This window comes from Pseudomonas gingeri, from assembly GCF_013385635.1.
In the GTDB taxonomy this organism is placed as follows: Bacteria; Pseudomonadota; Gammaproteobacteria; order Pseudomonadales; family Pseudomonadaceae; genus Aquipseudomonas; species Aquipseudomonas gingeri_A.
Map to the genome: position 1 here is coordinate 112,877 of NZ_JACAPR010000006.1, position 56,124 is coordinate 169,000.

The window sequence follows — 56,124 nt, forward strand, 5'->3', positions numbered from 1 at the left end:
CGGTGGAGAAGCTCGGGGGCCTGCCGGCTGATGAGCGCAAGGCGGCCTTGCGTCGATTGATGCCTGGCTGACCGGCCTCTGTGGCGAGCGGGCTTGCTCGCGTTGGGGCGCGAAGCGTCCCTGAAACCTGTCGACTCAACGCACCAGGCAAACCGGGCTTGCAGGTTTTACGACTGCTTCGCAGCCGATCTCGGGCAAGCCCGCTCGCCACAGGGGACGACGCCCTACACAAACGCCCGATGCAACTCGGCCAGGGTCTGGAAGTGATACGCCGGCTGTTCGCCATCCAGCTCTTTGAAACTGCCGAAGCCATAACCCACCGCCGCCGCATCCAGGCCGTTGCGCCGGGCGCCGATCAGGTCGTGCTTGCGGTCGCCGATCATCAGCGTATTGCCCGGTTCCAGCTGTTCTTCGGCGACCAGGTGGGCGATCAGTTCCACCTTGTCGGTCCGGGTGCCGTCCAGCTCGCTGCCGTAGATCACCTTGAAGTGCCGGGCAAAATCGAAGTGCCGGGCAATCTCGCGGGCGAAGACCCACGGCTTGGATGTGGCGATATACAAGGTGCGACCTTGTCCGCCGAGGGTCTCCAGCAAGGGGGTGACCCCGTCGAACACACGGTTTTCATACAGCCCGGTGACCTTGAAACGCTCGCGGTAGAAATTCACCGCTTCCCAGGCCTTGGCCTCGTCGAAGCCGTAGAACTGCATGAAGGCCTGCAACAGCGGCGGGCCGATAAAGTGTTCGAGCTTGCTCAGGTCCGGTTCGTCGATACCCAGCTTGCCGAGGGCATACTGGATCGAGCGGGTGATGCCCTCGCGCGGGTCGGTCAGGGTGCCGTCGAGGTCGAACAAAATCGTCTGGTAATGCATGAAATACCCCAGTCTGTACAAATAACGATCAATCGACCCGGTGGTAACCTTCGGCGATATGCTGATCCTTGAGCTTCACGTAGTTCGAGGCGCTGTAGGTGAAAAACGCCTTCTCCTTGTCCGTCAGGGCCCGCACCTGCTTCACCGGGCTGCCAACATAGAGAAAGCCGCTGGCCAGGCGCTTGCCCGGCGGCACCAGGCTGCCGGCGCCGACGATCACCTCGTCCTCGATCACCGCCCCATCCATGACGATACTGCCCATGCCGATCAGGATCCGGCTGCCGACGCTGCAACCGTGCAGCATGACCTTGTGGGCGATGGTCACGTCGTCACCGATCAGCAGCGGGAAGCCCTCCGGATTGAAGGGCCCGGCGTGGGTGATGTGCAGCACGCAGCCATCCTGCACGCTGGTGCGGGCGCCGATGCGGATGCGGTGCATGTCGCCGCGGATCACCGTCAGTGGCCACACCGAGCTGTCGGCGCCGATCTCGACATCGCCGATCACCACCGCCGATGCATCGACAAAAGCCCCGGCGCCAAGGGCCGGCGTGTGATTCTGGTAGGTGCGAAGGGTCACGATAGGCTCTCTCTCTGTTGCTGATAGCTGCGGTGGGCATTGATTGTAATTAAGATGGCCCCATCTTTGTTCTTACATGTTTCTTCAGCCAAGGTGCCCACCGTGAGCGCGAACAACCCTCTTCTGCAGTCCTACGACCTGCCGCCGTTCTCGGCGATCCGTGCCGAGCACGTACAACCGGCCATCGAACAGATCCTCGCCGACAACCGTGCCGCCATCGAAGGCATCCTGCAAAGCCAGGGGAAAAATCCGAGCTGGGCCGGCCTGGTCCTGGCCATGGACGAGCTCAACGACCGCCTGGGCGCCGCCTGGAGCCCGGTCAGCCACCTCAATGCCGTGTGCAACAGCGCCGAACTGCGCGAAGCCTATGAGGCCTGCCTGCCGGCGCTGAGCGCCTACTCCACCGAGCTGGGCCAGAACCGCGCACTGTTCCAGGCCTTCGAAGCCCTGGCCAACAGCCCCGAGGCCGCCGGCTTCGACGTGGCGCAGAAGACCATTCTCGAACATTCCCTGCGCGATTTCCGGCTGTCGGGTATCGACCTGCCCGAAGCCGAGCAGAAGCGTTATGCCGAAGTGCAGAGCAAGCTGTCCGAGCTGGGCAGCCGCTTTTCCAACCAGTTGCTCGACGCGACCCAGGCCTGGACCAAACACATTACCGACGAGGCCGGCCTCGCCGGGCTGAGCGACTCGGCCAAGGCGCAGATGGCCGCCGCCGCCCAGGCCAAGGGCCTCGACGGCTGGTTGATCACCCTGGAATTCCCCAGCTACTACGCGGTGATGACCTACGCCGAGGACCGCGCCCTGCGCGAAGAGGTCTACTCCGCCTATTGCACCCGTGCCTCGGACCAGGGCCCGAACGCCGGCCAGAACGACAACGGCCCGGTGATGCAGGACATCCTCGACCTGCGCCAGGAGCTTGCGCAACTGCTGGGCTTCGCCAGCTTCTCCGAATTGAGCCTGGCGACCAAGATGGCCGACTCCAGCGACCAGGTGCTGACCTTCCTGCGTGACCTGGCCAAGCGCAGCAAGCCGTTCGCCGCCCAGGACCTGCAACAGCTCAAGGCCTACGCCGCCGAGCAGGGCTGCGCCGAGCTGCAAAGCTGGGACAGCGGGTTCTACGGCGAGAAACTGCGTGAACAGCGCTACAGCGTTTCCCAGGAAGCCCTGCGCGCCTACTTCCCGATCGACAAGGTGCTGGGCGGCCTGTTCGCCATTGTGCAAAAACTGTACGGCATCGAGATTGCCGAGCAGAAAGGTTTCGACACCTGGCACCCGGATGTCCGCCTGTTCGAGATCAAGGAGAACGGCCAGCACGTCGGGCGTTTCTTCTTCGACCTCTATGCCCGCGCCAACAAGCGTGGCGGTGCCTGGATGGACGGTGCCCGCGACCGTCGCCGCACCGTCGATGGCGTGCTGCAAAGCCCGGTGGCCAACCTGGTGTGCAACTTCGCCCCGGCCGACAGCGGCAAGCCCGCACTGCTGACCCACGATGAAGTGACCACCCTGTTCCACGAATTCGGCCACGGCCTGCACCACCTGCTGACCCGCGTCGAGCACGCCGGTGTCTCCGGCATCAACGGCGTGGCCTGGGATGCGGTGGAACTGCCGAGCCAGTTCATGGAGAACTGGTGCTGGGAGCCGGAAGGCCTGGCGCTGATCTCCGGTCACTACGAAAGCGGCGAGCCGCTGCCCCAGGACCTGCTGGAAAAAATGCTCGCGGCGAAAAACTTCCAGTCCGGCCTGATGATGGTCCGCCAACTGGAGTTCTCGCTGTTCGACTTCGAACTGCACGCCACCCACGGCGACGGCCGCAGCGTGGCGCAGGTGCTCGAAGGCGTGCGCAACGAGGTCTCGGTGATGCGTCCGCCGGCCTACAACCGCTTTCCCAACAGCTTTGCGCATATTTTCGCCGGTGGTTACGCGGCGGGCTACTACAGCTACAAGTGGGCTGAAGTGCTGTCGGCCGATGCCTTTTCCAAGTTCGAGGAAGACGGCGTGCTCAACGCCGAGACCGGCCGCGCGTTCCGCGAAGCCATCCTGGCCCGTGGCGGTTCCCAGGCGCCGATGGTGCTGTTCGTCGACTTCCGTGGCCGTGCGCCGTCGATTGACGCACTCTTGCGCCACAGCGGCCTGAGCGAGGACGCGGCAGCATGAGTGAGGCACCCGTGACCAGGACCAAGAAACGCTTTATCGCCGGGGCGGTCTGCCCGGCGTGCAGCGAGCAGGACAAGCTGATGATGTGGAGCGAAGACGACGTTCCGCACCGTGAGTGCGTGGCCTGCGGTTATGCCGATACATTGAATGAACAAGGCTTGTCGGTGCCCAAGGAACTGGGCACGCGGGTCAATGCACCGGTGGTGAAGGTCGCAGACAAGAAAGTCCAGACCGTGCAGTTTTTCCCCAATCCGAAGCTCAAGAAAGCCGAGGACAAGTAAACCCCCGCGTACGGGTCTCCCGAGGCGTCCCTCGCCCGGGAGACAGCGTCCCCTTTGTGTGCCCTATTTGCCGAACGGGATGATGAATTTCAGCCAGAGCCTTTCGCCCTGGGGCCGATATTCGCTTTCAAACTCATGCTGCCAGGTGGCGATGATCTGCGCCGGCCCGGCGTTGTACTTGATCGCCGGTCCCAGGGCGAAGGCCTGGCCCTTGAGTCCGTCCAGGCTATCGATGACGTCTTGCGTGGCCCGGTCGCTGACATGGTCGTCGGTGGTCTGCCGGTAGTAATACCCCGAGACACCCACCTGCCATTTGTCGATGTTGTAGCCGGCGGCGAAGTCGAAGTGCAATTCTTGCCCGGAACGGTAGTCGCTGCCAGTCGGGTTCAGCCCGGTAATCTGGGCGGAGGTGTTCTTCTGGTTGAAGTCGTACATGAACTTCATGTCCAGGGCGAAACCGTTGGGGTCGTAATAGGCAAACGCCACGACCGGCTCGAAGTTCCAGTAGTGTCGGCTGAAGTTGGCCTGGGCGTTGCGGTCGTAACTGCCGAGGGGCACGTTGATGTCCAAGCCGGTAGTGAGGTGCAGGCCATTGTCGAAATGCCAGCCCATGATCAGCGGATTCACGGTGATGTCCCCGACACCCCGGCGATGATCGTTGACCCCCGCCGCATCGACCTCCAGGTCCACCAGCGGGACGATGACGTGGCCACCCCAGTTCGCGCCCATGAATGTCTTGTCGCTGACGTAGACGGTTCGTGAAACCAGGGCATCGGCGCGGACCTTGAAGTCCGGCAGGAAGCCGGAATGGCCGCTGCCGTCATTGAAGCGATTGGCGCTGTATTGCGTCAGGTAGGTCAGCTCGTAGAGACCCGGTGGTGGCAGTGCCCCGGCCAGGTAGTTCTCGGCGCCGTTGGGATACACGCCGCCCCCGGTTTCCGTTGCCTGTGCGGCAGCGACCAGGCCGAGTGAGGCACAGAAGGTGGTGGCGATGCTGATATGTCTGATAGTCATGGTTGGATCTTCTTTTTATTAGTGGCCGGCCATGCGTCCGGCAGCCGTCGGCCGAGCGCATGTCGGGCAGTGGGGTTGCGGTGGTCTTGTCGGCGTTACAGCGGGTAGCGGCGTGGCTGCTGCTGGATCGTCATCCAGCGCAGGTCGGTGAACTCGGCGACGCCGGCTTCACCACCGAAGCGACCGTGACCCGAAGCGCCCAGGCCACCGAACGGCGCCTGCGGTTCGTCGTGAACCGTGGCGCCGTTGATGTGGCAGATCCCCGAACGGATCCGTCCGGCGACGTCCATCGCACGGGAAATATCGCGGGTGAACACGGCGGCCGACAGGCCATATTCGCTGTCATTGGCGATGCGGATCGCGTCTTCCTGGTCCTTGGCCCGGATCACCGATACCACCGGACCGAACGACTCTTGGGTATAGAGCTGCATGGCGGGGGTGACCCGGTCGATGACATTCGCCGGGATCAGCACGCCCTCCCCGTCGTCACCGGCCAGGCGTGTCGCTCCGGCTGCCAGGGCATCGGCGATCAGGGCCCGGACACGTTCCGCGGCCTGGGGATCGATGACCGAGCCCAGTGGCGTCGAGTGCTTGCGCGGGTCGTCCGCGCGCAATGCCATGGCCCGCTGTGCCAGGCGTTCGACGAAGGCTTCGGCGATGCCCGGGGTGACGATGACCCGCTCGGTGGACATGCAGATCTGCCCCTGATTCATGAAGGCGCCGAAGATCGCGGCATCCACGGCCGTTTCGAGATCGGCATCATCGAGCACCAGCAACGGCGCCTTGCCGCCCAATTCCAGCAGCGCCGGCTTGAGCTGGCGCCCGCAACGTTCGGCGATCAGCCGGCCGACCCGGGTCGACCCGGTGAAATTCACGCGCCGGACCGCCGGGGCATCGATCAGCGCATTGACGATGGCGCCGGCGTCCTCCGGGGCGTTGCTGAGGACATTCACCACCCCCTTGGGAAACCCCGCCCGCAGAAAGGCCTGGCCGATCAGCGAGTGCGTCTGCGGGCAGGCTTCCGAGGCCTTGAGGATGACGCTGTTGCCACAGGCCAGCGCCGTGGCGATCGCCCGCACCCCGAGGATCACTGGCGCGTTCCAGGGAGCGATCCCCAGCACGACGCCGGCGGCCTGGCGGATCGACATCGAGAAACAGCCGGGCATGTCCGACGGGATGGTTTCGCCCCGGACGGCCGTGGTCAGCGAGGCCGCCTCGCGCAGGATCGACGCGCCCAGGGCGATGTTGAACGTGGCCCAGCCCTGCGTGGCACCGGTTTCCCGGGCCATCGCCGCGGTCAGTTCCGCACTGAGGCCGAGCAGTTCGCTGGCCGCTTCCAGCAACAGCTTGCGCCGGTAATCCGGACCGCTCCGGGACCAGCCGACAAAGGCCTGGGCGGCGGCGTCGACCGCGCTGGCGGTGTCTTCGAGGGTGGCGGCGGCGGCGGTGGTGGCCACGGTGTCCGCGACAAAGTCGTGGCGCACGAACGTCGCACCGTTCGAGGCGGGCCGCAGCTTGCCGTTGATCAGTAACAGGGTGTTCGACATTTTGCGAATCTCTGGTTGGGAAGAAGCGATTGCGCGGTCAGTGTGTCGGTCGAGGACAGCCTCGCCGGTTTCAGGGCGCCAAGGTCCCGGCTTCCTTGCGCCGCGTACGTTCGGTCGCGGCCTGGACAAGACGTGGCGCGGTTTCGCGCAGGAACAGCGCCAGGCAGGTGCCGATGGCCAGGCCGACCATGGGAATCCAGAACACCTGGCCGATACCGAAGTGCTGCGCGACGAAGCCGGCGATCACCGGGGCCACGCCGCCACCGAAGAACTCGCCGGCTCCGGAGACGAAACCGATGGCCGAGGAGGTGAGTTGCGGGGATACGGCTTCGGTCGGGATGGGACCGGTAAGGATCGACGCCAGGCCGAGGCCGAAGAACGCGGTGATCGCCAGCCAGGTGAACAGCGTCACGCTATCCGCCGGGGCATGGAAAAAGCACCAGGTGCCGATGGCGGCGCCGATAAAGGCGATCACGGTCGCCAGCCGCCGGCCGATGATGTCCGACAGTCCCGAGATACCGAACTCACCGAGGAACCCGCCCCAACCCATCGCGGACAAGACGAAACCCATGGTGGCGGGGGTCAGGTGCAGTTGGTCCACCAGGTAGCTGGGGACCATCGCACCCATGACGAACACGCAGCTCATGGTGCAGAACAGGCAGGTGGCGGCCAGCAGCGCATTGCGCGACTTGAGCACCTGCAGCCAGGACGGCCTGTCGGCTGCCGGCGTTGCGGCGCGGGCCTGGCGGGTGAGGTGCGGCGGCTCGCGCAATACGCGATAGAGCAGATAGGCCACCAGTAGCCCCGGTAGCGCGACGAGCATGAACACTTCGCGCCAGGACGGCACCACCGCCAGCAGTTGCGTGGCGAGAATCGGTGCGATGCCGAAACCGAACAAGGCGAAGGTGCTCAGTTGCAGGCCCTGGTTCAGGCCACGTCGACGCGGATGCGAGGCTTCGGCGGTGGCGGCCACGCTGACCGGGCAGAAGGCGCCCTCCGCGGCCCCCATCACGCCACGGACCAGCAGCAGCGAGAGAAAGCCGGTGGCCATTCCGGAGAAGCCCGACAGTACGGAAAAGATCAGCAGTGCGGGAATCAGGATGGCGCGTCGGCCGACCCGGTCGGACACGTTGCCGATCAGGATGGAGAAGGCTCCCCAGGCCAGTGCCAGTGCGCCGACCAGCGTGCCGAGCTGGCTGTAGCTCAGGTGCAGGTCCTGCATCATGGCGGGAAACAGCGGGGCGAGAATCCAGCGGTCCAGGCCCACCAGGCCAAAGCCCAGGGCCAGCAGGAGGACGGCTTTCCATTCGTATCGCGAGTCGTGCGGTGTGGCGGATGTCTGATTATTGTTATTCATTTTTCTCTCCGGAAGCGGCTCGCTCGTTCTGTCGCGAGCACGCATCCGGGAGATTACGCAGTTGCCCAGGCGCTGCTTTGCCGCCAGGGAACGCCGGGTTTGTCGAGAGTGAACGGCGGCTCAATGAGCCGCGTTCGGCACGCCGTGCAGCGGTATCGACGACAGGACATCGGCCCGATAGCGGGTGGGTGACAGACCGAAGCGCGCCTTGAACGCCTTGCTGAAATGCGCGGCGTTGTTGAATCCCCAGTGGTAGGCGATGTCGGTGACCGAGCGGCTGGCCAGGCGACCGTCGCCGAGGGCGTCGCGGACACGCTCCAGGCGCGACTGCCAGATGAACTGGGCCACCGTGCTTTCGTCGTCGCTGAACGCCTTGTGCAGGTTGCGTTTGCTGCAGCGGAAGCGGTTGGCGATCAGCTCGACGCTCAACTGCGGGTTCATCAGGTTCTGTTGCACGAAGTCGTGGATCTGCAAGCGCAGGATCTCGCGGCTGGAGGGGGTTGCCGACTTGTGTCCGGATTCGAGCAGGGCCATGCGCAGCAGATGGGTGGCGATGGTGCCGAGTTCGGCGCGGGCACTGTGCTCGACTTCGTCGATCTCTGAAAACAGTCGTGCCAGATAGGTCGGCAGCATGCGTTCGACCCCCGCGCACTGGCCGAAGCCCCGGGCGGTCAGGGCGCCGACTTCACCGTTGCGCAGGCCCAGTTCCGCGCGTGGCACCAGCATCACCAGTTGGCGGACCCGCGAGAGGTTGGTCACGCTGTACGGGCGCCGCGTGTCATACAGTGCCCATTGGCCCGGCCCCAGGCAAGCCTCGCGACCGCCCTGGGAAAAGATCGCCCGCCCGCGTTGCTGCACCACCAGCTTGACCAGGTCGCGGTCGTCGCGGGAGATCATCGCCTGGCCGCGTTCGACACGGTGCGGCGTGGAGTCCAGCTGGCAGTATTGCAGCGTCCCGGCGTGGCCGAACATGGCCGAGGCCTCGAAAGGACCGTCACCGATCACCTGGGTGTCGAGGCGGCCGACCACATCCCAGATCAGGTTGCTCCACTGGTCGAGCTTTTCCCCGAGGGTTCCCACCGTGTTGAATTGAGAGGATGGCGTCATTCGGCATTGCCTCCGGCGTGCGGTTTTATTGTTGTTCTATCGGCGCAGCGGTCCTGGCCTTCCTGGTGGTCGCGTCGTCCATGCCGCTTGGTACGCTAGCAGGTGCCCGCCGGCTTCAGGCTCAGCTCCGCGGCCATGCCCTGAACAGGCCCAACTCCAGGCTGATGGAGGCACAGGCTGCGAGGCAGAGGGACCTGGCTTGATCTCGTTCTCAGGGCAGGGTGCCAATGGCAGCCTTTTCATCATCCCCGGCACCGACAGTGTGGAGAAGGGCCGCTTTGCGCGGAATGCCTCACTCTTGCAGAGTGAGCCGTGTATGCCCGGATCGCGCGTAAAAGGCATAGTATCGGTGCCTGATATCGATGCCAGCCTGAGGAAAAGAGGATGCTCGATCGAATAACCGGAATGCAGATATTTACCCGTGTCGCCTCCTCCGGAAGTCTGTCGGCGGCGGCCAGGTCCCTGGCGATTTCCCAGACGCTGGCCACCAAGCACATCGCTGCCCTCGAACAGCAACTCGACATCAAGCTGTTTTTGCGCAGCACCCGCGGCCTGAAGCTGACCGCCGCCGGCGAGCGTTATCTGGCGGGCGTGACACGGGTACTGCGGGATATCGAAACACTGGAAGAGGACGCGGCAGCCGATGACGCGGCCGTACGGGGCTTGCTGAGGCTGAATGCCCCGGCCTCTTTCGGGCATCGGATCCTGGCGCCGTTGCTGGCCGAGTTTTCCCGGCGTTATCCCGGGCTGAACATCGACCTGGCCCTCGATGACAAGCGCGTCGACCTCGTCGAGGAGGGCTCGGACCTGGTCATCCGGATCGGCAAGCTGAACAGCAACACCCTGCGCGCGCGTCGCCTGGCGCCGTGCGAGCTGGTGGTCTGTGCGGCGCCCAGCTACCTGGAGCGCCGCGGGGTTCCCGCAACGATCGAGGACCTCATCAACCACAACTGTATCGGCTATACGCTGTCGGAGCACCTGGGGCCGCGCAGGTGGACGTTCGGGGCACAGGGCGAACGCTCGGTACCGATCAGCGCGACGTTGTGCATCAACAACGGTGACGCCATTGTCGCCGCTGCGCTCGAGGGTTACGGCATCATCTACAAACCCTTGTTCATGGTGTACGAGCATTTGCGCAGCGGTCACCTGGTGTCCCTGCCACTGAATCACCCGCCCCTCGGGCTGCATGATGTGTTTGCCGTGTTCCAGGGCGCGCGCAAGCCTCCGGAGAAGGTGCGGGTGCTGATCGACTTCCTGCTGGAGAAGTTCCAGGCACCCCTGCCCTGGTCCGGTGACGGCTCCGCCGTGGTCAGTGGGCGTTGGCCGACTTGAACCAGTTCTGCACATTGCAGGTGGCAAACGGACTGGTGCTGCAGTCGCCGTTGGCCAGGGCCGTGCGCAGTTTCTCGACATCGGCCTTCATCATGTAGCGGATGCCGTCCTTGAAGTGCGAACTGTCGCCGAACCCGCCCTGGGTCATCTCGCTCAGGGCGTCTTCCTTGCTCCAGCCCTCGACGACCACGCGGTACATGGCGGCCATCAGGCCGGTGCGGTCGGAGCCGTGCTTGCAGTGCATCAGCACCGGGCCGTTGGCCTGGGCGTCCTTGATCGCCCGCAATGCGGCCAGCACGTCGGCATCGTCGACATGGTTGGTCCGGTACGGCAGTTGCACCTGTTTGATGCCCGGTGCGAAGAGCCAGCTGGCATCCGATTCCGGCAGGAAGGTGATCACCGTGCCGATCTTCAATTGCTCCAGCAACGGCAAGGCGTCCTTGTCCGGCAAGGCGCTGCGGTAGAGCGTCGGGCTCATTTCGTTCAGGTTGTATTTGCTGCCGACGGGCTGTGCCCATTGCGCCGGACGCTCGGCGGGCGAGCTGTCGGCTTGGGCCAGGGGCAGCAGGAACAGGCTGGTCAAGGCCAGGCCGAGGCTGGAGAGGACACGAAGAAGCGACATGGGAAAATGACCGAGAGAGGGACAATGTGCCGCAGCATGGCGTGCAGTCGGTCAAGGGCCTGTGAGGCGGGTGTCAAAGATTCGTGATCGGGGCGGGACGCCTGCCCGACGGTGCTAGGCAGATGCGTCAGACTCCATTACTGTATATAAATACAGTAATGGAGCATTCTCCGATGTCCACCCCTCTTCCGCCCCGTGGCCGTGGCACGGCGGCCAACCCGCACAACCGCTTCGCGCCGAACCGCTCGGTGGCCGAGGACGACGGCTGGTACCAGGAAGTCCCGCTGACCCAGGGTACCGAGGTGCGCATCGAGACGGCGAAGACCATCATCACCCGCAACACCTCCCCCGACCTGCCCTTCGATCGCTCCATCAATCCCTATCGCGGCTGCGAGCATGGCTGCATCTACTGCTATGCACGGCCCAGCCATGCCTATTGGGACATGTCGCCGGGGCTGGATTTCGAGACCCGGCTGATCGCCAAGAGCAACGCGCCACAGGTGCTGGAGCAGCAGTTGTCGAAGCCGGGTTATCGCTGCGCGCCGATCAACCTGGGTTCCAACACCGACCCTTACCAGCCGATCGAACGCGAGCACCAGCTGACCCGGCGCACCCTGGAAGTGCTGCTGCGCTACCGGCACCCGGTGACGATCGTGACCAAGGGCTCGCTGATCCTGCGGGACCTGGACCTGCTGGTGGAACTGTCCCGGCAGCGGCTGGTGGCGGTGATGATCAGCCTGACCACCCTGGATGACGAACTCAAGCGCATCCTCGAACCCCGGGCGGCGGCGCCCAAGGCGCGCCTGCGGGCCATCCGGGTGATGCGCGAGGCGGGCATCCCGGTGGGGGTGTTGTGCTCGCCGATGATTCCGATGATCAACGACAGCGAGATCGAGAGCCTGCTCACCGAGGCCCATGCCGCCGGTGCCCAGAGCGCGGCCTACATGATGCTGCGCCTGCCCCTGGAGGTGGCGCCGCTGTTCGAGGAGTGGCTGGCGGCCCATTATCCACAGCGTGCCGCCCACGTTCTGAGCCTGATTCGCCAGAGCCGTGGCGGTGAATTGTATGACAGCCGTTTCGGTGCACGCATGCGTGGTGAAGGCCCTTTCGCCGACCTGCTGGCCCAGCGTTTTGCCAAGGCGATCAAGCGCCTCGGGCTTGATCGCCGGGAAGGATTCAACCTCGATTGCAGCCTTTTCTGCCCGCCGGGCGCACAGATGTCATTGCTCTGACGTAAGCTCTGGAGTAGGACTTGTGTAGGATTACCAGTCATCTCCATGTACGGCGGAGATACCCCCTGCGGAAGATGTGGAACGCCCGTTCTAGAGCCTCTGATTCAGTTTGAGTTAAGTTTTTAAGGGTATGGTGATTGCGCCTGTTTCCTACAAATGACAGGCAGTGTTCAAGGAATCGGGCGTGCTGACCCGAAGAACGCTGGCTCTGAGCAAGCCAAATCAGGAAAATCCCCTTCAATCCGTCAGAAAAGAGGATGAATCATGAGTGACAAGGATAAACAGCCATTGGCTGCGTCGGCTTCAGTGCTCCCCGAGACCGAAAGCGCCGATGCAGCACTGCAGCATATCGTCGATGGCTTTCTGCATTTTCATCATGAAGTCTTTCCGCAGCAGCAAGAACTCTTCAAGAAGCTCGCCACGGCGCAGCAACCGCGGGCGATGTTCATTACGTGCGCCGACTCGCGCATCGTTCCCGAACTGATCACCCAAAGCTCCCCCGGCGACCTGTTCGTCACCCGCAATGTCGGTAACGTGGTGCCGCCTTACGGGCAGATGAACGGTGGTGTCTCGACTGCCATCGAATACGCCGTGCTGGCGTTGGGCGTGCAGCACATCATCGTCTGCGGGCATTCGGACTGCGGTGCGATGCGTGCGGTGCTGACCCCCGAAAGCCTGGAAAAGATGCCCACGGTCAAAGCCTGGTTGCGCCATGCCGAAGTGGCGAAAACCATGGTCCAGGAAAACTGCGACTGCGCCAATGAAGGCGAAAGCATGCAGGTGCTGACCGAGGAGAACGTGATCGCCCAGTTGCAGCATCTGCGCACCCATCCGTCGGTGGCTTCGCGCATGGCCAACGGGCACCTGTTCATCCACGGCTGGATCTACAACATCGAAACCAGCGAAATCAAAGCCTATGACGCGGATCGGGGCTGTTTCCTGCCTCTGGACGGCACTCGTCCAATCCCGAGCGCGACGCCCAAGGCCCGCTTCTGAAGCCTGAAGCTTTTCTCAATCGATAGGGTTCTGCCACGACTGCCATAGAGCGGTCTGGCTTTGCCATGCCTGAAGAAATCCTCAGGAGATTCATCATGCGTGCAGCACAACTGAAAGCTGTTTTACCGCGGGAGCTGCTGGCTTCCGTGGTGGTGTTCCTGGTGGCCCTGCCGTTGTGCATGGGCATCGCCATTGCTTCCGGCATGCCGCCGGCCAAGGGCTTGATCACCGGGATTGTCGGTGGCCTGGTGGTCGGCTGGCTGGCGGGTTCGCCGTTGCAGGTCAGCGGCCCGGCCGCCGGACTGGCGGTGCTGGTGTTCGAACTGGTGCGCCAGCACGGCATCGCCATGTTGGGGCCGATCCTGCTGCTGGCGGGTTTGTTGCAATTGATCGCCGGGCGTTTGCGCCTGGGTTGCTGGTTTCGGGTCACCGCGCCGGCGGTGGTGTACGGGATGCTCGCCGGGATCGGTGTGTTGATCGTGCTCTCGCAGATCCATGTGATGTTCGACGGCGCGCCCCTGCCCTCAGGCCTGGACAATCTGCTGGGCTTTCCCGCAGCACTGGGCAGGGCCTTGCCGATAGAGGGCGGCGGCCTTGGCTGGCAGGCCGGCCTGCTGGGCTTGCTGACGATCCTGGTGATGTGGCTGTGGGAGAAGTTCAAGCCCCATGGCCTGCGCTTCGTGCCGGGCGCTCTGCTCGGCGTGGGCCTGGCGACCCTGGCGAGCCTGCTGCTGGCGTTGCCGGTCAAGCGGGTGGAGGTGCCGGAGAATCTGGCGCAGGCCATCGACTGGTTGCGTCCGGCCGATCTGCTCAACCTGGCGGATCCGGCGCTGCTGATCGCGGCCTTTGCCGTGGCCTTTATCGCCAGTGCCGAAACCCTGCTCTCGGCGGCGGCGGTGGATCGCATGCACGACGGCCAGCGTTCCGACTTCGACCGCGAACTGTCGGCGCAAGGGATCGGCAACATGCTCTGCGGCGTGCTTGGGGCACTGCCCATGACCGGGGTGATCGTACGCAGTTCGGCCAACGTCCAGGCCGGCGCGCGGACGCGTTTGTCGACGATATTCCACGGCCTCTGGCTGCTGGCCTTCGTGCTGTTGCTGTCCAGTGTGCTGCAAAGCATCCCGGTGGCGAGCCTGGCGGGCGTGCTGGTCTACACCGGGCTGAAACTGGTGGACCTCAAGGTCTATCGAGGTCTGTCGCGCTACGGGCGGATGCCGATGCTGACCTACGCCGTCACGGCGCTGGCGATCATCTTCACCGACCTGTTGACCGGTGTGCTGGTCGGCTTCGGCCTGACTCTGGCGAAACTGGCCTGGAAGGCCTCGCGACTGAAAGTCAGCCTGGTCGATCTGCCGGGCGAAGGGGAAAAGGAACTGCGGCTGACGGGGGCGGCGACCTTTCTCAAGGTCCCGGCGCTGACCCGGGTACTGGCGATGGTACCGCCAGGCAGCACAGTGCATGTGCCGCTGAACAACCTGACGTATATCGATCATTCCTGCCTGGAGCTGCTTGAGGAGTGGGGGCGCGCCAACGCGACCAAGGGCTCGCGGCTGGTGATCGAATCCCGTGGCTTGAAACGGCGTCTGGAAGGTCGCCTGCGCACTACGACCGGTGTCGGGTCGACGGCTTAGTGCGCAGCGGCAAGATCAGGCGGCTGGCTGTTCCAGTTCCAGTTCTACGCCCAGTTGGCGGGACAGGCATGGCCAGCGTTTCCACGCGGCTTCGGTGTCCGGGTCGTTGAGGCGGTCGCGGTAGGCTTCCACCGATTCCAGGGCAAAGCTTTCTTCGTCGAGCATTTCATCGACCGCGTGGTGCACCGCCTCATCCAGTTGGTTGGCGAAGTCTTCGCCGATCAACTGGTGGGCGATCAGGTTGGCCACGGTGGTGTTCAACGGGATCAGCGACTGGCCGAAATGCACGATATAGAGATCGTTGACCTCTTCCACCAGGCGATGCGCCAGGTAGGCCTCGTCCAGCAGGCTGTCGAGACCGACATGGCCATCGAGGATCGTCGGCGGCTGCAGGAAAAACTGCTCGGCGATTTTCAGCACCGGCTTGATCTGCGACTCGATGCCCGCTTCACGGGCCACTTCATTGGCGGCATCCAGCAGGTCCGGGACCAGATCGATATAAGCGGTGACAAACCGGGTCATGACTCCTTGGGCATCGACTTCCGGTAATTGAATGGCGGGATGAAGGTGCGGCAACTGTACTTCCAGTTGGCGCGTCAATTGACCGGTAGCGGCCTCGTGTTGATGTGCACGTTGTATCTGCTCGCGCAATGCGGCGGTGTTCATGAAGGCTCCAGGATGGAAAACAAAGGGAAAAGGGAGAACATAAGGTAGCTGGGTTATAAAAGTTGCTAAGACGTATTTGTCATAATTATTTCATGGTTATATGTCTGCGTTATATCGGATTGCCATCATTTCTTTCCATCCCACGCCGTCCGTGGCCTCTGGCGTAATCACCGGTTCATTTTCCCTATCGCGTTGCGTGGTCCCAGTCGCTGTCTATACTCGGTTTTGTATGGAGTTAGCTGATGACGCCCGGCTGCATGTTCCGGCAAGACCGAATGGTCCGCTTGCGTAGTCCGACCATTTCCCTTTGCCCCAGGTGAAAGCCGGCGGGATAACAAGAACGATAAGGGGAACCCGCAATGATGCGACATCCACGGGTCTGGATGGGCCTCCTGTTGTGGTCGATATTCAGCCAGGCACAAGCCGCCTGGACCACGAATATGACCCAAGGGGCAACCGAGGTAAGCCACGCGGTCTTCGATCTGCACATGACCATCTTCTGGATCTGTGTGGTCATCGGCGTGATCGTCTTTGGCGCGATGTTCTGGTCGATGATTCTTCACCGCCGTTCCACCGGGCAGGTCGCCGCCAAGTTTCACGAAAGCACCACGGTGGAAATCCTCTGGACCATCGTGCCTTTCCTGATCCTGGTGGCCATGGCGATCCCGGCGACCGCCACGCTGATCAAGATGTACGACGCCAGTGAATCGGATGTGGACATCCAGGTCACCGGCTATCAGTGGAAGTGGCATTACAAGTACCTGGGCCAGGACGTCGAGTTCTTCAGCAACCTCGCCACCCCCGCCGAACAGATCCACAACCAGGCCGTCAAGGGCGAGCACTACCTGCTCGAAGTCGACCAGCCGCTGGTCTTGCCGGCGGGCGTCAAGGTGCGCTTCCTGGTGACCGCCGCCGATGTGATCCACTCCTGGTGGGTGCCGGCCTTCGCGGTCAAGCGCGATGCGATTCCCGGTTTCGTCAACGAGGCCTGGACCAAGGTCGACAAGCCGGGCATCTACCGCGGGCAGTGCGCCGAGTTGTGCGGCAAGGATCACGGCTTCATGCCGATCGTGGTCGAGGTGAAGTCCAAGGCCGACTACGACACCTGGCTGGGCGAACGCAAGGCCGAAGCCGCCAAGCTCAAGGAACTGACCAGCAAGGAGTGGACCCTCGACGAACTGGTGGCCCGTGGCGACAAGGTCTATCACACCACCTGCGTCGCCTGTCACCAGGCCGAAGGCCAGGGCCTGCCGCCGATGTTCCCGGCCCTCAAGGGCTCGCCGATCGCCACCGGATCGAAGGAAGACCACCTGCACCGGGTCTACTTCGGCAAGCCGGGCACCGCCATGGCAGCCTTCGGCAAACAGCTCTCCGAAGTCGATATCGCCGCGGTTGTCACCTACGAGCGTAATGCCTGGGGCAACAACAAGGGCGACATGGTCACGCCGAAAGACGTGCTGGCTCTGAAACAGGCGCAAAGCAAATGACCAGGTCAATGACGTGCTCCCTGAACTGGCCTGGGTCATGCCCCGGCCGCCCGGTTCAACCGTTTGCAGGAGACAGGACATGAGTGCTGTGATCGATGACCATGGTCATGCCGGCGACCACGCCCACGGCCCGGCCAAGGGCTTGATGCGCTGGGTGCTGACCACCAACCACAAGGATATCGGCACGCTGTACCTGTGGTTCAGCTTCGCCATGTTCCTGCTCGGCGGATCGTTCGCCATGGTGATCCGCGCCGAGCTGTTCCAGCCCGGATTGCAGATCGTGCAGCCGGCGTTCTTCAACCAGATGACCACCATGCACGGCCTGGTGATGGTTTTCGGCGCGGTGATGCCGGCCTTCGTCGGCCTGGCCAACTGGATGATTCCGCTGATGATCGGGGCGCCGGACATGGCCCTGCCACGGATGAACAACTTCAGTTTCTGGTTGTTGCCCGCGGCCTTCCTGTTGCTGGTGTCGACGCTGTTCACCGCCGGTGGCGGGCCGAACTTCGGCTGGACCTTCTATGCCCCGCTCTCGACCACCTACGCGCCGGAAAGCGTGACCTACTTCATCTTTGCCATCCACCTGATGGGCATCAGTTCGATCATGGGCGCGATCAACGTGGTCTCGACCATCCTCAACCTGCGTGCCCCGGGCATGACGCTGATGAAGATGCCGCTGTTCGTCTGGACGTGGCTGATCACCGCTTTCCTGCTGATCGCGGTGATGCCGGTGCTGGCCGGTTGCGTGACCATGATGCTGATGGATATCCACTTCGGCACCAGCTTCTTCAGTGCCGCCGGCGGCGGTGACCCGGTGCTGTTCCAGCACGTGTTCTGGTTCTTCGGCCACCCCGAAGTGTACATCATGATCCTGCCGGCCTTCGGTGCCGTCAGCTCGATCATCCCGACCTTTTCGCGCAAGCCGCTGTTCGGCTACACCTCGATGGTCTACGCCACGGCGAGCATCGCGTTCCTGTCGTTCATCGTCTGGGCGCACCACATGTTCGTGGTCGGCATTCCGCTGGTGGGCGAGCTGTTTTTCATGTACGCCACGCTGCTGATCGCGGTGCCGACCGGGGTCAAGGTGTTCAACTGGGTCAGCACCATGTGGCAAGGCTCGCTGACCTTCGAGACGCCGATGCTGTTCGCCGTGGCGTTCGTCATCCTGTTTTCCATCGGTGGTTTCTCCGGCCTGATGCTGGCGATCGCCCCGGCGGACTTCCAGTACCAGGACACCTACTTCGTAGTGGCGCACTTCCACTACGTGCTGGTGCCGGGGGCGATCTTCGGGATCTTTGCCTCGACCTACTACTGGCTGCCGAAATGGACCGGCCACATGTACGACGAAACCCTGGGCAAGCTGCATTTCTGGCTGTCGTTCGTCGGCATGAACCTGACTTTCTTCCCGATGCACTTCGTGGGGCTGGCGGGCATGCCGCGGCGGATTCCGGACTACAACCTGCAGTTCGCCGATTTCAACATGGTCTCGTCGATTGGCGGCTTCATGTTCGGCACCACCCAGTTGCTGTTCCTGTTCATCGTGATCAAGTGCATCCGTGGCGGTCCGGTGGCCCCGGCCAAGCCATGGGACGGGGCCGAAGGCCTGGAGTGGAGTATCCCGTCGCCGGCGCCGTATCACACCTTCACCACGCCACCGGAAGTGAAATGACACGGAGGGCTGTCCGATGAGCGACTCGATCGCACTCAAGCGCCTGGTCACGCGCCTGCTGCTGGTGGTGGTGGCGATGTTCGCCTTCGGCTTCGCCCTGGTGCCGATCTACGACGTGATGTGCAAGGCCTTCGGCATCAACGGCAAGACCGCCGGCCAGTACGAGGGCGAGCAGGTGGTGGATGCGTCACGCCGGGTCGGGGTGCAGTTCCTGTCGACCAACGCCGTGGACATGGTCTGGGAGTTCTATCCCAAGGCCGACCAGATCAGCGTCAATCCCGGTGCGGTCAACGAAATGATCTTCGTCGCCTATAACCCGACCGACCATGTGATGAAGGCCCAGGCGATCCCGAGCATTTCACCCGGCAATGCGGCGATGTACTTCCACAAGACCGAGTGCTTCTGCTTTACCCAGCAGACGCTGCAACCCGGGCAGCGGATCGAGATGCCGGTACGTTTCATCGTTGACCGTGACATGCCCAAGGACGTGAAGCACCTGACGCTGGCCTACACGCTGTTCGATATCACTGCCCGCAACCCACCCGTGGCCCACTCGGGCGGGTAGGCCATCCAGCGTGCCCGATAAGGAGAATAATAAAATGGCAACTCCAACCCACGAGCATTACTACGTTCCCGCCCAGAGCAAATGGCCGATCATTGCCACGCTGGGCATGCTGACCACCGTCTACGGCCTGGGCACCTGGTTCAACGACCTGAAGGCGGCGCGCCCGGAATCCCATGGCCCGCTGATCTTCTTTGTCGGCGGCCTGCTGCTGGCCTACATGTTGTTCGGCTGGTTCGGCACGGTTATCAAGGAAAGCCGCGCCGGTCTCTACAGCGCCCAGATGGATCGCTCGTTCCGCTGGGGCATGAGCTGGTTCATCTTTTCCGAGGTGATGTTCTTCATCGCCTTCTTCGGCGCGCTGTTCTATGTGCGGCACATGTCGGTGCCGTGGCTGGCCGGTGAAGACGGTGCCAAGGGCCTGGCGCATATGCTCTGGCCGGACTTCCAGAACGTCTGGCCGCTGCTGCACAACCCGGACCCGAAACTCTTCCCGCCGCCCAAGGGCACCATCAGCCCGTGGGGCCTGCCGCTGATCAACACGATCCTGCTGGTCAGTTCCAGCGTGACGGTGACCATCGCCCACCATGCCCTGAAGAAAGGCCATCGCGGGGCGCTGAAGATCTGGCTGGCGCTGACCGTGCTGCTGGGGCTGGGGTTCCTCGCGCTACAGGCCGAGGAATACATGCACGCCTACCACGAGCTGGGCCTGACCCTTGGCTCGGGCATCTACGGCGCGACGTTCTTCATGCTCACCGGGTTCCACGGGGCCCACGTGACCATCGGCACGCTGATCCTGTTCGTGATGCTGGTGCGGGTCATGCGCGGGCACTTCAACGCCGAGCATCAGTTCGGTTTCGAGGCGGCGAGCTGGTACTGGCACTTCGTCGATGTGGTCTGGATCGGCCTGTTCGTCTTCGTCTACGTGCTGTGAACCAGGCGCCGGCCTAGCCGGCGCCGCCAGGAACCAGCTGGCCGCTGTAGAAACCCCAGGTGATCAACGCGAGGGTGACCACGGCCAGACTGACGCGAACCGTCAGCGCGGTGAGCAGGCGATGCGACGGTCCGTGGTCCTTGACCAGGAAAAACAGGCCGCTGAACAGGCTGACAACCGTGGCTATCAGCATCAGGACAATCGCCGCTTTGAGCATGGTGAGACTCCGGGGGAGATGCGCGTGTACTTGAGTATAGCGAGTCCAATTCCTGCCCATCAGGTGCCGTCGTGAGGCGCTTTCGTCCCGGCGTGGCACCGACCCTGGTGGTGCTGGTGTTGCTGCCGCTGCTGGTGCTGCTGGGTTTCTGGCAGTTGGGCCGGGGCGAGCAGAAGCGCGTGCTGCTGGAGAGTTATGCCCAGCGCCGCACGGCCGAGCCGCTGAGTGGCGAGCAGTTGAAGGGCAGCGCCGATCCGGCTTTTCGCCGTGTGCAACTGCGCGGCCAGTTCGATGCCGAACACAGCTACCTGCTGGACAACCGCGTGCGCAATGGCCAGGTCGGCGTCGAGCTGATCCAACCCTTCCACGACCAGGCCAGCGGGCTCTGGTTGCTGGTCAACCGTGGCTGGCTGCCCTGGCCGGAACGGCGCACGCCGCCGGTCTTCGCGACGCCCGGGCAACCGTTGAATATCGACGCCTGGGTCTATGTCGCCCCGGGCGCCACCTTCCAGCTCCATGCCGACCCGCTGAACGCACCCTGGCCGCGCGTGGTGACGACGATCGAGCCCGGCAAGCTGTGGACGGAACTGGGTCGTGAAGGCTTCGCCTACGAGCTGCGCCAGGAGCCCGGGCCCGGTGCTTATGAAACCGGCTGGCCGGTGGTGGCCGAAGGCATGGGCCCGGAGAAACACCTCGCCTATGCCGTGCAGTGGTTCGCCATGGCCCTGGCGCTGTTCGGCCTTTACCTCTACCTCGGATGGCATAACGCAAGGGAGAAACACCATGGGAGCGGCCATGAATCGACTCAACACAGCTGAAGCCCGGCAGCCGGGGGGACGCGCCCGCGGGCGCTGGCAGTTGATCCTGATCGTGCTGATGGTCATCGGCCCGATGATCCTGGCCACCGGCATGTACAAGCTGCAGTTCTGGGTACCGGAGAGCCGCAGTTATCACGGCGAGCTGATCGGCAATGGCCAGGGCCGTGCCGACCTCGGCGTGCAGGCCGACGAGCAACGCTGGCAGATGCTGGTGACGGCGCCCCAGGAGTGCTCGGTGGATTGCCAGCAACTGGTCTACCTGGCGCGGCAGATCCAGATCGGCCTGGGCCGTGACGCTTCCCGCGCCAGCCACGCCCTGGCGACCGCGCAACCGCTGGACAGCGACTATGCCGCCAAGCTGCAACGCGAATACCCGCAACTGCAACGCTACCCGCTCGACCTTCCCGCCTACACCCGGGAAGCCCGTGGCAATGGCGCGCCGCAGCTGTGGATCATCGATCCCCACGGCAACCTGGTGCTGCGCTACGACGCCCGGGTCAAGGGCAAGGACTTGCTCAACGACCTGCGCCAGTTGCTGAAACTGTCGAATATCGGATAAGGGCATCGTCATGGCCAAACCTGGATTTCGCCTCGCCTTGTTCGCCACCCTGCTGGCACTGATCGTCGTGCTGCTCGGCGCCTATACCCGCCTGACCCATGCCGGCCTCGGCTGTCCGGACTGGCCGGGCTGCTACGGCTTTATCAGCGTGCCCAAGAGCGAGGCCCAGCTGGCCCATGCCGAGCTGCACTTCCCCGATACGCCGGTCGAGGCCCACAAGGGCTGGAACGAGATGATCCACCGCTATTTCGCCGGGACCCTCGGGCTGCTGATCGTCGTGCTGGCGGCCCGCTCCTGGATGGAGCGGCGGCGCGAGGGGCAGCCGCTGAAGTTGCCGCTGTTCCTCCTCGCGGTGGTGTTCGCCCAGGCCGCGTTCGGCATGTGGACGGTTACTCTCAAGCTCTGGCCGCAGGTGGTGACCGGGCATCTGCTGGGCGGCTTTGCCACCTTGAGCCTGTTGTTCCTGCTGACCCTGCGCCTGTCCGGCGTACTGCCGGCCCTGGCCGTGCCGCGCCGGTTGCAGCGCTGGGCGACGGCCGGGTTGCTGCTGGTGATCCTGCAGATCGCCCTGGGCGGTTGGGTCAGTTCCAACTATGCCGCCGTGGCCTGCATCGACCTGCCGACCTGCCACGGCCAATGGTGGCCGCAGGCGGACTTCGCCAACGGCTTCCACCTGACCCAGCATATCGGCCCGAATTACCTTGGCGGCCAGTTGGACAGCGATGCCCGCACGGCGATTCACCTGACTCATCGTGTCGGCGCCCTGCTGGTGACCCTGGTGCTGCTCGGGCTGGCCTGGCAATTGCGGGTGGTGGGCATGACCCGGCTGGCCGGGCTGCTGCTGATCGCCCTGGCGGCGCAGATCAGCCTGGGCCTGAGCAACGTCTACTTCCATTTGCCACTGCCGGTGGCCGTGGCCCACAACGCTGGCGGCGCCGCCCTGCTGCTGACCCTGGTGCTGATCAACTACCACGCGCGGACCGCCCTGGTCCGGGTCCGGCAACAGGCGCCCGTACGCTGGCGGCTCAGCCCGCGCAAACCCGCCCACGGTCCGATAACAATAAAAGGAGAAATGCCATGGCGACTGTAGTCAGTGAGCGTCACCGCCAGGCGATCTGGCGCGACTACCTGGAGCTGACCAAGCCCAAGGTGGTGGTGTTGATGCTGATCACCTCGCTGGTCGGCATGTTTCTCGCGACCCGTGCCGGCGTACCCTGGACAGTGCTGGTGTTCGGCAACCTGGGCATCGGCCTGTGCGCGGGCGGCGCGGCGGTGGTCAACCATGTGGTGGACCGGCGCATCGACGCGGTCATGGCGCGGACCCACAAGCGGCCGCTTGCCGAAGGACGGGTATCGCCGCTGGCGGCGCTGACCTTCGCCCTGCTGCTGGCGGTGCTCGGGCAGGCCGTGCTGCTGGCGTTCACCAATCCGCTGACGGCCTGGCTGACCCTGGCCTCGCTGCTCGGCTACGCGGTGATCTACACCGGTTTCCTCAAGCGCGCCACGCCGCAGAACATCGTGATCGGCGGCCTGGCCGGGGCGGCACCGCCGTTGCTGGGCTGGGTCGCGGCCACCGGGCATGTGAGCGCCGAGCCGCTGTTGCTGGTGCTGATCATCTTCGCCTGGACCCCGCCGCATTTCTGGGCCCTGGCGATCCATCGCAAGGAGGAATACGCCAAGGCCGATATCCCGATGCTGCCGGTGACCCACGGCGAGCAATACACCAAGGTGCATATCCTGCTGTACACCTTTGCCCTGTTGGCGGTCAGCCTGCTGCCGTTCGTGATCCACATGAGCGGCGTGCTCTACCTGCTCTGCGCCCTGGGCCTCGGCGCGCGCTTCCTGCAATGGGCGTGGGTGCTGTACCGTGGCATCCAGCCGCATGCGGCGATCAACACCTTCAAGTACTCTATCTACTACTTGTTCCTGCTGTTTATCGCGCTGCTCGTCGATCACTACCTATTGTTGAATCTATGACTCGAACCCAGAAAACCGTCTTTATTCTCGTCGCGCTGGTGGCCCTGGTCCTGGGGCTGACGGTCAACAAGGTCCTGAGTGGCAAGGGCCAGGGCGATCCCACGGCGATGATCGATGCGGGGATTATCCTGCTGCCGCAAAGCCGTTCGCTGCCGGATGTGAAGATGACCGACCAGGACGGCCAGCCGGTGCAGGTCAACCAGTTGAAGGACAAGTGGACGATGCTGTTCTTCGGCTACACCTTCTGCCCGGACATCTGCCCGACCACCCTCGCCCAGTTGCGCCAGATCAAGAGCGAACTGCCCAAGGACATCGTCGGCAAGCTGCAGATCGTCCTGGTCAGCGTCGACCCCAACCGGGACAATCCCAAGCAGCTCAAGCAGTACCTGGGTTACTTCGACCCCGAGTTCAAGGGGCTGACGGCGTCGTCCATCGAGGACCTGCAGAAGCTGGCGAACGCGGTGAGCATCCCGTTTATCCCGGCGGATACCAGCAAGCCGAACTACACCGTGGATCACAGCGGCAACCTGGCGATTGTCGGGCCCGATGGCAGCCAGCGCGGCTTTATCCGTGCGCCGTTGAACAACCAGAAACTGGTGGCGCAGTTGCCGGAGCTGCTCAAGCGCCAGTAGCTGTTCGATCGTTCCCACGCTCCGCATGCTCGATCGTTCCCACGCTCTGCGTGGGAATGCCTCTTTGGACGCTCTGCGTCCGCTTCAAAAGCTTCGCGGCGGTGCGGCGATCCGACAAGCCCCCTCCCACAGAGGCTTCAGGCGCCCGCAATATCCAGGACAACCCGAACATTGTAGGAGCGGGCTTGCCCGCGAAAGGGCCCTAAAGGCCTCGGCTGATCACTTGGCGAACATCTGCCCGATATCCTTGAACGCCTTGAATTCCAGCGCATTGCCGCACGGGTCGAACAGGAACATGGTCGCCTGCTCGCCCACCTGCCCCTTGAAACGCACATAGGGTTCGATCACGAACCGTGTGTCCCGGGCCTTCAGCCGTTCGGCCAGGGCTTCCCACGCGTCCCACTCCAGCACCACGCCGAAATGCGGCACCGGCACGTCGTGGCCGTCTACCGGGTTGCTCAGTGCCTGTTCCTGGGCAGCACTCCTGGCCTGGTGGTGGATCACCAACTGGTGGCCGAAGAAATCGAAGTCCACCCAATGGTCGCTGCTGCGTCCTTCCGGACAGCCGAATACATCGCCGTAGAAATGCCGGGCCGCAGCCAGGTCATGGACGGGGATTGCCAGATGAAAGGGAGAGAGCGCCATGGCGGATACCGGAGACAGGAAATGAGCTTTCAGTCTAGCGATGATTATTTTGCTGAAAAGCGCATATTCTTGCCGTCGAGAGACAATTATTCTGTTGAGTGAGTCTGATGCTGCGTGAACTCAAGACCTTTATCCGCGTGTCCCGGGAAGGCACCTTTGTCGCGGCCGGGCAGCAGCTCGGCTTGACCCAGTCGGCGGTCAGCGCACAGATGCGGGTGCTGGAGCAGCACCTGGGCGTACGCCTGTTCGACCGCAGTGGCCGCGCGGCGGTGCTGAATGCCGCCGGACGCCATGCCCTGCCGCTGGCCGAGCAGATCCTTGCGCTGTATGGCGCGATGGCCTTGCCCACCGCCGCGGCGGAATGGCAGGGCGAGCTGCGCATCGGTGCCATCGCCACGGTCCAGACCGGCCTGCTGCCCCAGGCCTTGCCGAGGTTCCGGCGGGCGGCGCCACGGGTCGACCTGAAGCTGGTGCCCGGGGTTTCCCTCAATCTGTTGAGCCAGGTCGACGCCGGGGAACTGGACCTGGCACTGCTGATCAAGCCGCCCTTCGAGTTGCCCAAGGAATTGCTGGCGATCCCGCTGGCCAGCGAAGCCTTTGTGCTGATCGCGCCGTTGCAACTGCCGGGCGACGACCCGCTGCAACTGCTCGCCGAGCAGCCGTTCGTACGTTATGACCGGGGTTCGTTCGGTGGTCGGCTGGTCAGTCAGTTTCTGCGGGAACAGCGGATCCAGGTGCGCGATGTGCTGGAACTGGACGAGATCGAGGCGATTGCGCGGATGGTGGAGTGCGGGCTGGGAGTGTCGCTGGTGCCCAGGGCCGGGCTATGGCAGCAGCGGGCGGATCAGTTGCGGGTGATCGAGCTGGGTGAGCTGACCTTCGAACGCCAGCTGATCGCGGTATTGCGCCGCGCCCAGCGCCAGCCGGCACTGGATTGCCTGCTGGAGTGCCTGAGTGACGCTGATCGTTCCCACGCTCCGCGTGGTAACGCCTCTCAGGACGCTCCGCGTCCGCTGTTGTGACGCAGAGCGTCACGGACTGCATTCTTTGCTGCGCGTGAGAACGATCATGGCGTCCTCACGGGCCTCATCGCCGGCAAGCCGGCTCCTACAGGGTGTTGTGTTCGGCCGGGTATCCGTGCGTTGTTTAGAACGCCGGAACGATCGCACCCTTGTACTTCTCGAGGATGAAGGCTTTTACTTCAGGACTGTGCAGCGCCGCGACCAGTTTCTTCATGGCGTCCGAATCCTTGTCGTCCTCGCGACCCACCAGGATATTCACGTACGGCGAGTCCGAACCCTCGATGAACAGAGCGTCCTTGGACGGATCGAGCTTGGCCTCCAGGGCGTAGTTGGTGTTGATCAGCGCCAGGTCGACCTGAGTCAGCACGCGCGGCAGGGTCGCGGCTTCCAGTTCGCGGATCTTCAGGTCCTTGCTGTTTTCGACGATGTCTTTCGGCGTCGACAGGATATTGGTGGGTTCCTTCAACTTGATCAGACCGGCTTTCTGCAGCAGCAATAGCGCACGACCGCCGTTGGTGGCGTCGTTCGGGATCACCACGTTGGCGCCGCCCGGCAGGTCCGCGAGTTTCTTGTACTTGCTGGAGTAGGCGCCCAGCGGCTCCACGTGCACAGGGGCAAGACTGATCAGGTGGGTGCCCTTGGCCTTGTTGAATTCATCGAGGTACGGCTGGTGCTGGAAGAAGTTGGCATCCAGGCGCTTCTCGGCCACTTGCACGTTCGGCTGCACGTAATCGGTGAAAACCTTGACCTTCAGGTCCACGCCTTCCTTGGCCAGCGTCGGCTTGATGAATTCAAGGATTTCCGCGTGGGGCACCGGGGTGGCGGCAACGGTCAGGGTCTCGGCGGCATGGGCGGAGAACGCCGCGACGGCGGCAAAGGCAGCAAGCAGTTTTTTCATCTTACGACTCCATGTGAGGTGCCCGGAGCGGGCACCTGCCGGCTCGAAGCCAGCTGATTCTCGGTTGCGAAAGCGTGTTGTTTTGCAGCAGTTATTTCCGGGAGAAGCGTGCCACCAGCTTGTCACCGATGGTCTGCAGTACCTGCACCAGGACCACCAGCATGACCACGGTCACCAGCATGACATCGTTCTGGAAACGCTGATAACCATAGCGGATCGCCAGGTCGCCGAGGCCGCCGGCACCGACCACGCCGGCCATGGCGGTATAGCCCACCAGGGTGATGGTGGTCACGGTGATCGCCGCCAGGATGCCCGGGCGGGCTTCCGGCAACAGGGCATTGAAGACGATCTGGCGGGTGGTCGCCCCCATGGCCTGGGTGGCTTCGATAATGCCGCGATCGACTTCCCGCAGCGCGGTTTCCACCAAACGAGCGAAGAACGGCGCGGCACCGATCACCAATGGCGGGATGGCGCCGGCCACGCCCAGCGAGGTGCCGGTGAGGAACACGGTGGTGGGGATCAGCACGATCAGCAGGATGATGAACGGCAGCGAACGCACCACGTTGACCACGAAGGCCAGCGCCCCATAGGTCGCCTTGTGCTCCAGCAACTGGCGCGGGCTGCACAGGAACAGCAGCACGCCCAGCGGCAGGCCGAGCAGCACGGTGAACAGCAGCGAGCCGCCGAGCATCATCATGGTGTCGCCGGTGGCCTCCCAGATATCCGCCCAGTCGATATTGGCGAAAAAGCCCAGAAAAAGATCCATCAGCGCAATACCTCCATATGGACGTCCGCCGCGATGAAGCTGGCGAACGCTGCGTCCATGTCGCCGCCGGTGATGGCGAGCGTCAGTTGCCCATAAGGGGTGTCCTTGATGCGGTCGATGCGGCCGGCGAGGATGCTGTAGTCCACGCCGGTTTCACGGGCGATGGTGCCCAGCAGCGGCGCGTAGGTGGCGTCGCCCTGGAAAGTCAGGCGCACGATACGGCCCGGCACGTGGGCGAAGTCGTCACGCTGCTCGCCTTCGTCGATCTGTTCGTCTTCCTGCACGAAGCGCCGGGTGGTCGGGTGCTTGGGGTGCAGGAACACCTGCGCCACCGGCCCCTGCTCGACGATCACGCCGGCGTCCATCACGCCGACCACGTCGCAGACCCGACGGATCACATCCATCTCATGGGTGATCAGCACGATGGTCAGTTTCAGTTCACGGTTGATCTCGGCCAGCAGTTGCAGGACCGATGCGGTGGTTTGTGGGTCGAGGGCACTGGTGGCCTCGTCGCACAGCAGGATCTTCGGCTTGGTCGCCAGGGCGCGGGCAATGCCGACGCGCTGCTTCTGGCCGCCGGACAGCTGGGCCGGGTATTTCTTCGCATGGTCGGACAGACCGACGCGCTGCAGCAGCTCGGCGACGCGCTGGTCGATTTCCCGACGGGACAGTTCACCGGCCAGGGTCAGCGGCAGCGCGACGTTGTCGGCGACGGTCTTGGAGGCCAGCAGGTTGAAGTGCTGGAAGATCATCCCGACCTGCTGGCGGAAGCGTCGCAGGCCGCCGGCGTCGAGGGCGGTGACTTCCTCGCCGTCCACCGTGATCGTCCCGCCGCTGGGCGCTTCCAGGCGGTTGATCAGGCGCAGCAGGGTACTTTTACCCGCGCCGGAATGACCGATCAGGCCGAATACCTGGCCATCCTCGACACGCAGGCTCGTCGAATGCAGGGCGGGAATATCCTTACCGGCGACCCGGTAGGTTTTATGGACGTTATGAAACTCGATCACGTAGCGAACCTTGTGGGGCGCAATGGAAATAGGTCAGCGGTTAGCCGGGCGCGCATTTTAGCCTGTCCGTATAGAGGCGATTAGCATTTATTTCGCATTCAACCTGTCATTTGGCAATAACGCGATCAATGGTCAGAAAAAAGGAACGGCGCAAATCATCGACAGTCACTCCTAAGGCAACTCGAATCTTGCCCCATTGTCCGGCATGACCGGGCGACTGCAAACGAGGAGTCTGTCTGATGAGTACCAAGAAAACCCCTGCAACCCAGCGCGCGGCCGCAAAGAGCCAGCTGGCGGGAACCGATACCCTGGATCGCGGCAACAGCAACGGCAAGCTCGACAGCCTGGAGCCCTTCCGCTCGGACGCCACCGGCCAGGCGTTGCGCACCAACCAGGGGGTGAAGGTCGCCGATAACCAGAACACCCTCAAGGCCGGCGCGCGCGGGCCCTCCCTGCTGGAAGACTTCATCATGCGTGAAAAGATCACGCATTTTGACCATGAGCGGATTCCGGAACGCATCGTTCATGCCCGGGGTACGGCCGCCCATGGTTACTTCCAGAGCTACGCGAACCATGGTGCGCTGACCAAGGCCGGCTTTCTCCAGGACCCCGCGGTCAAGACGCCGGTCTTCGTGCGTTTCTCCACGGTCCAGGGGCCGCGCGGTTCCGGCGATACGGTGCGCGACGTGCGCGGTTTTGCGGTGAAATTCTTCACCGATGAGGGCAACTTCGACCTGGTCGGCAACAATATGCCGGTGTTCTTCATCCAGGATGCGATCAAGTTTCCCGACTTCGTCCACGCGGTGAAACCCGAACCCCACAACGAAATGCCCACGGGCGGCTCGGCCCACGACACTTTCTGGGATTTCGTCTCGCTGGTGCCGGAGTCGGCGCACATGGTGATCTGGGTCATGTCCGACCGGGCGATTCCGAAGAGCCTGCGGGCCATGCAGGGTTTTGGCGTACACACTTTCCGCCTGATCAATGCCGAGGGCCGTTCGAATTTCGTCAAGTTTCACTGGCGCCCCACGGTCGGCACTTGTTCGCTGGTGTGGGACGAAGCGCAGAAGCTGGCGGGCAAGGACACCGATTTCCACCGCCGCGACCTCTGGGAGTCGATCGAGAGCGGCGACTACCCCGAGTGGGAGTTCGGTGTGCAGATCATTGCCGAGGAGGACGAGCACAGGTTCGACTTCGATATCCTCGACCCGACCAAGCTGGTCCCCGAGGAACTGGTGCCCATCACACCGCTGGGCAAGATGGTGCTCAACCGCAATCCGGACAGTTTCTTCGCCGAGACCGAGCAGGTCGCGTTCTGTCCCGGGCACATCGTGCCGGGGATCGACTTTTCCAACGACCCGCTGCTGCAAGGCCGGCTGTTTTCCTATACCGATACGCAGATCAGCCGCTTGGGCGGGCCGAACTTCCATGAGATCCCGATCAACCGGCCCGTGGCGCCTTTCCACAGCAGCCAGCGCGATGCCCAGCACCGCACGGTGATCGACAAGGGGCGGGCTGCCTATGAGCCCAATTCGATCGATGGCGGCTGGCCGAAGGAAACCCCGCCCGCTGCCCGCGAGGGCGGTTTCGAGAGTTATCCCGAGCGTATCGACGCGACCAGGATCCGCCAGCGCAGCGAGTCCTTCGGCGATCACTTCTCCCAGGCGCGGCTGTTCTTCAACAGCATGAGCCGCCATGAGAAGGAACACATCATTGCCGCCTACAGCTTCGAGCTGGGCAAGGTCGAGCGGGAAACCATCCGTGCTCGTCAGGTCAACGAGATCCTGGCCAATATCGACCTGGAACTGGCCGGGCGCGTCGCCGCCAACCTCGGTTTGCCGGCGCCGAAAACCGCCAGCGTGGCGCCGCGCAAGACGGATCTGGCGCGGTCGCCGGCGCTGAGCCAGGCGAACCTGCTGCCGGGGAACATCAAGACGCGCAAAGTGGCGATCCTGGCGGCCAACGGCGTCGATGGTGCGGCGATCGTAGCGCTGAAGAAGCTGCTCGCGGCAGAGGGCGCCCATGCCCGGCTGCTCGGGCCGACCTCGGCCCCGGTGACCACGGCCGATGGCAAGAGCCTGGCGGTGGACGGTTCGATGGAGGGCTTGCCGTCAGTGGCCTTCGATGGGGTCTACGTGCCGGGTGGCGAGGCCTCGGTCAAGGCGCTCGCCGGCAACGGCGTGGCCTTGCACTACGTGCTGGAGGCGTACAAGCACCTGAAGGCGATTGTCCTGCACGGTGAGGCGAAACAGTTGCTGGAGGTGCTGCATTTGCAGGCGGATGCGGGGTTGATCGTCGGTAGCGATGCCAAGGCGCTGAAGGTCTTTGTGGCGGCGCTGGCCCAGCATCGGGTCTGGGAGCGGGAGGAAAGGGCCAAGGCGGTGCCGGCTTGAGCGCGGCGGTGCGGGGCTCAGGGGCCTCTTCGTCGGAATGCCGCCCAGCTCCCACATGATCGTTCCCACGCTCCGCGTGGTAACGCCGCCATGGACGCTCCGCGTCCGCTCTTGTGACGCAGAGCGTCACCGGCTGCATTCCCACGCTGGAGCGTGGGAACGATCAAGCTTCGCGGGCAAGCCCGCTCCCACAGCGTCACGGGCGATCATCATCCTCTGTGGGAGCCGGCTTGCTGGCGATGGCGGTGCTACGGCTTGCGCGGAGTCAAGACCACCTGGGCCTGCACCTGCCGGTCGATCTGCTTGTCCATCTGCAGGGCAAAGGCCGGGTCGAGTTTCTTCACCCGTTTCTCCAGCAAGGTCGCCAGCCATGGATAATCCAGGGTGCGCGGGACCTGGAAGGTGACCGTGCACTGGTAATTCACCACGTCCGCCGCCAGCGCATCCATCTGTTTGCGCAGTTGTGCGATGTCCTGGATGTTCAGGGCGATGGTGCTGCTTTCGGCGCTGGGATCGATCAGTCGGGCAGCCGGCTTGGCTTCGGCGGCCTTGAGGGCGGCTTCGGCCTTGTCCAGCTCGACCTTGCGGGCCTGGGCAATGGCACCGTTGACGCCACCGGTCAGGGCCGGGGCCTTGGGCATCAGGGCCCGGGCACGACTCAGGGCGGTGGCCGCGGCGTTGACGTCACCCTTCTGCAGCACGATCTGGCTGCGTTGCAGATAGGCTTCGGCCAGTTGCCGCTGGTAGGGCACGAGCTGCGGGTCGTCCGCGGACTGTGCCTGCAAGGCGGCCAGTTGATCTTCGGCGGTGGCCAGTTCGTTGCTGTTGATGCTCTGCTCCAGCGCGGCAATCGCCGTGGCCCGGGCATCGGGCACTGCGGTATCGGCCGGCGGGGTGCTTTGGCAGGCACCCAACAGCAGGGAAAATGCGACAAGGAGCAGATAACGGGAGGCGGACAGCTTCATTCCTGCGACTCTCTAATTGCGCAAAAAACGAGCAAGTCTACACCCCTCTGCGTGGCAGGACAAAACTCAGCAGAAACAACCCGGCGGCGGTGACCACGATCGACGGGCCGGCGGGGGTGTCCTTGAACCAGGAAAGCGCCAGCCCGCCGCACACCGCGAGCATCCCCAGGACGCTGGCGCCGAGGGCCATCTGTTCCGGCGAACGGGCATGACGCTGGGCCGCCGCCGCCGGAATGATCAGCAGCGAGGTGATCAACAGCACGCCGACGATCTTCATCGCCACCGCGATCACCACGGCGATCAGCAGCATCAGCGCCATGCGCAGGGTCGCCACCGGCAGGCCTTCGACCGTTGCCAGTTCTTCGTGCACGGTGATCGCCAGCAGCGGCCGCCAGAGGCTGACCAGCAACACCAGCACCGCCGCGCTACCGCCGAGGATCCAGGCCAGGTCGGTGCTGCTGATCGCCAGCAGGTCGCCGAACAGGTAGGCCATCAGGTCGATGCGCACTTCGTGCATGAAGCTCAGGACCACCAGTCCGAGGGACAGCGTGCTCGGGGCGAGAATCCCCAGCAGCGTGTCGGACGCCAGCGGCTGGCGCTGTTGCAGGGTCACCAGCAGCACCGCCAGCAGCAGGCAGCCGACGGTCACGGCGAGGGTCGGGCTGACATCCAGCAGAAAGCCCAGGGCCACGCCGAGCAGGGCGGCGTGGGACAGGGTGTCGCCGAAGTAGGCCATGCGCCGCCAGACCACGAACGAGCCCAGCGGGCCCGCCACCAGCGCCAGGGCCAAGCCTGCGAGCAGGGCGTAGAGCAGAAAATCAGCCATGCTTGCAGCTATCTCCGTGAACGTGGGCGTGGGCCGCCGGGGCCTCTTCGCTGACCACCGCGCCATGCAGGTCATGGGCGTGGTCGTGATGGTGGTGATAGATCGCCAGGCTCTGCGCGTTCTTGCCGAACAACTCGACGAAGGCCGGGTCGCCGCTGACCTGCTCGGGGTGCCCGGAGCAGCAGACATGGCGGTTGAGGCAGACCACCTGGTCGGTGGTGCTCATCACCAGGTGCAGGTCGTGGGAAACCATCAGCACGCCGCAGCCGTGGCGGTCGCGCAACCGGGTGATCAGACTGTAGAGCTCGGCCTGGCCGGCGACGTCGACGCCCTGCACCGGCTCGTCGAGCACCAGCAGCTCGGGTTCGCGCAACAGCGCCCGGGCCAGCAGCACGCGCTGCATTTCTCCGCCGGAGATGCTTTGCACCGGGCTGTCGATCACCTGTTCGGCACCGACTTCGCCCAGGGCCGCCATCGCCCGGGCGCGATCGACACCCGGTACCAGGCGCAGGAAGCGCAGCACCGACAGCGGCAGGGTCGGGTCGACGTGCAGCTTCTGCGGCATGTAGCCGACCCGCAGCTTCGGCTTGCGCCAGACACTGCCACGCTCCGGCTTGAGCAGGCCGAGCACGGCGCGTACCAGGGTGGTCTTGCCCGCGCCGTTGGGGCCGATCAGGGTGACGATCTGCCGGGGCTCGACGCTCAGGTGAATGTTGTCGAGCACGTTCTGCCCGGCAAAGGTCACGCCCACCTGCTCAAGGCGAATCAGCGCAGTGCTCATCAGGCCCCCTGGCAACCCGAGCAGAGCCCGACCACTTCGACGGTCTGCGCCTCGACGACGAAGCCGACATCCTTGGCGCCCTGGACAATCGCGTCGCTGATGGCCTTCTGTTCGAGCTCGATGGCCGCGTGGCAGCTGCGACAGATCAGGAACTGACCCTGGTGGGCGTGTTCCGGGTTGTTGCAGCCGACAAAGGCGTTGAGCGAGGCGATGCGGTGGACCAGGCCGTTGTCCAGCAGGAAGTCCAGCGCCCGATAGACCGTCGGCGGCGCGGCGCGGCGGCCGTCCTGCTCGCTGAGCACGGCGAGGATGTCGTAGGCGCCCAGCGGCTTGTGGCTCTGCCACACCAGTTCCAGCACCCGCCGCCGCAGGGCGGTCAGGCGCAGGCCTTGCCGCGCGCACAGGGCATCGGCCTCGGACAGCGCGCTGTGCACGCAGTGAGAGTGATCGTGGGGACGACTGGCAAGGGGTGTTTTAGGCATGTGAGCGGCGACGATTGTTGTGAGAGACGTTATTATGTTACCTGTTCCTGCCGCCTTGAGTGCCCATCGTGTCCCGTCTTTTTACCTTTTTTGTCGCTTTAAGCGCCGGTTTGTTCGTGATCGGCCCTGTCCAGGCCCAGGTCAACGTCCTGACCAGCATCAAGCCCCTGCAACTGATCGCCGCCGCGGTGCAGGACGGTGTGGACACGCCCGAGGTGCTGCTGCCGCCGGGGGCTTCGCCGCACAACTATGCGCTGCGGCCTTCCGATGTGCGCAAGGTGCAGTCGGTGGATCTGCTCTACTGGATCGGTCCGGACATGGAAAGCTTCCTGCCACGGGTACTCAAGGGCCGCAGCCTGCCGACCGTGGCGGTGCAGGACCTGCCGGGCATGAAGTTGCGCCGCTTCGCCGAAGACAGCCATTCCCATGCCGAAGACGCCGATGAGCACGATCACGACCACCGTCCGGGCTCGCTGGATGCGCACCTGTGGCTGTCGACGGTCAATGCCCGGGTGATCGCCGCGCGCATGGCCGCCGACCTGAGCAAGGCCGATCCGGCCAACGCCCAGCGCTACCAGCACAATGTCGAGGCTTTCGACGGTCGCCTGGATGCACTGGATGCCCGCCTGAAAGCGCGCCTGGCCGGCGTTGCCAACAAGCCGTACTTCGTTTTCCACGAGGCTTTCGATTACTTCGAAGATGCCTACGGGCTCAAGCACACCGGCGTGTTCAGCGTGGCCGCCGAAGTGCAGCCGGGCGCCCAGCATGTCGCGGCAATGCGCACGCGCCTGCAGGAAGTCGGCAAGACCTGTGTGTTCAGCGAGCCGCCGTTGCGCCCACGCCTGGCCGAGACACTGGTGTCCGGCCTGCCGGTGAAACTGGCGGAACTGGATGCCCTGGGCGGCTACACCCCCGCGGCGGCTCATGGTTATGAACAGGTGCTGGAGAAGCTCGGCAATGACCTGGCGGGCTGCCTGGAATCCCTGTAGGGCTTGCCAGCGATGAGGCCCTTGAGTCCTGCATCGCCCGACCGGCCGCCATCGCCGGCAAGCCGGCTCCTACAGGAGGCTTGTGTCGTCCGCCAAACCGGTGTTCACCACAACTCCCTGTAGGAGCTGGCTTGCCAGCGATGGGGCCCTGGAGGCTTGCGTCGTCTGATCGGCCGCCATCGCCGGCAAGCCGGCTCCTACAGGAGGCTTGTGTCGTCCGCCAAACCGGTGTTCACCACAACTCCCTGTAGGAGCTGGCTTGCCAGCGATGAGGCCCTGGAGCCTTGCGTCGTCTGATCGGCCGCCATCGTTGGCAAGGGGGACGGTTTTACAGGGCAAACGGCAGCGGCGTGCTGATCTTCTGCCGCTGCGCCAGGCGCAGCTGGAACTCCATCGGATCATGAATCAGCACGTCCTGCCCGGCAAAGGACTCGGCGGCGATCAGGCGTGACAGCCAGAACCGCACGCAGGCCACCCGCAGCAGGGTCGGCCACAATTCGGCCTCGGCCGCGGTAAAGGGTCGCAGGCCGGCATAAGCTCCCAGCAGTGCCCGCGCCCGTTGGCCGTCGATCTGGCCGGCGTCATCCGAGCACCAGTCGTTCAAGGCAATAGCCACGTCATACAGCATCGGCCCGGAGCAGGCGTTGTAGAAGTCGATCAGGCCGGTCAGGTGCGTGCCTTCGAACATCGCGTTGTCGCGAAACAGGTCGGCGTGGATATTCGCCCGTGGCAAGGCCAGGATCTGCGTCTTGCGCTGGCTGATCTCGTCCAGTGCCGCCTGCAGCAGGGCCTGGGGTTCGGCGCTCAGGTGCGACATGAACTGGCCGCCCTCTTCGAGCATCCAGTCCAGACCGCGATCGGTCCGGCGTTCGAGGATCTTGTCGCGGGTCGCCAGGTGCAGGTGGCCGAGCAGTTCGCCCACCTGCGCGCAATGCTGGGCATTGGCCTGCTTGATGTGCTTGCCGGCCAGGCGCGGTTGCAGCAGCGCCGGCTTGCCGGCCAGTTCGCGCAGGGCCTGGCCGTCGGTGGTACGCAGGGCGTAGGGCACCGGCAGGTCGGCGCCATGGAGCACGTCCAGCAGGTCGATGAAGAACGGCATTTCCTGGACCGGTCCGCGCTCCACCAGGGTCAGGACGTACTCGCCCTTCTCCAGGCTGATAAAGAAATTGGTGTTTTCGCTACCGGCGGCAATTCCCTGGAAATCGAGCAAGCGACCGAGCCCATAAGGGGCGAGAAAGGTTTCCAGCTCGGGCCGAGCCAGGGGGGTGAACACAGACATGGTTAGAACTGCCAGTACGGGCGCCGCGAATCGAGCCGGCGCCGATCAAGGTTAAAGGGCTATTTCCATTCGAAGATCTTCCATGACGGAATCAGCATATCCGGCTGGTCCGAGCGGATAAAGTTTGCATCACTTCCGTCGGCGCGCACCAGGAAGTAAGGCGGGGCACCCTTGGGGGTGACCTTGATGGCGTACAGAAAGCCATTTTGCCGGTATTCCTGGATGACTTTATCGCCTTCCGTGCGAATGGTTACTTCTGGATCGGCCGAGGGTGCGTCATCCGCGGCAATGGCCGCCAACGGAGTGATTGCAAACAGGCCGGCCAACAACAGGCGATTGAGCGTGCTCATGATAACCTTGTCCCTTTGTCGTCAACGGTCCCGCTATTCTAGCGCCGGACCCGCCGAAAAGGTTGATCGTGCTCATGAGCAAAGCCCCTCTCGTCCTGGTGGACGGTTCTTCGTACCTCTACCGCGCGTTTCACGCGATGCCGCCGCTCACCACTTCCAAAGGTCTGCCGACCGGCGCGGTGAAGGGCGTCCTGAACATGCTCCGCAGCTTGCGCAAGCAGTACCCGGACAGCCCGTTTGCCGTGGTCTTCGATGCCAAGGGCGGGACCTTTCGCGACGAGATGTACGCCGACTACAAGGCCAACCGGCCGAGCATGCCCGATGACATGCGCGTGCAGATCGAACCGTTGCATGCCAGCGTGCGCGCCATGGGCTTCCCGTTGCTGTGCGTGGAAGGCGTGGAGGCCGACGATGTGATCGGCACACTCGCCCGCAGCAGCGCGGCGGCGGATCGCCCGGTGGTGATTTCCACCGGCGACAAGGACATGGCGCAGTTGGTCGACGGGCACATTACCCTGGTCAACACCATGAACGAAACGTCCATGGACGTGGCTGGCGTGAAGACGAAGTTTGGCGTCGCTCCCGAGCAGATCATCGACCTGCTGGCGCTGATGGGTGATTCTTCCGACAACATTCCCGGGGTCAAGGGTGTGGGCGAGAAGACTGCCGTGGCCCTGCTGGTGGGGGTCAACGGTGGCCTCAAAGAGCTCTACGCCAACCTCGACCTGGTACCGACCCTGCCTATCCGCGGGGCGAAGACCCTGCCGGCCAAGCTGCTCGAACACGAGGAGATGGCCTTCCTGTCCTACCGGCTGGCGACGATCAAGATCGATGTGCCGCTGGATATCGGCCTGGATGACCTGCATCTGGGCGAGCCGGACCGGGAAAAGCTGGCCGAGCTGTATGCCACGCTGGAGTTCAAGAGCTGGATCGATGAGTTGCAGCGCGAAGCCAGGCGCGCCGAGCTGCAGGCCGTCGCCGAGGTCGCCCCGGCAGCTTCCGAACCGGTGGCCGGGGAGCCGGTCGAAGCACCGGAGCCGGTTGCCAGCGAGCCGCAGTACGAGACCATCCTCGACCAGGCGCGCTTCGAGGCCTGGCTGCAGAAGCTCAAGGACGCCAAGCTGTTCGCCTTCGATACCGAAACCACCGGGATCGATGCCCAGCAGGCGCAGCTGGTCGGGCTGTCCTTTGCCGTGAAGGCCAACGAAGCGGCCTATATCCCGCTGACCCATTCCTATATCGGCGTACCGCAGCAACTGGATCGTGACAGCGTGTTGCTGGCGCTGAAACCGCTGCTGGAAGACCCGGACAAACTCAAGGTCGGCCAGCACGCCAAGTACGACATGAATATCCTCGCCAATTGCGCCATCGGCGGCGATCAGGCGCAGGGCATCACCGTGCGCGGCATTGCCTTCGACACCATGCTCGAATCCTATGTGCTGAACTCCACCGCGACCCGTCACGACATGGACAGCCTCGCGAAGAAGTACCTCGAACATGACACCGTCAGCTTCCAGGACATCGCCGGCAAGGGCGCCAAGCAACTGACCTTCGACCAGATCCCCCTCGAACAGGCGGGCCATTATGCGGCGGAAGACGCCGACGTGACCCTGCGCCTGCACCAGGTGCTGCATGAGCAACTAGCCGCCATTCCGAGCCTGGCCAGCGTGCTCAGCGATATCGAGATCCCGCTGGTGCCGGTGCTGGCCCGGATCGAGCGCCAGGGTGCGCTCGTGGACAAGGACCTGCTGGGTGTCCAGAGCATCGAGCTGGGCAACAAGATGGTCGAGCTGGAGCGCCAGGCGTTCGAGATCGCCGGCGAAGAGTTCAATCTCGGTTCGCCCAAGCAACTGGGGGTCATCCTCTACGAGAAACTCGGCCTTCCGGTGCTGAAGAAGACCGGCAAGGGCCAGGCCTCCACCGCCGAGGAAGTCCTCGCCAAGCTGGCCGAAGACGACTATCCGCTGCCCAAGGTGCTGATGCAGTACCGCTCCATGAGCAAGCTCAAGAGCACCTACACCGATCGCCTGCCGGAACAGATCAACCCGCGTACCGGGCGTATCCACACCTCCTATCACCAGGCCGTGGCCGCCACCGGGCGCCTGTCCTCCAGCGATCCGAACCTGCAGAACATTCCCGTGCGCACCGCCGAAGGGCGGCGCATCCGCCAGGCGTTTGTCGCGCCCAAGGGCTACAAGCTGCTGGCGGCGGACTACTCGCAGATCGAGCTGCGGATCATGGCCCACCTGTCGAAGGACGAAGGCCTGCTCAATGCCTTCCGTGACAACCTCGACGTGCACACGGCCACGGCGGCCGAGGTGTTCAAGGTCGAGCTGGGCGAGGTCACTTCCGACCAGCGGCGCAGCGCCAAGGCGATCAACTTCGGTCTCATCTACGGTATGGGGGCGCAGAAGCTGGGCAAGGACATCGGCGTCGACACCAAGACCGCCAAGGCCTATATCGATGTCTACTTCGCCCGTTACCCCGGCGTTCGCGAGTATATGGAACGCACCCGCGGCCAGGCGTCGGAACAGGGCTACGTCGAGACCCTGTTCGGCCGCCGGTTGTACCTGCCGGATATCCATTCCAACCGGCCCCAGGAGCGCGCGGCCGCCGAGCGTACGGCGATCAACGCGCCGATGCAGGGCACCGCGGCGGACATCATCAAGAAAGCGATGGTCAAGGTCGACAACTGGCTGGCCAGTTCGGGCCTGGACGCCAAGGTCATTCTCCAGGTGCACGACGAACTGGTGCTCGAGGTGCGTGAGGACCTGGTGGCCGAGGTCAGCGAGAGGATCCGCGAGCACATGAGCGGCGCGGTGCAGCTGGATGTACCGTTGCTGGTGGAGGTCGGGGTGGGTAACAACTGGGACGAGGCGCACTGAGCCCGGATGCGCCGCGCTCATCTGTAGGAGCCGGCTTGCCGGCGATGAGGCCCTTGAGGCTTGCTGCGCCCATCCGGACGCCATCGCCAGCAAGCCGGCTCCTACGGAAACGGCATCGAAAGGCCATTAGTTCTGAAATGTTCGGGTGCTATGCCAAATAGTTTTTGAAGCGGCTCGGAACTAAATGAGTGAAACCGGACTCAGAGTTACTGAATGGCTGGTGAAGCCCTTCGATGCTCCTATGTTGTGTTAAGTGTTGGCAGATATTCTGGACCCCGCCCTAGCGGTCCGGAACTTGGACCCCGAACTTCCCCTCCCCATACGAAGTCCGGGGTTTTTTTTGCGCGGAAGCCGGCAAGCCGGCTTCAACAATGGCTATTCGGCCTGCCCTTCGCTGCCCTTGTCCGCCAGTTCCATCCAGTCCGCCAGCACAGTGTAGGCTTCTTCCAGGCCCATGCGCTTGGGCGCGGAGAACAACTGGATGGTCACCGCGTCGCCCCAGCCCTTGCGGATTTCCGCCTGGACCTTGAGCAGGGTGTTCTTCGCCGCGCCATAGGTCAGCTTGTCCGCCTTGGTCAGCAGGATGTGCATCGGCATGCCGCTGGCAATCGCCCAGTCGAGCATCAGCAAGTCGAAGTCGGTCATTGGATGACGGATGTCCATCATCAGGATCAGGCCCTTCAGGCTCTCGCGGCTGCCCAGGTAGGCTTCCAGGTGACGCTGCCAGTGCTGCTTGAGCGGAATGGGTACTTTTGCATAACCGTAGCCCGGCAGGTCGACCAGACGGCGATCATCGTCTAGCTTGAAGAAGTTCAACAGCTGTGTGCGTCCCGGGGTTTTCGAGGTACGCGCCAGGCTGGCATGGGTCAGGGTGTTCAGCGCGCTGGACTTGCCGGCATTGGAACGGCCGGCGAAGGCCACTTCAAAGCCTTCGTCGTCCGGACACTGGTCGACTTTGGCCGCGCTGAGCATGAAGGTGGACTGTTGGCACAGGCCGAGAATGGGGTTCTTGAGTTGCATGGGATTTCCGATGTGGGCGGTGCCGGGGAGGCGCGACAAGCTGTGTCGTTTCCGTTTCAGTAGCGCCAGTATATAATGCCGCAGATTTTGTGTGCGCTTTGTCCCAACGTAGGATGAAGAACACGGGGACGATTGACCCAGGCTGCGCAATAGAACGCGGCACGTTCCCAACCCTGAAAAGGTCGTTTCATGACTAGATGGCTGCTCGTTGTCGGTGTCTTGATGCCGCTTTACGGCGCTCAGGCTACACAGGATCCGGAAGCCGTGTACAACCGTGTTTGCAGCGCCTGTCATGCCGGACAGTTGCCGATGGCCCCGCAGAAGGGCGATCAGGCCGCCTGGAAGCCAAGAATGGCCCAAGGCATGGATGTGCTGGTGCAACACGTGACTCAGGGTTTCAAGGCGATGCCGCCGCGTGGTTTGTGCATGGACTGCAGTGCCGAGGATTACCGAAGCATCATCCACTGGATGAGCGAGTAAGCCCGGTCCATAACTCTTAACCCTTAGCCGTAGTTGGATTAGCTGATGAACAAATTGATCGTGAGTCTGCTGTTGACCCTGGGGATCACCGGCCTCGCCCATGCCGCAGGCGACGCCGCTGCCGGTCAGGCAAAAACCGCTGTGTGTGGTGCCTGCCATGGTCCTGATGGCAACAGCCTGGCGCCCAACTTTCCAAAACTGGCGGGCCAGGGTGAGCGTTACCTGGACAAGCAGATGCACGACATTAAGTCGGGCAAGCGCACCGTCCTGGAGATGACCGGCCTGCTGACCAACCTCAGTGACCAGGACATTGCCGACATCGCCGCCTACTTCTCCAGCCAGAAAGGCAGCGTCGGTGCCGCCGATCCGAAGGTCGTGGCTCGCGGCGAGGCGTTGTTCCGTGGCGGTAACCTGGCCGAGGGCATGCCGTCCTGCACCGGTTGCCACTCGCCCAACGGCGTGGGCAATGCTGCCGCCGGCTTCCCGCACCTGGGCGGACAGCACGCGCAATACGTCGCCAAGCAACTGACCGATTTCCGCGAAGGCGTGCGTACCAACGACGGCGATGCCAAGATCATGCAGAGCATTGCCGCGAAGCTGAGCAACAAGGATATCGAGGCCGTCTCCAGCTATGTGCAGGGCCTGCACTGAGGTGCAATCGGACGAGCGGGTGAAAGAGGCAAACCTTTCCCCGCGTTAATGATCGATTAATCCTTCGCTGCAACGATAAAAGGGTGGCCTTGGCCGCCCTTTTTTGTGGCCGCTGCCGTTACACTAACGAACTAAGAGCCCGCTCGGTCTGTCTGAAATACAGGTCGCGACGGAAGCGACGTCTTAATGTCCAGGAGTAAAGCATGCGTAATCTGATCCTCAGCGCCGCACTCGTCACCGCCAGCCTGTTCGGCATGACGGCCCAGGCAGCCGACGTACCGTTGAAACCCGGTGAGACCTATGTGGAGCTGAAGAACCCGGTGCCGATTTCGGAGCCCGGCAAGATCGAAGTGGTCGAGCTGTTCTGGTACGGCTGCCCGCATTGCTACGCTTTTGAACCGACCATCAATCCATGGGTCGAGAAGCTGCCGGCGGACGTGCACTTCGTGCGCATCCCCGCCATGTTCGGCGGCCCGTGGAATGCCCACGGCCAGCTGTTCCTGACCCTGGAAGCCATGGGTGTCGAGCACAAGGTGCATGCCGCGGTTTTCAACGCCATCCAGAAAGAGCACAAGAAGCTGCTCGACCCTGCGGAAATGGCCGATTTCGTCGCCACCCAGGGCGTGGACAAGGACAAGTTCCTGGCCACCTTCAACTCCTTCGCCATCAAGGGCAAGATCGTCCAGGTCACCGAACTGGCCAAGAAGTATGAAGTCAGCGGCGTACCGACCATGATCGTCAACGGCAAGTACCGCTTCGACCTCGGCACCGCTGGTGGTCCGGAAGCCGCGCTGAACGTGGCCGATCAGCTGATCGCCAAAGAGCGGGCGGCCGGCGCGACAGCCGCCAAGTAAGGCGCCCGGCCATGGCTCGCTGGGGTTCGGAACGCATCGTTGGCCTGCATGAGCCGAAGGTCAACGAACACCATCTGGAAGCCAGCGGCCTGCCGGCGGACAACCGCCTGAGGCTGCTCAGTTTCAATATCCAGGTCGGTATCAGTACCCAGCGTTACCGGCATTACCTGACCCGTGGTTGGCAGCACCTGCTGCCGCACCCCGGGCGGGCCGACAATCTGCAGAAGATCGGCGGCCTGCTCGGCGATTTCGACTTGGTGGCCTTGCAGGAAGCCGATGGCGGCAGCCTGCGTTCGGGCTACATCAACCAGGTCGAGCACCTGGCCCAGCTCGGGGCCTTTCCCTACTGGTACCAGCAGCTCAATCGCAATCTCGGCCGCCTGGCCCAGCACAGCAACGGCGTGCTCAGCCGCCTGCGCCCCTGGGCGATCGAGGATCACCCGCTGCCCGGTCCTGCCGGTCGCGGGGCCATCCTCGTGCGTTTCGGCGAAGGTCCGGACGCGCTGGTGGTGGTCATGATGCACCTGGCGCTGGGCGCCCGTACGCGGACCCGGCAACTGGCGTATATCCGCGAGCTGATCGGCGGCTTCAGGCACCAGGTGTTGATGGGCGACATGAACACCCACGCCAGTGACCTGCTGCAACACTCGCCCCTGCGTGACCTGGGGCTGATCGCACCACAGGTCGAGGCGACCTTTCCCAGTTGGCGCCCACAGCGCTGCCTTGATCATATTTTGCTCAGTCCTACCCTGACCCTGGAGCGGGTCCAGGTCCTCGCCCAGCCGATTTCCGACCATTTACCGGTTGCCGTGGAAATTCGCCTGCCAGGTTCCATCGGTTCTGATACGTTGCCGGCCTTGAGTAGCTAAATCTCGCGGACGCCGTGCAATGAGCAGCGAAGAAGCCCAGCGCTGGAAAGAGAAGTACCTTAAAAGCATCGAACAACAGGAAAAGCTCGAGCGTCGCTGGGATGCTCGCCTGGACTTGCTGCGCCGTGGGCTGGTGCGCAGCACCCTGGCGGCGGAAGGTACCGATCGCGCGGTCGACCAGTGCATGAAGGAAATGCGCGAGGTGGTGCGCACCGACGACATGGACGGGCCCCTGGCGGCCTTGTTGCCACGCCTGGAAAAAGCCGTGCTCGATTCCGAGCAACGGCGTGAGACCCGTGTCGAACAGATCAGCAGCGCATTGACGGCGCTGGTCACCCAGCTCCAGTCCCTGCCGCTGCCGCGAGAAGTGAGCAGGCCGCTGAAGAATTTCGCCAAGCAGCTCGATGGCCGGGTCGGCCAGGCCCGCGAGATTCCCTTGCTACTCAGCGAATTGAGCGGTTTGCAGGGCAAGGCCCTGACCCAGCTTGAACAGCCTGTCGGGCCGGAGCGTCCGGGATTGTTGCAGCGTTTGTTCGGGTCGAAAGAGACGGTGGAGCCGGCGACCGGCGTCGCACCGCTCCAGGCACAGGAAGTCGCCGCTACTGCGACCGCCGCGCCAGTGGCTTCGCCGCTGTCGGTCGAGCCTGCGGCGGCGCTTGATCGCACGCCACCCGCGCCCGAGCCTGTCATCCCAGCCGTTGCCGCCCCTGTGGCGGTCGCGCCCGTTACCGAGCCGCCCGCTCCCGCCGTCGCTGCTATCGAGCCAGAATCAGAGCACGAGACGGCGTTGCCGACGGCCCCCGCCGAGGTGGTCGCCTACACGCCGCCGGTGGTGCTCTCCGAGGCGGCCGTTGCGCCTGCCAGCATGCCTGCGCCGGTGGTCAGCGATGTCGCGGTCGCGCCCGTGGTCGAGGCTGTCCCGGCAGCGCTGACGGAACCCGCGCCTGCCTCTGTTGCAAGCCCCGACCAGCCCGAAGCGGTCACACACGTGCCGCCCCCAGCGCTGGCATTTCTCGACAGCCTGCCATTGCCCTTGGTGATGGCCGAGGCCCTGGCGGCGGTCGATCCCGAGGACCCCGAACCGGATGTGCTCTACGCCCTGCCGGAATCGCCGGAGCCGTCCTACAGCTCCGTGGCCGAACACATTGAGTCCACCCTGCTCGGCCTGCTGGACGACCTGACGCTGCCCGAACGCCATCGCCCCCATGCCGAAGCCATGCGTCACCGCCTCGAACATGGGCTCAACTGGTACGAATTGCTGCCGATCCTCGACGATCTGGCAGTGCTGATGCTGGCGATCAACGACAGCGGGCAGCACGAGTTCGAGGTGTATCTCCAGCAGCTCAATGAGCGCCTGGAATCGTTCCAGACTCATCTCCAGGCGGCCAGCGAAGGCCACGCCGAAGGCCGCTCGGCGGCGAATGACCTGCACAGCCAGTTGCGCGAGCACGTCGGTGGCTTGCAGAGCAGTGTGCAGGACGCTGCTGACCTCGACAGCCTCAAGCATGTGCTGGAAAACCGCCTCGAAGGCCTGCTGGGCACCATGGACCAGCATCAGCAGCAACGCGACTTGCGTGAACAGGAAGTCGCCGGCCGCCTGCAAAGCCTGGCCGAGCGTGTCGCGCACATGGAGCAGGAAGCCCAGGGTTATCGCGATCACCTCGAAGAACAACGGCAGAAGGCCCTGATCGATCCGCTCACCGGCTTGCCCAACCGCGCGGCCTGGAGCGAGCGCCTGGACCACGAAGTCGCGCAATGGCAGCAGCATGGCAATACCCTGCTGATCGCCATGCTCGACCTCGACCATTTCAAGCGGATCAACGACAACTACGGCCACCTGGCCGGCGACAAGGTGTTGAAGATCATCGCCAGCGTGTTGCGCAAGCGCCTGCGCCCCAGCGACTTCATCGCCCGTTTCGGCGGCGAGGAATTCGTTCTGCTGGTACCGGGCACGCCAGTGGCGGCGGGGCTCAAGCTCGCCGAAAGCCTGCGGGCGGCGATTGAAGCCTGCCCTTTCCACTTCAAGGGCGAGCGCGTCACCATCACCGTGTCGATCGGAGTCTCGGCATTCAAGGCCGGCGAGCGCAGCGATCATGTGCTCAAGAGAGCCGATGAGGCGTTGTACCGGGCCAAGGATGCCGGGCGCAACCGGGTGGAAACGGGCTGAACGGGACCTGTCGTTTTGTGACAGAGTCTTGCTTTGGCCGGTGCCGGGGCCTGGCGTACGTTATGCTAGTGCGTTACTGCCCAGGCTTGTCATCTCTCTCATGAAATTGCTCCCTCTCCTTTTCGCGGCCCTGGTGCTTGCGGGCTGCTCCAGCGGTCCACGCATCGACAGCAGCCACCCATCGGTCAATCACGATAATCGCGTGCAGTTCGTCGTCGTCCACTACACCTCGGCGAATATGGAAAACTCGTTGCGCCTGCTGACCCACGGCCAGGTCAGCAGTCATTACCTGATCGGCGACAACAATCCCGCGACCATCTACAAGCTGGTGGATGAAAGCCAGCGCGCCTGGCACGCCGGGGAAAGCGAGTGGCAGGGGCGTACCTGGCTCAACTCCAGCTCGATTGGCATCGAAATCGTCAACCCTGGGTTCCGCGACACCCCTGCCGGGCGCGTCTGGTACCCTTACAGCGAAGCCCAGGTGCAGGCCTTGATCGTCCTGCTCAAGGACATCGTCAAGCGCAACAATATCGAGCCGCGCCATGTGATCGGCCACAGCGATATCGCCCCCTTGCGCAAACAGGATCCGGGTCCGCTGTTCCCCTGGAAACGCCTGGCCGCCGAAGGCCTGGGGGTGTGGCCGGACGAACAGGCCGTGGCCCGCCAGCAGGAGGCCTACGCCTATCAGTTGCCGAGTGCGACCTGGTTCCAGCAGCAACTCCAGTACCTGGGTTACAGCACGCCGCAGACCGGCGAATGGGATGTGGCCACGCGGCATGTGCTCGCGGCGTTCCAGATGCACTTCCGTCCGGCACGTTTCGATGGCGTGGCCGATGTGCAGAGTGCGGCGATCCTGCAGGTGCTCAACCGGTCAAAATAACGTCACCGCCGGACGGTCAGCGCTATTTTGCCAATCAGTTGCTATAACTCATTGGTAATTCTTCGGATATTCCATGATGCCGGCCGCTCGCGAGACGTTGCGCTCCTGGTTCCATCGTCCCTGGTCGCTGGCGTTGCTCGCGGCCCTGTTCAGTGCTGCCTTGCTGCTGAGCGGCAGCCTGGGCGTGGTGGTGCGCCAGGTCCGGCAGCATGAAAGCGAGCAGATGAATGCCCAGGGCCAGCGTTTCCTCGAACGCCTGGAGCAGCTTTTCGGCCAGTTGCGTGAAGGGCTCGATCTGCTCGAGGCCCAGCCCTTGCGTGATTGCGACGCGCAGATGATCGATACCCTGCAGCAATTGGGTTTCAGTTACCGGTTTATCTACGAAGCGTTCTACATCGATGCCGTCCAGTCCTGTTCCAACCGGCCCCGGCAGGACTCTCAGGTTTCCACGCGGGCGCCGGACATTCGCGGTCCGACCTACAGCTACTGGCTCAACACCTCGACCCAGCCCAACGACAACCTCGCGGCCCTGATGCTCGGGCGCGGCAACTTCCGCGTGTCGACCTCCCGCGGCCATCTGACCGATGTCGTCGAGCTGCCGCCCGGCGCCAGCCTGCTGGTGGTGGTCAATCACGGCAAGCGGGCGATTCCGGTCCTCGGTCCGATCCAGGAATGGCCGCCCAAGGGCTGGACGAGCCAGGGTAATGACCCGCTGCTGATCACTGATCAGGAATTGATCTATCGCATGCCGACCCGCACCCCCGAGTATCAGTTGGTGATGGTGGCCCCGCGCAGCGCCATGCAGTTGCAGTTCAACCCGCTCTGGTGGTGGCTGCTGCCCGCCAGCCTGTTGATCGCGGCCTGTATCGGTGGCCTGACGCTGCAGTTCGCCCGGCAGCGGCAATCGCTCAATGGCGAGTTGCAGGGGGCGTTGCGCCGGGGTGAGCTGCAGGTGTTGTACCAGCCGATCTTCGAATTGAGCAGTCGCCATTGCGTCGGTGCCGAGGCGCTGATCCGCTGGCGTCGTCCGGACGGCACGCTGACCAGTCCGGACCTATTCATTCCCCTGGCGGAAGACACCGGGCAGATCCGCCAGATCACCGACTTTGTCCTGCAGCGCCTGCTGGAGCAGCTCGGGCCGGTGCTGCGGGCCAATCCGCAGCTGTATATCTCGGTCAACCTGGCGGCGTGCGATGTGATGGTCCCGCGTATCGGCGAAGTCATCGGCCGCCTGTTGCGGGCGCACAAGGTGGCGGCCAGCCAGATTGCCTTTGAAGTGACCGAGCGCGGCCTGATCGATGTGGTGGTGGCGCGGGACAACCTGCAGGCCTTGCGCGATGTCGGGCACCAGGTGCTGATCGACGACTTCGGTACCGGTTACTGCAGCCTCGCCTACCTGCAGACGTTGCCGGTGGATTGCCTGAAGATCGACAAGGCGTTTATCGATGCCCTGGGACATGACGCCGCCAGCAGCGGTGTCGCGCCGCATATCATCCGCATGGCCCATGCCCTGCAGTTGCGGGTGATTGCCGAAGGCATCGAGTATGAGGCCCAGGCCATGCTGCTCAGTAGCGAAGGCGTCAACTACGGACAGGGCTGGCTGTTCGCCCAGGCGCTGACCGCGGTGCAGTTTATCGAGATGATCACCCGTGGCCGGCGCCTGACCGCAAGGCGCCTGGATGACGAGGCCTAGGGCCTAGAGCGGCAGCGCCATATAGAACTGGGTACCCTGCCCCGGTCTTGAGTAGACCCCCATGCGCCCGCCATGCAGTTGGACAATTTCCTTGCACAGCGCCAGGCCGAGACCGGCCCCGCCTTTCTTGCGTCCGACCTGGACGAAGGGTTCGAAGATCCGCCCCTGCTGGCCGTAGGCGATACCTTCGCCGTTGTCTTCGACGCTGATGATCACCCGCTCGCCATGTCGCCGCGCCTGCAGGCGGATCTGCCCGCCCTCGGCGGTGTGGCGCAGGGCGTTGTCCAGCAGGTTGTCGATCACCCGATCGAGTTGCGGGTGGTCGGCATGCAGGCGTGGCAGCGGCGGCTGGACTTCGATCTGCAGGTCGATACCCTGGCCGAGGGCCTGGTCGGCAAAGCGCTCGCGGGCTTTTTCCAGCAGCTCCTCGATATCGCAGGGCGTCAGCGTGAGCTTTTGCAGGCCATTCTGGTAACGCGAGAAATTCAGCAGGTCATTGATCAGTTGCATCAGCCGCTGCATTTCTTCGTTGACCGTGTTCAGCAGGTCCGCTTCCCGCGACTCGCTGTCGAAATGCACGCGCTCCTGCAACAGACCGAAAGCCATGTGCATGCCGGTCACGGGGGTGCGCAGTTCGTGGGAGGCGCGCAGGACGAACTCGCTGCGCACGCGCTCGAAGGCTCGCTGCTCGGTGACGTCGTGCAGCACCATCACCGCGCCGAGGATATGGCCCTGAGGATGGCTGACCGGCGTCAGGCTGTAGGTCAGCAGGCGGGACTCGCCTTCGACCTCGACTTCGAGGTCTTCCGGTGCCCGTTCCAGGCTGCCGCCGCGCAGGATCAGGCTCAGTTGTTCGTCCAGCTCCGGCCGCCCGAGGGCTTCGCCCAGGCCCTGGCCGAGACGTTCGGCGTCCCAGCCCAACTGGCGCTGGGCCACTGGATTGAGGTGTTCCAGGTGACCCTGACGATCGATCATCAGCAACCCGTCGTCGATGCTGTCGAGCACCGACTGCAAGCGCTGCTGGCCGGCCAGCAGTTCATCGATATTGGTCGCCTGATGCTGGCGCAGGGCCTCGGCCATGAGGCCGAAGCGTCGGGTCAGCTGGTTCATTTCATCGGCTGAAGAGATCGGCAGGGTGACTTCGAAATTGCCCTGGCCGATATGGTCCGCCGCCTTGGCCAGTGCCTCGATCGGTGCACCGAAACGCTGGGCGATACCGTGGGCGGTGATAAAGCCGATGATCAGTACCGCCAACCCGACAACCCCCAAGAGGCCGGCGATCAGCAGGGCGCGGTTGCGGGCGTCGCTTTGCGTGGAACTGATATTGCCCAGGGCCTGCTTGTGCTCGACGATCAGGCCGTTGCGCAGGGTGTTGAAGCTGGCGGTGAGTTCGTCGTTGCCGACCATCCCGCTGCGTGAGCGCTCGAAGACCTGCAGGAAGTTCTCGTAGTCGATCCGGGCCTGGGCGAAGCCGCCGCGTACATCGCTGTTCTGCTCATGGTCGATGCCTTCGCGCAGCAGCTCCAGGTAGTGCGTGCGCGAGGCCTGGAGGGCTGCCTGGTCGGGGTTCTCGCTGAGCATGATGATCAACTGGTCGCCCAGGCTTTGGCGCAGCTTGAGGCCGAGGTCGAGGGTGATGAAGTTGTCGCTGACCAATGACTCCTGGTTCTTGGCCATCTGCATCACGCTGACCAGGCCCAACAGCAAGCCCAGCAGGGCCACGGTGATCAGTGCCGAAATGCTCAGGAACAAGCGGGTACGCAACTTCATCGCCAGCTTCATGAGGCGCGCCTCACAGGTTGTACTGTTTGCGTTTGCGGTACAGCGTCGAGGCGTCTATGCCCAGGGTCTTGGCCGCCTGGTCCAGCGTGTCGCTGGTGGCCAGGACAGCACCGATATGAGCTTTCTCCAGCTCGTCCAGGCTCATCGAGGCACCGATGCGCGGGGCATTGTTGGTCGGTTGCTCGGCCATGCCGAGGTGGCCGATCTCCACGCGCTCCTGCGGGCAGATGATGCTGGCACGTTCGACCACGTTGCGCAGCTCGCGGATATTGCCCGGCCAGCGGTAGTTGATCAGCGCTTCGCGGGCTTCGTCGCTGAAGCCGCGGGCGGGCCGTGCATACTCCTTGACGAAGCGCGCGAGGAAACGGTCGGCGAGGGTCAGGATGTCCTCGCTGCGCTCGCGCAGGGGCGGCAGGTGCAGGGTGATGACGTTCAGCCGGTAGAGCAGGTCTTCGCGGAAGCGCCCGTCGCGCACCATGTCTTCCAGGTTCAGGTTGGTGGCGGCGAGGATGCGTACATCGGCGCGACGGGTTACCGGGTCGCCGACGCGTTCGTACTCCTTGTCCTGGATGAACCGCAGCAGCTTGGGTTGCAGGGTCAGCGGGAAATCGCCGATCTCGTCGAGGAACAGCGTCCCGCCGTCGGCCTGGTTGACCCGGCCCAGGGTGCTTTCGCTGGCGCCGGTAAAGGCACCCCGGCTATGGCCGAACAGTTCGCTTTCCATCAGTTCAGCGGTCAGCGACGGGCAGTTGATGGTGACGCAGGATTTCTTCGCGCGTTTGCTCCAGCCGTGGATGGCCCGGGCCAGTTCGCCCTTGCCGGTCCCGGACTCGCCGAGAATGAGGATGTTGGCATCGGTGCCGGCGACCTGGCGGGCGGTTTCCAGCACCGCCATCATCGACGGGCTGTGGGAGTCGAGGCCGTCCTTGGGTTTGCGCACTTCGCCTTCGAGGGCTTCGAGGCGTGCGGACAGTTGCCGGACCTCCAGTTGCTTGGCCGTGGCCAGGCGCAGTTGGTCGGGGCTGCAAGGCTTGACCAGATAGTCGGCGGCGCCGGCCTGGATCGCATCGACCGCGGTATCGACGGCAGAGTGGGCCGTGACGATCACCACCCGCATCCAGGGTGCCTGGATGCGCATCTGCGCCAGCACGTCGAGGCCGTTGTCCTCGCCCAGGCGCAGGTCGAGGAAACACAGGTCGAACACCTGGCGCTGTAGCAGGGTATCGGCCTGGGCGGCGCTGTTGGCCGTGGCGACGCTGTAGCCTTCATCTTCCAGGCAGTAGCGAAAGGTGCGAAGGATGGCGGACTCATCATCCACCAGCAGAATGCGGCCTTGGTGTTCCGTGGCTGATTCCATGTCCCACGCTCCTTAATATGAATGTTCCTGATGGATCCCGGACGAGTCGGGCAGGTTGCATGATCCCTTCTGATCGAGGCCATGACCCGCAGGGTAACGGTCTCTACCCCTGATTGCTAACCCGCTGATTTAGGGAATTTTTTAATCTCTTTGCTTCCGACAGCCGCCACCCCAGCTAATTCCGGCGGATTTGTGGCTGATTTGTTCCAGCATTCTAGGCGCTCTTGCATGAACCTATCGTGCATTTCGCACGACCACAATCCGGGCATCGTGCAGGATGCTGCTCCGTGCTGTTTTGGTGTGTTTATAACATATTGATTTTATTGGTATTTATCTGACAAAAAAGCTGGCATGCAGGCTGCAATAGTCCTCTTGCCCAAGGTTGAACCGGTCCCTCGCCGCGCCAACCCAGAATAAATACTGTGTCGGAGGAGCTTCAGGATGAATCGCCAACGTGCCGCCCAATTGCGTATTTCGCCACTGCACTTGCAGCAAGGGCTCTTTGCCCTCCTGGCGTTGCTGGTGACGCTGATTGCCGGCCAGGCGTTCCAGCGCTGGAGCCAGCCGGTGATCGAGGTACAGCGGGTGCCTTTCCAGGTCCCGGTCCAGACCCATTTCAGCGCCGCCGGTCCCGCTTCGGTCGACCGCGGTGCCTACACCCTGATGCCGGTCGAGCAAGCTGAATCGCCGGCCGATCTGCCACGGCAGGAACGTTGGGTGTTCTAGGTAACAAGCGCAGCGCCGCAGGGCGCTCCGTCGCAACGAGCAGTAACAGGCAGCCGCCAAAAAACGCAGGTCAAGGTAAGGAGAATCATCATGTTGAGCTGGGCAATCACATTCCTGATCATTGCCATTGTCGCCGCGGTGCTGGGCTTCGGTGGTATCGCGGGCACCGCCACAGGTATCGCCAAGATTCTCTTTGTCGTATTCCTCGTGATGTTTGTTGCTTCGTTTTTCTTCGGTCGACGCGGGCGCGGCTGACCGGGTTCGATGAATTGAAAGAGCAGAAGCCCGACACGGGCTTCTACCCCTGCACCGCCCGAGGACGGCGGTTGCATGACCAGGGGGCCGGGATGTTCTGGTTGTTTCAGGATCGGAGCGACCTACGGGTACAGGGAGTACCTGCGCAAGGGCCGGGTCAGGCGAAGGCAACAGGCGGCAAACTGCAGGGCGGTCCCTGTGGCTTGCCGCTGTTTCGTCTTTATGTCGTTCTGACATTAAGTGCTGATTAGTATCGGATCCAATCCCCCGCGTGACCGTATATCTAGAAAAACCCCGCCGAGGCTCTCTTCCAGAGCCTGAATTTGTAAGACTTTTCCACAAAAACAGCAGGATTTTTATCCGCCCGAAAGATAAGAGCAATTGCTCTGGGATGGCCGGTTTACGGTAGGTTGTACGGCAGAAACGTCTTGTTTTCAGTCCGTTGGCCGAACGTATCCTTGGATGAAAGTCATGCCGATTCGGCATAGGGTAGGCGTTTACGGCATTAGACGTGCCACCCTTGCATCGGAATAGTTGCGCCTTTTTTCGCCTGCCAAAGAGCCTTCAGGCTCGCTCGCGGTGACCTTCCATGAGGCAGATGCCCGCTCTTTTCGCGTGCCAACAGGTACGGGGGAGACGCTTCTGCCCGAGTCAACTTGAAGTAAGGGTAATGACATGAAGAAGGCAAAGCTCAGCCTCGCCTGGCAGATCCTCATCGGTCTGGTATTGGGGATTGCAATCGGCGCGCTGCTCAACCATTTCAGTGCCGAAAAGGCCTGGTGGGTCGGTAATGTCCTGCAACCGGCGGGCGACATCTTTATCCGCCTGATCAAGATGATCGTGATCCCGATTGTCATTTCCTCGCTGGTGGTCGGTATCGCCGGTGTCGGCGATGCGAAGAAGCTGGGACGCATCGGCCTCAAGACCATCATCTACTTCGAGATCGTCACCACCATCGCCATTGTCGTCGGCCTGCTGCTGGCCAATGTGTTCCATCCGGGCACGGGCATCGACATGAGCACCCTCGGTACCGTGGATATCTCCAAGTACCAGGCGACCGCCGCCGAAGTGCAGCATGAGCATGCGTTCATCGAAACCATCCTCAACCTGATTCCCTCGAACATCTTTGCCGCCATGGCGCGTGGCGAGATGCTGCCGATCATCTTCTTCTCGGTGCTGTTCGGCCTCGGGCTGTCGAGCCTGCAGGCGGAACTGCGCGACCCGCTGGTGAAGATGTTCCAGGGCGTCTCGGAAAGCATGTTCAAGGTCACCCACATGATCATGAACTACGCGCCGATCGGTGTGTTCGCCCTGATCGCGGTGACCGTGGCCAACTTCGGTTTCGCCTCGCTGCTGCCCCTGGCCAAGCTGGTGGTGCTGGTCTACGTGGCGATCATCTTCTTCGCCTTTGTCGTGCTCGGCCTGATTGCCCGCCTGTTCGGCTTCTCGGTGCTCAAGCTGATGCGCATCTTCAAGGACGAGCTGGTCCTGGCCTACTCCACCGCCAGTTCGGAAACCGTGTTGCCACGGGTGATCGAGAAGATGGAAGCCTACGGTGCGCCGAAGGCCATCTGCAGCTTCGTGGTCCCGACCGGCTACTCGTTCAACCTCGACGGTTCGACCCTGTACCAGAGCATCGCGGCGATCTTCATTGCCCAGCTGTACGGTATCGACCTGTCCATCAGCCAGCAATTGCTGCTGGTGCTGACCCTGATGGTTACTTCCAAGGGCATTGCCGGCGTACCGGGCGTGTCCTTCGTGGTGCTGCTGGCGACCCTGGGCAGCGTGGGCATTCCGCTGGAAGGCCTGGCCTTTATCGCCGGTGTCGACCGTGTGATGGACATGGCGCGTACCGCCTTGAACGTGATCGGCAACGCCCTGGCGGTACTGGTGATCGCCCGTTGGGAAGGCATGTACGACGACGCCAAGGGCCAGCGCTACTGGAACTCCCTGCCGCACTGGCGCAGCAAGGAGCCACTGCCGGCCGGTGAGACCGCCAAGGGCTGATGACCGGGCATTCCCATGCTCCGTGTGGGAGTGCTTCACCGGATGCTCCGCGTCCAGCTTTCCGGCGGCGACGCAGAGCGTCGAGGGCAGCATTCCCACGCGGAGCGTGGGAACGATCAGCGGTGCCAGACAAACCCCGGATTTTCCGGGGTTTGTTGTTTGTGGCCCGACCGCTATCATTCGCCGCATCTTCAAGGAGTTCTTTCGATGCTCAATGGCCTCTGGCTCGGCTTCTTCCTGGTGGCAATGGTCTCGGCCCTGGCGCAATGGCTGGTGGGCGGTAACAGCGGGATCTTCGCCGTCATGGTGGAAAGCATCTTCGCCATGGCCAAGCTGTCGGTCGAGGTGATGGTCCTGCTGTTCGGCACCCTGACCCTCTGGCTCGGTTTCCTGCGGATCGCCGAAAAGGCCGGGATCGTCGATTGGCTGGCCAAGGCCCTCGGCCCGCTGTTCAGCCGCCTGATGCCGGAAGTCCCCCGGGGCCACCCGGCCATCGGCCTGATCACCCTCAACTTCGCCGCCAACGGCCTGGGCTTGGACAACGCCGCCACGCCCATCGGCCTCAAGGCCATGCGCGCCCTGCAGGAACTCAACCCGAGCCAGACCGTGGCGAGCAATGCGCAGATCCTGTTCCTGGTGCTCAACGCCTCGTCCCTGACCCTGCTGCCGGTGACCATTTTCATGTACCGCGCCCAGCAGGGCGCGCCGGACCCGACCCTGGTGTTCCTGCCGATCCTGCTGGCGACCAGTGCCTCGACCCTGGTCGGCCTGCTCTCGGTGGCGGTGATGCAGCGCCTGCGCTTGTGGGACCCGGTGGTGCTGGCCTACCTGGTGCCCGGCGCGTTGATCCTCGGCGGTTTCATGGCGGTGCTGGCCGGCTTGTCGGCGACAGCCCTGGCGGCACTGTCGTCGATCCTCGGCAACCTGACGCTGTTTGGCCTGATCATGCTGTTCCTGGTGATCGGCGCGTTGCGCAAGGTGAAGGTCTACGAGGCGTTTGTCGAAGGGGCGAAGGAAGGCTTCGACGTCGCCAGGAACCTGCTGCCATACCTGGTGGCGATGCTTTGCGCGATTGGTGTGCTGCGCGCCTCCGGGGCGCTGGACTTCGGCCTCGACGGCATTCGTCACCTGGTGCAGTGGGCCGGCTGGGACACGCGCTTTGTCGATGCGTTGCCGACGGCGATGGTCAAGCCGTTCTCCGGCAGTGCCGCCCGGGCCATGCTGATCGAGACCATGAAGACCCAGGGCGTGGACAGCTTCCCGTCACTGGTGGCGGCGACCATCCAGGGCAGTACCGAAACCACCTTCTATGTACTGGCGGTGTACTTCGGCGCGGTGAATATCCAGCGCGCCCGCCACGCGGTGGGCTGCGCCCTGCTGGCGGAGCTGGCCGGGGTGCTGGCGGCCATCGGGGTGTGCTACTGGTTCTTCGGCTGAAACCTGTGTTTGCCTGTGGTGGTGATGCCAGATTCAGCGCCGCCATCGCCGGCAAGCCGGCTCCTACAGGGTTCCGGGCTTGGCGATAGGCGGCGGTGAAACACCGAACTGTGGGAGCCGGCTTGCCGGCGATGAGGCCCTCAGCGTTTCGTCGAGCCCTCGCCTTGTTGTACTGCCCAACCGATCACCTGCCCGGTCAGTTTGTCGCCGGCCTGGCCGAAGCCCGCCACCACGCCGGGCACCTGTTTGTCACTGATCGGCTGGCGCACTTCAAAGCGCCGGCTGGCGAGAATCCGCTGGTCACTGCCGCGCACCAGCCGCGCATCGAGGCGGATCACCACCTCGGCGTCCTGTCCGCGGTACTCGGTCTGGAACGCCTGCAACTCTCCACCCAGTTCGAAATCCGCCTGCAGGT

Annotated in this window: 54 protein-coding genes (2 of these 54 only partly in view); 31 read left to right on the top strand and 23 right to left on the bottom strand. The window is 63.5% G+C overall.

Annotation, left to right across the window (positions count from 1 at the left end; genetic code table 11):
* Positions 1–71, top strand: partial view of an aminopeptidase gene (locus HX851_RS04940; protein ID WP_370590649.1) — the 3' portion only. The gene continues 1,006 nt to the left of window position 1, outside the view; 71 of the gene's 1,077 nt are visible here — the last part of the coding sequence; its start codon lies beyond the left edge, outside the window; its stop codon occupies positions 69–71.
* 153 nt (positions 72–224) lie between these two features.
* Here HX851_RS04940 and HX851_RS04945 read toward each other — a convergent pair whose 3' ends face one another.
* Positions 225–869: an HAD family hydrolase gene (locus HX851_RS04945; RefSeq protein ID WP_177065201.1), complete on the bottom strand. Its 645-nt coding sequence runs from the start codon at positions 867–869 to the stop codon at positions 225–227.
* Between the two features lie 28 nt (positions 870–897).
* Complete coding sequence (locus HX851_RS04950; protein WP_177062010.1) at positions 898–1,446, bottom strand: gamma carbonic anhydrase family protein; 549 nt, start codon at positions 1,444–1,446, stop codon at positions 898–900.
* 54 nt (positions 1,447–1,500) lie between these two features.
* On the opposite strand from HX851_RS04950, the gene prlC reads away from it, so the two are divergent.
* Positions 1,501–3,600, top strand: coding sequence for an oligopeptidase A (gene prlC, locus HX851_RS04955; RefSeq protein ID WP_177062012.1), 2,100 nt, complete (start codon positions 1,501–1,503; stop codon positions 3,598–3,600).
* Positions 3,597–3,881 (top strand): YheV family putative zinc ribbon protein, encoded by a 285-nt coding sequence (locus HX851_RS04960; RefSeq protein ID WP_177062014.1) that lies wholly within the window; start codon positions 3,597–3,599, stop codon positions 3,879–3,881. The genes prlC and HX851_RS04960 overlap by 4 nt, the downstream gene beginning before the upstream one ends.
* A 63-nt stretch (positions 3,882–3,944) precedes the next feature.
* Here the strand turns inward: HX851_RS04960 and HX851_RS04965 are convergent, their stop codons facing one another.
* From HX851_RS04965 to HX851_RS04980, 4 genes are all read right to left on the bottom strand, one after another.
* Positions 3,945–4,895, bottom strand: a complete 951-nt coding sequence (locus HX851_RS04965; protein ID WP_177062017.1) for a SphA family protein — start codon at positions 4,893–4,895, stop codon at positions 3,945–3,947.
* Between the two features lie 95 nt (positions 4,896–4,990).
* The gene (locus HX851_RS04970) at positions 4,991–6,442 is read right to left on the bottom strand and encodes an aldehyde dehydrogenase (protein WP_177065203.1); all 1,452 of its coding nucleotides are present in this window, start codon (positions 6,440–6,442) and stop codon (positions 4,991–4,993) included.
* 70 nt (positions 6,443–6,512) lie between these two features.
* Positions 6,513–7,799, bottom strand: coding sequence for an MFS transporter (locus HX851_RS04975; RefSeq protein WP_177062021.1), 1,287 nt, complete (start codon positions 7,797–7,799; stop codon positions 6,513–6,515).
* A gap of 120 nt (positions 7,800–7,919) precedes the next feature.
* Positions 7,920–8,906, bottom strand: a complete 987-nt coding sequence (locus HX851_RS04980) for an AraC-like ligand-binding domain-containing protein (protein WP_177062024.1) — start codon at positions 8,904–8,906, stop codon at positions 7,920–7,922.
* 384 nt (positions 8,907–9,290) lie between these two features.
* Between HX851_RS04980 and HX851_RS04985 the strand changes: the two genes are divergently transcribed.
* Positions 9,291–10,238, top strand: coding sequence for a LysR family transcriptional regulator (locus tag HX851_RS04985; RefSeq protein WP_177062026.1), 948 nt, complete (start codon positions 9,291–9,293; stop codon positions 10,236–10,238).
* Here HX851_RS04985 and HX851_RS04990 read toward each other — a convergent pair.
* The gene (locus HX851_RS04990; protein ID WP_177062028.1) at positions 10,216–10,860 is read right to left on the bottom strand and encodes a phosphatase domain-containing protein; all 645 of its coding nucleotides are present in this window, start codon (positions 10,858–10,860) and stop codon (positions 10,216–10,218) included. The genes HX851_RS04985 and HX851_RS04990 overlap by 23 nt on opposite strands.
* 173 nt (positions 10,861–11,033) lie before the next feature.
* Between HX851_RS04990 and HX851_RS04995 the strand changes: the two genes are divergently transcribed.
* The 3 genes from HX851_RS04995 to HX851_RS05005 all read left to right on the top strand — a co-directional run bounded on the left by HX851_RS04995 (position 11,034) and on the right by HX851_RS05005 (position 14,722).
* The gene (locus HX851_RS04995) at positions 11,034–12,092 is read left to right on the top strand and encodes a PA0069 family radical SAM protein (RefSeq protein WP_177065205.1); all 1,059 of its coding nucleotides are present in this window, start codon (positions 11,034–11,036) and stop codon (positions 12,090–12,092) included.
* A 264-nt stretch (positions 12,093–12,356) separates the two neighbouring features.
* The gene (locus HX851_RS05000) at positions 12,357–13,088 is read left to right on the top strand and encodes a carbonic anhydrase (RefSeq protein WP_177062033.1); all 732 of its coding nucleotides are present in this window, start codon (positions 12,357–12,359) and stop codon (positions 13,086–13,088) included.
* 95 nt (positions 13,089–13,183) lie between these two features.
* Entirely contained in the window at positions 13,184–14,722 is a 1,539-nt protein-coding gene (locus HX851_RS05005; protein WP_177062035.1) for a SulP family inorganic anion transporter, read from the top strand.
* Between the two features lie 15 nt (positions 14,723–14,737).
* On the opposite strand, the gene HX851_RS05010 is transcribed toward HX851_RS05005, so the two are convergent.
* Complete coding sequence (locus HX851_RS05010) at positions 14,738–15,388, bottom strand: hypothetical protein (RefSeq protein ID WP_017129225.1); 651 nt, start codon at positions 15,386–15,388, stop codon at positions 14,738–14,740.
* 359 nt (positions 15,389–15,747) lie between these two features.
* On the opposite strand from HX851_RS05010, the gene coxB reads away from it, so the two are divergent.
* The 4 genes from coxB to HX851_RS05030 all read left to right on the top strand — a co-directional run bounded on the left by coxB (position 15,748) and on the right by HX851_RS05030 (position 20,040).
* Complete coding sequence (coxB, locus tag HX851_RS05015) at positions 15,748–16,875, top strand: cytochrome c oxidase subunit II (RefSeq protein ID WP_177065207.1); 1,128 nt, start codon at positions 15,748–15,750, stop codon at positions 16,873–16,875.
* Between the two features lie 79 nt (positions 16,876–16,954).
* The gene (ctaD, locus tag HX851_RS05020; RefSeq protein ID WP_177062039.1) at positions 16,955–18,544 is read left to right on the top strand and encodes a cytochrome c oxidase subunit I; all 1,590 of its coding nucleotides are present in this window, start codon (positions 16,955–16,957) and stop codon (positions 18,542–18,544) included.
* A 16-nt stretch (positions 18,545–18,560) separates the two neighbouring features.
* The gene (locus HX851_RS05025) at positions 18,561–19,109 is read left to right on the top strand and encodes a cytochrome c oxidase assembly protein (protein ID WP_177062041.1); all 549 of its coding nucleotides are present in this window, start codon (positions 18,561–18,563) and stop codon (positions 19,107–19,109) included.
* A gap of 34 nt (positions 19,110–19,143) precedes the next feature.
* A complete protein-coding gene (locus HX851_RS05030; protein ID WP_177062043.1) occupies positions 19,144–20,040 on the top strand; it encodes a cytochrome c oxidase subunit 3 in 897 nt (298 codons plus the stop codon).
* A 13-nt stretch (positions 20,041–20,053) separates the two neighbouring features.
* On the opposite strand, the gene HX851_RS05035 is transcribed toward HX851_RS05030, so the two are convergent.
* Positions 20,054–20,257, bottom strand: coding sequence for a twin transmembrane helix small protein (locus HX851_RS05035; RefSeq protein WP_177062045.1), 204 nt, complete (start codon positions 20,255–20,257; stop codon positions 20,054–20,056).
* 71 nt (positions 20,258–20,328) lie between these two features.
* On the opposite strand from HX851_RS05035, the gene HX851_RS05040 reads away from it, so the two are divergent.
* From HX851_RS05040 to HX851_RS05060, 5 genes are read left to right on the top strand one after another with little or no spacing between them, the layout of a single operon-like run.
* Entirely contained in the window at positions 20,329–21,075 is a 747-nt protein-coding gene (locus tag HX851_RS05040) for an SURF1 family protein (protein WP_177062047.1), read from the top strand.
* A complete protein-coding gene (locus HX851_RS05045) occupies positions 21,041–21,634 on the top strand; it encodes a PA_0111/PP_0108 family redox-active disulfide protein (protein WP_042936994.1) in 594 nt (197 codons plus the stop codon). Before HX851_RS05040 ends, HX851_RS05045 begins: the two co-directional genes overlap by 35 nt.
* Before the next feature lie 10 nt (positions 21,635–21,644).
* The gene (locus tag HX851_RS05050; RefSeq protein ID WP_177062049.1) at positions 21,645–22,724 is read left to right on the top strand and encodes a COX15/CtaA family protein; all 1,080 of its coding nucleotides are present in this window, start codon (positions 21,645–21,647) and stop codon (positions 22,722–22,724) included.
* Complete coding sequence (gene cyoE / locus HX851_RS05055) at positions 22,712–23,611, top strand: heme o synthase (protein ID WP_177062051.1); 900 nt, start codon at positions 22,712–22,714, stop codon at positions 23,609–23,611. Before HX851_RS05050 ends, cyoE begins: the two co-directional genes overlap by 13 nt.
* The gene (locus HX851_RS05060; protein WP_017129215.1) at positions 23,608–24,243 is read left to right on the top strand and encodes an SCO family protein; all 636 of its coding nucleotides are present in this window, start codon (positions 23,608–23,610) and stop codon (positions 24,241–24,243) included. The genes cyoE and HX851_RS05060 overlap by 4 nt, the downstream gene beginning before the upstream one ends.
* A gap of 219 nt (positions 24,244–24,462) precedes the next feature.
* On the opposite strand, the gene HX851_RS05065 is transcribed toward HX851_RS05060, so the two are convergent.
* Positions 24,463–24,888: a VOC family protein gene (locus HX851_RS05065; protein ID WP_177062053.1), complete on the bottom strand. Its 426-nt coding sequence runs from the start codon at positions 24,886–24,888 to the stop codon at positions 24,463–24,465.
* A 107-nt stretch (positions 24,889–24,995) separates the two neighbouring features.
* Between HX851_RS05065 and HX851_RS05070 the strand changes: the two genes are divergently transcribed.
* Entirely contained in the window at positions 24,996–25,910 is a 915-nt protein-coding gene (locus HX851_RS05070) for a LysR family transcriptional regulator (RefSeq protein ID WP_256262800.1), read from the top strand.
* A gap of 124 nt (positions 25,911–26,034) precedes the next feature.
* Here HX851_RS05070 and HX851_RS05075 read toward each other — a convergent pair whose 3' ends face one another.
* The 3 genes from HX851_RS05075 to HX851_RS05085 all read right to left on the bottom strand — a co-directional run bounded on the left by HX851_RS05075 (position 26,035) and on the right by HX851_RS05085 (position 28,581).
* Positions 26,035–26,808 (bottom strand): MetQ/NlpA family ABC transporter substrate-binding protein, encoded by a 774-nt coding sequence (locus HX851_RS05075; protein ID WP_177062055.1) that lies wholly within the window; start codon positions 26,806–26,808, stop codon positions 26,035–26,037.
* Between the two features lie 91 nt (positions 26,809–26,899).
* Positions 26,900–27,574: a methionine ABC transporter permease gene (locus HX851_RS05080; protein WP_177062056.1), complete on the bottom strand. Its 675-nt coding sequence runs from the start codon at positions 27,572–27,574 to the stop codon at positions 26,900–26,902.
* Positions 27,574–28,581, bottom strand: coding sequence for a methionine ABC transporter ATP-binding protein (locus tag HX851_RS05085; RefSeq protein WP_177065210.1), 1,008 nt, complete (start codon positions 28,579–28,581; stop codon positions 27,574–27,576). The genes HX851_RS05080 and HX851_RS05085 overlap by 1 nt, the downstream gene beginning before the upstream one ends.
* Before the next feature lie 239 nt (positions 28,582–28,820).
* Between HX851_RS05085 and katE the strand changes: the two genes are divergently transcribed.
* Positions 28,821–30,974, top strand: a complete 2,154-nt coding sequence (katE, locus tag HX851_RS05090; RefSeq protein WP_177065211.1) for a catalase HPII — start codon at positions 28,821–28,823, stop codon at positions 30,972–30,974.
* A 248-nt stretch (positions 30,975–31,222) separates the two neighbouring features.
* Here katE and HX851_RS05095 read toward each other — a convergent pair whose 3' ends face one another.
* From HX851_RS05095 to zur, 4 genes are read right to left on the bottom strand one after another with little or no spacing between them, the layout of a single operon-like run.
* Positions 31,223–31,939, bottom strand: a complete 717-nt coding sequence (locus HX851_RS05095) for a PA5502 family lipoprotein (RefSeq protein ID WP_177062062.1) — start codon at positions 31,937–31,939, stop codon at positions 31,223–31,225.
* 37 nt (positions 31,940–31,976) lie between these two features.
* Positions 31,977–32,765 carry a zinc ABC transporter permease subunit ZnuB gene (znuB, locus tag HX851_RS05100; RefSeq protein ID WP_017129208.1) on the bottom strand — a complete coding sequence of 263 codons (789 nt, stop codon included), beginning with the start codon at positions 32,763–32,765 and terminating at the stop codon, positions 31,977–31,979.
* Complete coding sequence (znuC, locus tag HX851_RS05105; RefSeq protein ID WP_177065213.1) at positions 32,758–33,546, bottom strand: zinc ABC transporter ATP-binding protein ZnuC; 789 nt, start codon at positions 33,544–33,546, stop codon at positions 32,758–32,760. Before znuC ends, znuB begins: the two co-directional genes overlap by 8 nt.
* Positions 33,546–34,028 carry a zinc uptake transcriptional repressor Zur gene (gene zur, locus HX851_RS05110; RefSeq protein WP_177062067.1) on the bottom strand — a complete coding sequence of 161 codons (483 nt, stop codon included), beginning with the start codon at positions 34,026–34,028 and terminating at the stop codon, positions 33,546–33,548. The genes znuC and zur overlap by 1 nt, the downstream gene beginning before the upstream one ends.
* Positions 34,029–34,087: 59 nt before the next feature.
* On the opposite strand from zur, the gene HX851_RS05115 reads away from it, so the two are divergent.
* Positions 34,088–35,017: a zinc ABC transporter substrate-binding protein gene (locus tag HX851_RS05115; RefSeq protein ID WP_177062076.1), complete on the top strand. Its 930-nt coding sequence runs from the start codon at positions 34,088–34,090 to the stop codon at positions 35,015–35,017.
* Between the two features lie 328 nt (positions 35,018–35,345).
* Here HX851_RS05115 and HX851_RS05120 read toward each other — a convergent pair whose 3' ends face one another.
* Both HX851_RS05120 and HX851_RS05125 read right to left on the bottom strand, forming a co-directional pair.
* Positions 35,346–36,296, bottom strand: coding sequence for a homoserine kinase (locus HX851_RS05120; RefSeq protein ID WP_177062078.1), 951 nt, complete (start codon positions 36,294–36,296; stop codon positions 35,346–35,348).
* A gap of 59 nt (positions 36,297–36,355) precedes the next feature.
* A complete protein-coding gene (locus HX851_RS05125; protein WP_177062080.1) occupies positions 36,356–36,646 on the bottom strand; it encodes a DUF2782 domain-containing protein in 291 nt (96 codons plus the stop codon).
* A gap of 74 nt (positions 36,647–36,720) precedes the next feature.
* Here HX851_RS05125 and polA point away from each other — a divergent pair, with 74 nt between their 5' ends.
* Entirely contained in the window at positions 36,721–39,531 is a 2,811-nt protein-coding gene (gene polA / locus HX851_RS05130; protein WP_177062082.1) for a DNA polymerase I, read from the top strand.
* 375 nt (positions 39,532–39,906) lie between these two features.
* Here polA and yihA read toward each other — a convergent pair whose 3' ends face one another.
* Positions 39,907–40,551 (bottom strand): ribosome biogenesis GTP-binding protein YihA/YsxC, encoded by a 645-nt coding sequence (gene yihA, locus HX851_RS05135; protein ID WP_177062084.1) that lies wholly within the window; start codon positions 40,549–40,551, stop codon positions 39,907–39,909.
* Positions 40,552–40,740: 189 nt separating this feature from the next.
* Here yihA and HX851_RS05140 point away from each other — a divergent pair, with 189 nt between their 5' ends.
* The 7 genes from HX851_RS05140 to HX851_RS05170 all read left to right on the top strand — a co-directional run bounded on the left by HX851_RS05140 (position 40,741) and on the right by HX851_RS05170 (position 48,145).
* Positions 40,741–41,031 (top strand): c-type cytochrome, encoded by a 291-nt coding sequence (locus HX851_RS05140; protein WP_177062086.1) that lies wholly within the window; start codon positions 40,741–40,743, stop codon positions 41,029–41,031.
* Between the two features lie 45 nt (positions 41,032–41,076).
* Positions 41,077–41,682, top strand: a complete 606-nt coding sequence (locus HX851_RS05145; protein ID WP_177062088.1) for a c-type cytochrome — start codon at positions 41,077–41,079, stop codon at positions 41,680–41,682.
* Positions 41,683–41,885: 203 nt separating this feature from the next.
* Entirely contained in the window at positions 41,886–42,536 is a 651-nt protein-coding gene (locus HX851_RS05150) for a thiol:disulfide interchange protein DsbA/DsbL (protein ID WP_017129198.1), read from the top strand.
* An 11-nt stretch (positions 42,537–42,547) separates the two neighbouring features.
* Positions 42,548–43,405 carry an endonuclease/exonuclease/phosphatase family protein gene (locus HX851_RS05155; protein WP_177065215.1) on the top strand — a complete coding sequence of 286 codons (858 nt, stop codon included), beginning with the start codon at positions 42,548–42,550 and terminating at the stop codon, positions 43,403–43,405.
* Between the two features lie 19 nt (positions 43,406–43,424).
* Positions 43,425–45,572, top strand: coding sequence for a GGDEF domain-containing protein (locus HX851_RS05160; protein ID WP_177065217.1), 2,148 nt, complete (start codon positions 43,425–43,427; stop codon positions 45,570–45,572).
* Between the two features lie 100 nt (positions 45,573–45,672).
* Positions 45,673–46,452, top strand: a complete 780-nt coding sequence (locus HX851_RS05165; RefSeq protein ID WP_177062096.1) for an N-acetylmuramoyl-L-alanine amidase — start codon at positions 45,673–45,675, stop codon at positions 46,450–46,452.
* Between the two features lie 76 nt (positions 46,453–46,528).
* Entirely contained in the window at positions 46,529–48,145 is a 1,617-nt protein-coding gene (locus tag HX851_RS05170) for an EAL domain-containing protein (protein WP_177062145.1), read from the top strand.
* A 3-nt stretch (positions 48,146–48,148) separates the two neighbouring features.
* Here HX851_RS05170 and HX851_RS05175 read toward each other — a convergent pair whose 3' ends face one another.
* Both HX851_RS05175 and algB read right to left on the bottom strand, forming a co-directional pair.
* Complete coding sequence (locus HX851_RS05175) at positions 48,149–49,927, bottom strand: KinB sensor domain-containing domain (RefSeq protein ID WP_177062098.1); 1,779 nt, start codon at positions 49,925–49,927, stop codon at positions 48,149–48,151.
* Positions 49,928–49,937: 10 nt separating this feature from the next.
* A complete protein-coding gene (algB, locus tag HX851_RS05180) occupies positions 49,938–51,284 on the bottom strand; it encodes a sigma-54-dependent response regulator transcription factor AlgB (protein WP_177062100.1) in 1,347 nt (448 codons plus the stop codon).
* 441 nt (positions 51,285–51,725) lie between these two features.
* Between algB and HX851_RS05185 the strand changes: the two genes are divergently transcribed.
* The 4 genes from HX851_RS05185 (at position 51,726) to HX851_RS05200 (ending at position 55,709) form a co-directional block, all read left to right on the top strand.
* Positions 51,726–52,010, top strand: a complete 285-nt coding sequence (locus HX851_RS05185) for a hypothetical protein (protein ID WP_177062102.1) — start codon at positions 51,726–51,728, stop codon at positions 52,008–52,010.
* 90 nt (positions 52,011–52,100) lie between these two features.
* Complete coding sequence (locus HX851_RS05190; RefSeq protein WP_007989444.1) at positions 52,101–52,265, top strand: DUF1328 domain-containing protein; 165 nt, start codon at positions 52,101–52,103, stop codon at positions 52,263–52,265.
* A gap of 675 nt (positions 52,266–52,940) precedes the next feature.
* Entirely contained in the window at positions 52,941–54,272 is a 1,332-nt protein-coding gene (gltP, locus tag HX851_RS05195; protein WP_177062104.1) for a glutamate/aspartate:proton symporter GltP, read from the top strand.
* A 207-nt stretch (positions 54,273–54,479) separates the two neighbouring features.
* A complete protein-coding gene (locus HX851_RS05200) occupies positions 54,480–55,709 on the top strand; it encodes a nucleoside recognition domain-containing protein (protein WP_177062106.1) in 1,230 nt (409 codons plus the stop codon).
* Positions 55,710–55,849: 140 nt separating this feature from the next.
* Here the strand turns inward: HX851_RS05200 and HX851_RS05205 are convergent, their stop codons facing one another.
* Positions 55,850–56,124 carry the 3' portion of an ABC-type transport auxiliary lipoprotein family protein gene (locus HX851_RS05205; protein ID WP_177062108.1) on the bottom strand. 358 nt of this gene lie beyond the right edge of the window, so the window shows 275 of its 633 coding nt (coding positions 359–633); its start codon lies beyond the right edge, outside the window — the gene reads right to left on this strand; its stop codon occupies positions 55,850–55,852.

Coding starts and splice junctions, on each gene's coding strand:
- HX851_RS04965 (WP_177062017.1), bottom strand. CDS start 4,895: ATGACTATCAGACATATCAGCATCGCCACCACCTTCTGTGCCTCACTC.
- HX851_RS05200 (WP_177062106.1), top strand. CDS start 54,480: ATGCTCAATGGCCTCTGGCTCGGCTTCTTCCTGGTGGCAATGGTCTCG.
- HX851_RS04990 (WP_177062028.1), bottom strand. CDS start 10,860: ATGTCGCTTCTTCGTGTCCTCTCCAGCCTCGGCCTGGCCTTGACCAGC.
- yihA (WP_177062084.1), bottom strand. CDS start 40,551: ATGCAACTCAAGAACCCCATTCTCGGCCTGTGCCAACAGTCCACCTTC.
- HX851_RS04975 (WP_177062021.1), bottom strand. CDS start 7,799: ATGAATAACAATAATCAGACATCCGCCACACCGCACGACTCGCGATAC.
- polA (WP_177062082.1), top strand. CDS start 36,721: ATGAGCAAAGCCCCTCTCGTCCTGGTGGACGGTTCTTCGTACCTCTAC.
- HX851_RS05075 (WP_177062055.1), bottom strand. CDS start 26,808: ATGAAAAAACTGCTTGCTGCCTTTGCCGCCGTCGCGGCGTTCTCCGCC.
- HX851_RS05120 (WP_177062078.1), bottom strand. CDS start 36,296: ATGTCTGTGTTCACCCCCCTGGCTCGGCCCGAGCTGGAAACCTTTCTC.
- HX851_RS05155 (WP_177065215.1), top strand. CDS start 42,548: ATGGCTCGCTGGGGTTCGGAACGCATCGTTGGCCTGCATGAGCCGAAG.
- algB (WP_177062100.1), bottom strand. CDS start 51,284: ATGGAATCAGCCACGGAACACCAAGGCCGCATTCTGCTGGTGGATGAT.
- HX851_RS05005 (WP_177062035.1), top strand. CDS start 13,184: ATGCGTGCAGCACAACTGAAAGCTGTTTTACCGCGGGAGCTGCTGGCT.
- cyoE (WP_177062051.1), top strand. CDS start 22,712: ATGGCGACTGTAGTCAGTGAGCGTCACCGCCAGGCGATCTGGCGCGAC.
- zur (WP_177062067.1), bottom strand. CDS start 34,028: ATGCCTAAAACACCCCTTGCCAGTCGTCCCCACGATCACTCTCACTGC.
- katE (WP_177065211.1), top strand. CDS start 28,821: ATGAGTACCAAGAAAACCCCTGCAACCCAGCGCGCGGCCGCAAAGAGC.
- HX851_RS05080 (WP_177062056.1), bottom strand. CDS start 27,574: ATGGATCTTTTTCTGGGCTTTTTCGCCAATATCGACTGGGCGGATATC.
- HX851_RS05190 (WP_007989444.1), top strand. CDS start 52,101: ATGTTGAGCTGGGCAATCACATTCCTGATCATTGCCATTGTCGCCGCG.
- HX851_RS05175 (WP_177062098.1), bottom strand. CDS start 49,927: ATGAAGCTGGCGATGAAGTTGCGTACCCGCTTGTTCCTGAGCATTTCG.
- HX851_RS04970 (WP_177065203.1), bottom strand. CDS start 6,442: ATGTCGAACACCCTGTTACTGATCAACGGCAAGCTGCGGCCCGCCTCG.
- HX851_RS05150 (WP_017129198.1), top strand. CDS start 41,886: ATGCGTAATCTGATCCTCAGCGCCGCACTCGTCACCGCCAGCCTGTTC.
- HX851_RS05060 (WP_017129215.1), top strand. CDS start 23,608: ATGACTCGAACCCAGAAAACCGTCTTTATTCTCGTCGCGCTGGTGGCC.
- HX851_RS05070 (WP_256262800.1), top strand. CDS start 24,996: ATGCTGCGTGAACTCAAGACCTTTATCCGCGTGTCCCGGGAAGGCACC.
- HX851_RS05125 (WP_177062080.1), bottom strand. CDS start 36,646: ATGAGCACGCTCAATCGCCTGTTGTTGGCCGGCCTGTTTGCAATCACT.
- HX851_RS04985 (WP_177062026.1), top strand. CDS start 9,291: ATGCTCGATCGAATAACCGGAATGCAGATATTTACCCGTGTCGCCTCC.
- znuC (WP_177065213.1), bottom strand. CDS start 33,546: ATGAGCACTGCGCTGATTCGCCTTGAGCAGGTGGGCGTGACCTTTGCC.
- HX851_RS05000 (WP_177062033.1), top strand. CDS start 12,357: ATGAGTGACAAGGATAAACAGCCATTGGCTGCGTCGGCTTCAGTGCTC.
- prlC (WP_177062012.1), top strand. CDS start 1,501: ATGGCCCCATCTTTGTTCTTACATGTTTCTTCAGCCAAGGTGCCCACC.
- coxB (WP_177065207.1), top strand. CDS start 15,748: ATGATGCGACATCCACGGGTCTGGATGGGCCTCCTGTTGTGGTCGATA.
- gltP (WP_177062104.1), top strand. CDS start 52,941: ATGAAGAAGGCAAAGCTCAGCCTCGCCTGGCAGATCCTCATCGGTCTG.
- HX851_RS05095 (WP_177062062.1), bottom strand. CDS start 31,939: ATGAAGCTGTCCGCCTCCCGTTATCTGCTCCTTGTCGCATTTTCCCTG.
- HX851_RS05035 (WP_177062045.1), bottom strand. CDS start 20,257: ATGCTCAAAGCGGCGATTGTCCTGATGCTGATAGCCACGGTTGTCAGC.
- HX851_RS05045 (WP_042936994.1), top strand. CDS start 21,041: ATGGGAGCGGCCATGAATCGACTCAACACAGCTGAAGCCCGGCAGCCG.
- HX851_RS05025 (WP_177062041.1), top strand. CDS start 18,561: ATGAGCGACTCGATCGCACTCAAGCGCCTGGTCACGCGCCTGCTGCTG.
- HX851_RS05140 (WP_177062086.1), top strand. CDS start 40,741: ATGACTAGATGGCTGCTCGTTGTCGGTGTCTTGATGCCGCTTTACGGC.
- HX851_RS05145 (WP_177062088.1), top strand. CDS start 41,077: ATGAACAAATTGATCGTGAGTCTGCTGTTGACCCTGGGGATCACCGGC.
- ctaD (WP_177062039.1), top strand. CDS start 16,955: ATGAGTGCTGTGATCGATGACCATGGTCATGCCGGCGACCACGCCCAC.
- HX851_RS05185 (WP_177062102.1), top strand. CDS start 51,726: ATGAATCGCCAACGTGCCGCCCAATTGCGTATTTCGCCACTGCACTTG.
- HX851_RS05170 (WP_177062145.1), top strand. CDS start 46,529: ATGCCGGCCGCTCGCGAGACGTTGCGCTCCTGGTTCCATCGTCCCTGG.
- HX851_RS05165 (WP_177062096.1), top strand. CDS start 45,673: ATGAAATTGCTCCCTCTCCTTTTCGCGGCCCTGGTGCTTGCGGGCTGC.
- HX851_RS04995 (WP_177065205.1), top strand. CDS start 11,034: ATGTCCACCCCTCTTCCGCCCCGTGGCCGTGGCACGGCGGCCAACCCG.
- HX851_RS04960 (WP_177062014.1), top strand. CDS start 3,597: ATGAGTGAGGCACCCGTGACCAGGACCAAGAAACGCTTTATCGCCGGG.
- HX851_RS04980 (WP_177062024.1), bottom strand. CDS start 8,906: ATGACGCCATCCTCTCAATTCAACACGGTGGGAACCCTCGGGGAAAAG.
- HX851_RS04945 (WP_177065201.1), bottom strand. CDS start 869: ATGCATTACCAGACGATTTTGTTCGACCTCGACGGCACCCTGACCGAC.
- znuB (WP_017129208.1), bottom strand. CDS start 32,765: ATGGCTGATTTTCTGCTCTACGCCCTGCTCGCAGGCTTGGCCCTGGCG.
- HX851_RS05160 (WP_177065217.1), top strand. CDS start 43,425: ATGAGCAGCGAAGAAGCCCAGCGCTGGAAAGAGAAGTACCTTAAAAGC.
- HX851_RS05030 (WP_177062043.1), top strand. CDS start 19,144: ATGGCAACTCCAACCCACGAGCATTACTACGTTCCCGCCCAGAGCAAA.
- HX851_RS05010 (WP_017129225.1), bottom strand. CDS start 15,388: ATGAACACCGCCGCATTGCGCGAGCAGATACAACGTGCACATCAACAC.
- HX851_RS05050 (WP_177062049.1), top strand. CDS start 21,645: ATGGCCAAACCTGGATTTCGCCTCGCCTTGTTCGCCACCCTGCTGGCA.
- HX851_RS05065 (WP_177062053.1), bottom strand. CDS start 24,888: ATGGCGCTCTCTCCCTTTCATCTGGCAATCCCCGTCCATGACCTGGCT.